The sequence below is a fragment of the Pseudomonas sp. NCHU5216 genome (assembly GCF_052156495.1).
In the GTDB taxonomy this organism is placed as follows: domain Bacteria; phylum Pseudomonadota; class Gammaproteobacteria; order Pseudomonadales; family Pseudomonadaceae; genus Aquipseudomonas.
Genome location: NZ_JBQLIX010000010.1, coordinates 55,348 through 112,658 on the forward strand (window position 1 = coordinate 55,348; position 57,311 = coordinate 112,658).

47 protein-coding genes (2 of these 47 only partly in view) are annotated in these 57,311 nt (G+C 64.1%); 36 read left to right on the top strand and 11 right to left on the bottom strand.

The window, feature by feature from the left end:
• The 10 genes from ACSVIK_RS10020 to ACSVIK_RS10065 all read left to right on the top strand — a co-directional run.
• Window positions 1-420 carry the end of a RodZ domain-containing protein gene (locus ACSVIK_RS10020; protein WP_442444192.1) on the top strand. The gene continues 561 nt to the left of window position 1, outside the view, so only the last 420 of its 981 coding nucleotides appear in the window; its start codon lies beyond the left edge, outside the window; its stop codon occupies window positions 418-420.
• Between the two features lie 3 nt (window positions 421-423).
• Window positions 424-1,536 (top strand): flavodoxin-dependent (E)-4-hydroxy-3-methylbut-2-enyl-diphosphate synthase, encoded by a 1,113-nt coding sequence (gene ispG / locus ACSVIK_RS10025; protein ID WP_268178758.1) that lies wholly within the window; start codon window positions 424-426, stop codon window positions 1,534-1,536.
• A gap of 117 nt (window positions 1,537-1,653) precedes the next feature.
• Window positions 1,654-2,943, top strand: a complete 1,290-nt coding sequence (hisS, locus tag ACSVIK_RS10030) for a histidine--tRNA ligase (protein ID WP_442444193.1) — start codon at window positions 1,654-1,656, stop codon at window positions 2,941-2,943.
• 32 nt (window positions 2,944-2,975) lie between these two features.
• Window positions 2,976-3,614 carry a YfgM family protein gene (locus ACSVIK_RS10035; protein WP_442444194.1) on the top strand — a complete coding sequence of 213 codons (639 nt, stop codon included), beginning with the start codon at window positions 2,976-2,978 and terminating at the stop codon, window positions 3,612-3,614.
• On the top strand, window positions 3,607-4,758 hold the full coding sequence (gene bamB, locus ACSVIK_RS10040; RefSeq protein ID WP_442444195.1) for an outer membrane protein assembly factor BamB: 1,152 nt from the start codon (window positions 3,607-3,609) through the stop codon (window positions 4,756-4,758). The genes ACSVIK_RS10035 and bamB overlap by 8 nt, the downstream gene beginning before the upstream one ends.
• Window positions 4,759-4,858: 100 nt before the next feature.
• Window positions 4,859-6,334 (top strand): ribosome biogenesis GTPase Der, encoded by a 1,476-nt coding sequence (der, locus tag ACSVIK_RS10045; RefSeq protein WP_442444196.1) that lies wholly within the window; start codon window positions 4,859-4,861, stop codon window positions 6,332-6,334.
• A gap of 114 nt (window positions 6,335-6,448) precedes the next feature.
• A complete protein-coding gene (locus ACSVIK_RS10050) occupies window positions 6,449-7,597 on the top strand; it encodes a pyridoxal phosphate-dependent aminotransferase (protein ID WP_442444197.1) in 1,149 nt (382 codons plus the stop codon).
• Between the two features lie 101 nt (window positions 7,598-7,698).
• Entirely contained in the window at window positions 7,699-8,481 is a 783-nt protein-coding gene (locus tag ACSVIK_RS10055) for an amidohydrolase (protein ID WP_442444198.1), read from the top strand.
• A 17-nt stretch (window positions 8,482-8,498) separates the two neighbouring features.
• Entirely contained in the window at window positions 8,499-8,957 is a 459-nt protein-coding gene (locus ACSVIK_RS10060) for a hypothetical protein (RefSeq protein ID WP_442444199.1), read from the top strand.
• Between the two features lie 185 nt (window positions 8,958-9,142).
• The gene (locus tag ACSVIK_RS10065; RefSeq protein WP_442444200.1) at window positions 9,143-10,858 is read left to right on the top strand and encodes a GEVED domain-containing protein; all 1,716 of its coding nucleotides are present in this window, start codon (window positions 9,143-9,145) and stop codon (window positions 10,856-10,858) included.
• A 179-nt stretch (window positions 10,859-11,037) separates the two neighbouring features.
• On the opposite strand, the gene ACSVIK_RS10070 is transcribed toward ACSVIK_RS10065, so the two are convergent.
• From ACSVIK_RS10070 to ACSVIK_RS10100, 7 genes are all read right to left on the bottom strand, one after another.
• On the bottom strand, window positions 11,038-12,087 hold the full coding sequence (locus tag ACSVIK_RS10070) for an NAD(P)-dependent alcohol dehydrogenase (protein ID WP_442444201.1): 1,050 nt from the start codon (window positions 12,085-12,087) through the stop codon (window positions 11,038-11,040).
• Window positions 12,088-12,268: 181 nt separating this feature from the next.
• On the bottom strand, window positions 12,269-13,945 hold the full coding sequence (leuA, locus tag ACSVIK_RS10075) for a 2-isopropylmalate synthase (protein WP_442444202.1): 1,677 nt from the start codon (window positions 13,943-13,945) through the stop codon (window positions 12,269-12,271).
• 465 nt (window positions 13,946-14,410) lie between these two features.
• A complete protein-coding gene (locus ACSVIK_RS10080) occupies window positions 14,411-15,076 on the bottom strand; it encodes a glutathione S-transferase family protein (protein ID WP_442444203.1) in 666 nt (221 codons plus the stop codon).
• A gap of 28 nt (window positions 15,077-15,104) precedes the next feature.
• Complete coding sequence (locus ACSVIK_RS10085; protein WP_442444204.1) at window positions 15,105-16,376, bottom strand: mechanosensitive ion channel family protein; 1,272 nt, start codon at window positions 16,374-16,376, stop codon at window positions 15,105-15,107.
• A gap of 120 nt (window positions 16,377-16,496) precedes the next feature.
• Window positions 16,497-17,402, bottom strand: coding sequence for a peptidoglycan DD-metalloendopeptidase family protein (locus ACSVIK_RS10090; protein WP_442444205.1), 906 nt, complete (start codon window positions 17,400-17,402; stop codon window positions 16,497-16,499).
• Between the two features lie 4 nt (window positions 17,403-17,406).
• The gene (gene xseA, locus ACSVIK_RS10095) at window positions 17,407-18,786 is read right to left on the bottom strand and encodes an exodeoxyribonuclease VII large subunit (RefSeq protein WP_442444206.1); all 1,380 of its coding nucleotides are present in this window, start codon (window positions 18,784-18,786) and stop codon (window positions 17,407-17,409) included.
• Entirely contained in the window at window positions 18,783-19,754 is a 972-nt protein-coding gene (locus ACSVIK_RS10100) for a LysR family transcriptional regulator (RefSeq protein ID WP_442444207.1), read from the bottom strand. Before ACSVIK_RS10100 ends, xseA begins: the two co-directional genes overlap by 4 nt.
• A gap of 34 nt (window positions 19,755-19,788) precedes the next feature.
• On the opposite strand from ACSVIK_RS10100, the gene ACSVIK_RS10105 reads away from it, so the two are divergent.
• Entirely contained in the window at window positions 19,789-20,256 is a 468-nt protein-coding gene (locus ACSVIK_RS10105) for a multidrug/biocide efflux PACE transporter (protein ID WP_442444208.1), read from the top strand.
• 56 nt (window positions 20,257-20,312) lie between these two features.
• Window positions 20,313-20,867, top strand: a complete 555-nt coding sequence (locus tag ACSVIK_RS10110; RefSeq protein ID WP_442444209.1) for a sugar ABC transporter ATPase — start codon at window positions 20,313-20,315, stop codon at window positions 20,865-20,867.
• A gap of 88 nt (window positions 20,868-20,955) precedes the next feature.
• On the opposite strand, the gene ACSVIK_RS10115 is transcribed toward ACSVIK_RS10110, so the two are convergent.
• Window positions 20,956-23,100 carry a TonB-dependent siderophore receptor gene (locus ACSVIK_RS10115; RefSeq protein WP_442444210.1) on the bottom strand — a complete coding sequence of 715 codons (2,145 nt, stop codon included), beginning with the start codon at window positions 23,098-23,100 and terminating at the stop codon, window positions 20,956-20,958.
• 175 nt (window positions 23,101-23,275) lie between these two features.
• Here ACSVIK_RS10115 and guaB point away from each other — a divergent pair, with 175 nt between their 5' ends.
• Together guaB and guaA are read left to right on the top strand one after the other, a co-directional pair.
• Entirely contained in the window at window positions 23,276-24,745 is a 1,470-nt protein-coding gene (gene guaB / locus ACSVIK_RS10120; protein WP_442444211.1) for an IMP dehydrogenase, read from the top strand.
• 117 nt (window positions 24,746-24,862) lie between these two features.
• A complete protein-coding gene (gene guaA / locus ACSVIK_RS10125) occupies window positions 24,863-26,440 on the top strand; it encodes a glutamine-hydrolyzing GMP synthase (RefSeq protein ID WP_442444212.1) in 1,578 nt (525 codons plus the stop codon).
• A gap of 64 nt (window positions 26,441-26,504) precedes the next feature.
• Here the strand turns inward: guaA and ACSVIK_RS10130 are convergent, their stop codons facing one another.
• Window positions 26,505-27,551 (bottom strand): NAD-dependent epimerase/dehydratase family protein, encoded by a 1,047-nt coding sequence (locus ACSVIK_RS10130; RefSeq protein ID WP_442444213.1) that lies wholly within the window; start codon window positions 27,549-27,551, stop codon window positions 26,505-26,507.
• A gap of 455 nt (window positions 27,552-28,006) precedes the next feature.
• Here ACSVIK_RS10130 and hsdR point away from each other — a divergent pair, with 455 nt between their 5' ends.
• The 5 genes from hsdR (at window position 28,007) to ACSVIK_RS10155 (ending at window position 35,726) form a co-directional block, all read left to right on the top strand.
• The gene (gene hsdR, locus ACSVIK_RS10135; RefSeq protein ID WP_442444214.1) at window positions 28,007-30,376 is read left to right on the top strand and encodes an EcoAI/FtnUII family type I restriction enzme subunit R; all 2,370 of its coding nucleotides are present in this window, start codon (window positions 28,007-28,009) and stop codon (window positions 30,374-30,376) included.
• A gap of 65 nt (window positions 30,377-30,441) precedes the next feature.
• The gene (locus tag ACSVIK_RS10140; RefSeq protein ID WP_442444215.1) at window positions 30,442-31,908 is read left to right on the top strand and encodes an N-6 DNA methylase; all 1,467 of its coding nucleotides are present in this window, start codon (window positions 30,442-30,444) and stop codon (window positions 31,906-31,908) included.
• A 19-nt stretch (window positions 31,909-31,927) separates the two neighbouring features.
• Complete coding sequence (gene rhuM, locus ACSVIK_RS10145; protein ID WP_442444216.1) at window positions 31,928-32,899, top strand: RhuM family protein; 972 nt, start codon at window positions 31,928-31,930, stop codon at window positions 32,897-32,899.
• Window positions 32,896-34,632, top strand: a complete 1,737-nt coding sequence (locus ACSVIK_RS10150) for a restriction endonuclease subunit S (RefSeq protein ID WP_442444217.1) — start codon at window positions 32,896-32,898, stop codon at window positions 34,630-34,632. Before rhuM ends, ACSVIK_RS10150 begins: the two co-directional genes overlap by 4 nt.
• A 17-nt stretch (window positions 34,633-34,649) precedes the next feature.
• Entirely contained in the window at window positions 34,650-35,726 is a 1,077-nt protein-coding gene (locus tag ACSVIK_RS10155; protein WP_442444218.1) for an endonuclease NucS domain-containing protein, read from the top strand.
• A gap of 60 nt (window positions 35,727-35,786) precedes the next feature.
• On the opposite strand, the gene gap is transcribed toward ACSVIK_RS10155, so the two are convergent.
• Window positions 35,787-36,788: a type I glyceraldehyde-3-phosphate dehydrogenase gene (gene gap / locus ACSVIK_RS10160; RefSeq protein ID WP_442444219.1), complete on the bottom strand. Its 1,002-nt coding sequence runs from the start codon at window positions 36,786-36,788 to the stop codon at window positions 35,787-35,789.
• Window positions 36,789-36,916: 128 nt separating this feature from the next.
• On the opposite strand from gap, the gene edd reads away from it, so the two are divergent.
• The 10 genes from edd to ACSVIK_RS10210 all read left to right on the top strand — a co-directional run bounded on the left by edd (window position 36,917) and on the right by ACSVIK_RS10210 (window position 48,995).
• The gene (gene edd, locus ACSVIK_RS10165) at window positions 36,917-38,746 is read left to right on the top strand and encodes a phosphogluconate dehydratase (RefSeq protein WP_442444220.1); all 1,830 of its coding nucleotides are present in this window, start codon (window positions 36,917-36,919) and stop codon (window positions 38,744-38,746) included.
• Window positions 38,743-39,711, top strand: coding sequence for a glucokinase (locus tag ACSVIK_RS10170; RefSeq protein WP_442444221.1), 969 nt, complete (start codon window positions 38,743-38,745; stop codon window positions 39,709-39,711). Before edd ends, ACSVIK_RS10170 begins: the two co-directional genes overlap by 4 nt.
• Window positions 39,712-39,760: 49 nt before the next feature.
• Window positions 39,761-40,495, top strand: coding sequence for a response regulator (locus ACSVIK_RS10175; protein ID WP_442444222.1), 735 nt, complete (start codon window positions 39,761-39,763; stop codon window positions 40,493-40,495).
• Entirely contained in the window at window positions 40,485-41,942 is a 1,458-nt protein-coding gene (locus ACSVIK_RS10180; protein ID WP_442444223.1) for an ATP-binding protein, read from the top strand. The genes ACSVIK_RS10175 and ACSVIK_RS10180 overlap by 11 nt, the downstream gene beginning before the upstream one ends.
• A 125-nt stretch (window positions 41,943-42,067) precedes the next feature.
• Entirely contained in the window at window positions 42,068-43,291 is a 1,224-nt protein-coding gene (locus ACSVIK_RS10185) for a D-mannose isomerase (RefSeq protein ID WP_442444224.1), read from the top strand.
• A 116-nt stretch (window positions 43,292-43,407) separates the two neighbouring features.
• Window positions 43,408-44,676, top strand: coding sequence for an ABC transporter substrate-binding protein (locus tag ACSVIK_RS10190; protein WP_442444225.1), 1,269 nt, complete (start codon window positions 43,408-43,410; stop codon window positions 44,674-44,676).
• A gap of 116 nt (window positions 44,677-44,792) precedes the next feature.
• On the top strand, window positions 44,793-45,701 hold the full coding sequence (locus tag ACSVIK_RS10195; RefSeq protein WP_268178729.1) for a carbohydrate ABC transporter permease: 909 nt from the start codon (window positions 44,793-44,795) through the stop codon (window positions 45,699-45,701).
• Window positions 45,694-46,524: a carbohydrate ABC transporter permease gene (locus ACSVIK_RS10200; protein WP_442444226.1), complete on the top strand. Its 831-nt coding sequence runs from the start codon at window positions 45,694-45,696 to the stop codon at window positions 46,522-46,524. The genes ACSVIK_RS10195 and ACSVIK_RS10200 overlap by 8 nt, the downstream gene beginning before the upstream one ends.
• A 29-nt stretch (window positions 46,525-46,553) precedes the next feature.
• Window positions 46,554-47,711 carry an ABC transporter ATP-binding protein gene (locus tag ACSVIK_RS10205; protein WP_442444227.1) on the top strand — a complete coding sequence of 386 codons (1,158 nt, stop codon included), beginning with the start codon at window positions 46,554-46,556 and terminating at the stop codon, window positions 47,709-47,711.
• An 84-nt stretch (window positions 47,712-47,795) separates the two neighbouring features.
• Window positions 47,796-48,995 (top strand): maltoporin, encoded by a 1,200-nt coding sequence (locus ACSVIK_RS10210; protein ID WP_442444262.1) that lies wholly within the window; start codon window positions 47,796-47,798, stop codon window positions 48,993-48,995.
• Between the two features lie 78 nt (window positions 48,996-49,073).
• Here ACSVIK_RS10210 and ACSVIK_RS10215 read toward each other — a convergent pair whose 3' ends face one another.
• Window positions 49,074-49,934: a MurR/RpiR family transcriptional regulator gene (locus ACSVIK_RS10215; RefSeq protein WP_442444228.1), complete on the bottom strand. Its 861-nt coding sequence runs from the start codon at window positions 49,932-49,934 to the stop codon at window positions 49,074-49,076.
• A 175-nt stretch (window positions 49,935-50,109) separates the two neighbouring features.
• On the opposite strand from ACSVIK_RS10215, the gene zwf reads away from it, so the two are divergent.
• The 7 genes from zwf to tadA form a co-directional block, all read left to right on the top strand.
• Window positions 50,110-51,579 (top strand): glucose-6-phosphate dehydrogenase, encoded by a 1,470-nt coding sequence (gene zwf, locus ACSVIK_RS10220; RefSeq protein ID WP_442444229.1) that lies wholly within the window; start codon window positions 50,110-50,112, stop codon window positions 51,577-51,579.
• Window positions 51,566-52,279, top strand: a complete 714-nt coding sequence (gene pgl, locus ACSVIK_RS10225; protein WP_442444230.1) for a 6-phosphogluconolactonase — start codon at window positions 51,566-51,568, stop codon at window positions 52,277-52,279. Before zwf ends, pgl begins: the two co-directional genes overlap by 14 nt.
• 12 nt (window positions 52,280-52,291) lie before the next feature.
• Window positions 52,292-52,954, top strand: a complete 663-nt coding sequence (locus tag ACSVIK_RS10230) for a bifunctional 4-hydroxy-2-oxoglutarate aldolase/2-dehydro-3-deoxy-phosphogluconate aldolase (protein WP_442444231.1) — start codon at window positions 52,292-52,294, stop codon at window positions 52,952-52,954.
• 5 nt (window positions 52,955-52,959) lie between these two features.
• Complete coding sequence (locus ACSVIK_RS10235; protein WP_442444232.1) at window positions 52,960-53,781, top strand: shikimate 5-dehydrogenase; 822 nt, start codon at window positions 52,960-52,962, stop codon at window positions 53,779-53,781.
• A 124-nt stretch (window positions 53,782-53,905) separates the two neighbouring features.
• Complete coding sequence (locus ACSVIK_RS10240) at window positions 53,906-55,279, top strand: multicopper oxidase family protein (protein WP_442444233.1); 1,374 nt, start codon at window positions 53,906-53,908, stop codon at window positions 55,277-55,279.
• A 224-nt stretch (window positions 55,280-55,503) separates the two neighbouring features.
• Complete coding sequence (locus ACSVIK_RS10245; protein WP_442444234.1) at window positions 55,504-56,760, top strand: aromatic amino acid transport family protein; 1,257 nt, start codon at window positions 55,504-55,506, stop codon at window positions 56,758-56,760.
• 87 nt (window positions 56,761-56,847) lie between these two features.
• Window positions 56,848-57,311, top strand: partial view of a tRNA adenosine(34) deaminase TadA gene (tadA, locus tag ACSVIK_RS10250; RefSeq protein WP_442444235.1) — the 5' portion only. 13 nt of this gene lie beyond the right edge of the window; only the first 464 of its 477 coding nucleotides appear in the window; the start codon lies at window positions 56,848-56,850; the stop codon falls past the right edge of the window.

The window sequence follows — 57,311 nt, forward strand, 5'->3', positions numbered from 1 at the left end:
CCGGAAGAAGCGGGTGCAGAGCCCGAACCGAACGTGCCCAACGATGAGTCAGGCGCCGCGGCCGAGGCCACTGCGCCTGCCAGTGACGGCGTCGCCAGCGCACCGGCTACGGCGCCGGCACAGAGCGTAGCGCCTGCGCCGCAGGCCGAGCCGAGCCCGAGCGTGGCTGCTGCGCCCGGCCAAGGCCAGTTGAAGATTCAGTTCAGCGCCGATTGCTGGACACAGGTGACCGATGCCGATGGCAAGATCCTGGTCAGCGCCCTCAAGCGCGGTGGCGACAGCCTGGACGTGACCGGCAAGGCACCACTGGAGCTGCGCCTGGGCTTTGCCCGTGGCGCCCAGGTGACTTTCAACGGCGAAACCGTCAACGTGACGCCGCACATGAGCGGCGAAACCGCGCGCCTGAAACTGGGGTTGTAAAGCATGCATTGCGAATCGCCGATCAAGCGCCGCCTGTCGCGCAAGATCTGGGTTGGCTCCGTGCCGGTAGGTGGTGATGCACCGATCGCGGTACAGAGCATGACCAACACCGACACCAACGATGTCGCCGCCACCGTGGCGCAGATTCGTCGCCTGGAAGATGCCGGCGCCGATATCGTGCGCGTTTCCGTGCCGGACATGGAGGCTGCCGAAGCCTTCGGCCTGATCAAGCAGCAGGTGCGCGTACCGCTGGTAGCCGACATCCACTTCGACTACCAGATCGCCTTGCGTGTGGCCGAGCTGGGCGTCGACTGCCTGCGCATCAACCCGGGCAACATCGGTCGTGAGGATCGCGTCAAGGCGGTGGTCGAGGCGGCGCGCGACAAGGGCATCCCGATCCGCATCGGGGTCAACGCCGGCTCCCTGGAAAAGGATCTGCAGAAGAAATACGGCGAGCCGACGCCAGAGGCACTGGTGGAATCCGCACTGCGGCACGTCGAGCACCTCGACCGCCTGAACTTTCCCGACTTCAAGGTCAGCGTGAAGGCCTCCGACGTGTTCATGGCCGTGGAGGCCTACCGTCTGCTGGCCAAGCAGATCGAGCAACCGCTGCACCTGGGCATCACCGAGGCCGGTGGCCTGCGCTCCGGTACCGTGAAATCCGCGGTCGGCCTGGGCATGCTGCTGGCCGAGGGGATTGGCGATACCATCCGCATCTCCCTGGCTGCCGACCCGGTGGAGGAGATCAAGGTCGGTTTCGACATTCTCAAGTCCCTGCGTCTGCGCTCGCGTGGCATCAACTTCATCGCCTGCCCGAGCTGCTCGCGGCAGAACTTCGACGTGGTCAAGACCATGAACGAGCTGGAGGCCCGCGTCGAGGATCTGCTGGTGCCGCTGGACGTGGCCGTGATCGGCTGTGTGGTCAACGGCCCCGGCGAAGCCAAGGAGGCGCATATCGGCCTCACGGGTGGTAGCCCGAACAACCTGGTCTACATCGATGGCAAACCGGCCTCGAAGCTGACCAACGAAAACCTGGTGGATGAGCTGGAAAAGCTCATCCGCGACAAGGCGGCCGAAAAGGTCGCCGCTGATGCGGCCGTGATCGTGCGCGGCTGATCGCTGCATGGCGAACGGCTGAAAGCGCCGTTCAAGTGCTGTACATGAGCATTCCAGGCTGTTCAACGACGGCCAGACAACGCCGGTGGTTCTTCAACGGCCTGCTAAGGATTCTTTGTGAGCAAGTCCCTACAAGCCATTCGTGGCATGAACGATATCCTGCCGGAGCAGACCCCTGCCTGGCGCTACCTGGAAAGCACCCTGGTCAGCCTGCTCGACGGCTATGGCTACAAGGAAATCCGTCTGCCCATCGTCGAATACACCGAGCTGTTCGCTCGAGGCATCGGCGAGGGCACCGACGTGGTCGACAAGGAGATGTACACCTTCCTCGATCGCAACGAAGAATCCCTGACCCTGCGCCCTGAAGGCACCGCCGGTTGCGTGCGGGCGGTACTCGAGCATGGCCTGGCCGGTGGCGGTCAGGTGCAGAAGCTGTGGTATGCCGGCCCCATGTTTCGTTACGAGAAACCGCAGAAAGGTCGTTATCGCCAGTTCCATCAGGTGGGTGTGGAAGCCTTCAACCTGCCGGGGCCGGATGTCGATGCCGAGTTGATCGTGCTCACCTGGCGCCTGTGGAAGCAGCTCGGTCTGGCCGAGGCGGTGACCCTGCAGCTCAATAGCCTGGGCTCCAGTGAGGCGCGCGCCGCCTATCGCGATGCCCTGGTCGCTTACCTGCAAGAGCGTTTCGATCAGCTCGACGAAGACAGTCAGCGCCGCCTGACCACCAACCCGCTGCGCATCCTCGACAGCAAGAACGAGGCGACCCAGGCCGTGCTGGTCGGTGCGCCGACCCTGGCCGATTACCTCGACGAGGAATCGCGCCTGCATTTCGAGGGCGTCAAGGCGCGCCTCGATGCCGTCGGCATCCGCTACGAGATCAACCACAAGCTGGTGCGTGGTCTGGATTACTACAACCGCACCGTGTTCGAGTGGGTGACCGACAAGCTCGGCGCCCAGGGCACGGTGTGCGCCGGTGGCCGCTACGACGGCCTGGTGACGCAATTGGGCGGCAAGGCCACGCCGGGCGTCGGCTTTGCCATGGGCATCGAGCGCCTGGTGCTGCTGCTGGAAACCCTGCAGTTGCTGCCGGCCGAGCTCAGCCGTGGTGCCGATGTCTATGTCTGCGCCTTCGGCGAGGCCGCCGAGCTGGCTGCGCTGACGCTGGCCGAGCGCCTGCGTGACGAAGTGCCGGGGCTGCGTCTGTTGCTCAACTCCGGTGGTGGCAGTTTCAAGAGCCAGTTCAAGAAGGCCGACAAGAGCGGTGCACGCTATGCGCTGATTCTGGGGGACGACGAACTGGCAGGCCGCGTGGTAGGTTGCAAACCGCTGCGCGACGACAGTGAACAACAAAGCGTTGCCTGGGATGCTCTGGCCGAGCATCTGGCTGCCTGCCTGCAGCAGGCCTGAGCAGGCTCTCGATTAGGAGTACGGGGTTAGACATGCAGACCGAAGACGAACAGATCGCGCAAATCAAGGACTGGTGGAACCGCAACGGCAAGCCCCTGCTCGCCGGTGGCGTGCTGGCGCTGGTGGCCGTGGTCGGCTGGCAGGGTTGGCACAAGTACCAGACCAGCCAGTCCCAGGGCGCCTCCGTGCTCTATCAACAACTGCTGGAAACGGCGCTGGATCCGTCCGGCAAGCCGGATGCGGCCAAGGTCGCCGATATCAGCAGCAAGCTGGAGAGCCAGTACGGCGGCACCCATTACGCCCAGTACGGCCGCCTGTTCGTGGCCAAGGTGGCGGTCGAGGCGGGCAAGCTGGACGATGCCGCGGTCGATCTGCAGGCCGTGGTCGACAAGCCGGCCGATGCTACCCTCGGCGAGCTGGCGCGTCAGCGCCTGGCCCGGGTGCTGGCGGCGCAAGGCAAGACCGATGCCGCGCTGAAGCTGCTCGATGCCAAGGTCGACGACGCCTTCCTCGCCAGCCGTGAAGAGCTCAAGGGTGACCTGCTGGTACAACTGGGGCGTAGCGATGATGCGTACGCCGCCTATCAGAAGGCCAAGGATGCCCTGGCCGACGATGCCGCCGTGGGCGGCCTGCAGATGAAGCTGGACGACCTGGCAAAAGGGGATGCGTGACGTGATGCGTTGGAAGAATGCCGCACTGCTGGCCCTGGCCCTTCTGGCCGTGGGTTGCAGCAGCAATAGCAAGAAGGAACTGCCGCCAGCCGAACTGACCAAGTTCGACGAAGAGGTCGAGCTGCACACCGAGTGGAGTCGCTCCGTTGGCGATGGCCAGGGCGAGACCTTCAACATGCTGGTGCCTGCCATCGATGGCGACGTGATCTACGCTGCCGATGTCGACGGCCTGGTCATGGCCATCGAGCGCACCAGCGGCGACGTGATCTGGCGCAAGAAGCTGGACATCCCGGTGTCCGGTGCCATTGGCGCGGGCTATGGCCAGGTGCTGCTGGGCACGCTCAAGGGCGAAGTGGTCGCCCTGGATGCCACCGACGGTGGAGAGCAGTGGCGCGCGCGGGTGACCAGCGAAGTGCTGGCACCACCGGCCAGCAATGGTGACATCGTCGTGGTGCAGACCCAGGACGACCGTCTGATCGCCTTCGATGCCGATACCGGCAACCAGCGCTGGATCGTCGAGAATACGCCAGCCGTGCTCACCCTGCGTGGCACTGGTGCGCCGCTGGTGACCAACCGCCTGGTGGTCGCCGGCCTGTCCAGCGGCAAGGTCATCGCCGTCGACGCCCAGCGCGGCCTGCCGGTGTGGGAACAGCGTGTGGCCATCCCGCAAGGGCGTTCCGAACTGGATCGCGTGGTCGATATCGACGGCGGCCTGCTGCTCTCCGGTGGCACCGTCTACGCGGTGAGCTATCAGGGCCGTGTGGCGGCGATGGATCTGGAATCCGGGCGCATCCTCTGGCAGCGCGAGGCGTCCAGCTCGGTGGGTGTGGCTCAGGGCTTCGGCAACGTCTATGTCAGTCTGGCCAGTGGCACCGTCGAGGCCATCGATGAGCGTAGCGCTTCGGCGCTGTGGAGCAACGACTCGCTGGCGCGCCGTCAACTGTCGGCACCAGCGGTGTTCTCCAGCTATGTCGCGGTGGGTGACTTCGAGGGTTATCTGCACCTGCTGAGCCAGGTCGACGGGCGTTTCGTCGGTCGTACCCGTATCGACAGCGATGGCCTGCGTGCCCAGCCGTTGGTGGTGGGTGACTGGATGTACGTCTACGGCAACAGCGGCAAGCTGGTCGGCCTCAAGATCAAATGACGCGCTATGCTGCCGGATAGCCTCCGGTAGCACGCAACATCCTGGCCGCTGCCCTTGCAGCGGCCTTTGCATTTTCTGAATCAACCAAGTGGAGAGCCTGATGGTTCCCGTAATTGCCCTGGTGGGGCGGCCGAACGTCGGCAAGTCCACACTCTTCAACCGCCTGACCCGCAGCCGCGACGCCATCGTCGGCGACCTTTCCGGTCTGACCCGCGACCGCCAGTACGGCGAGGCCAAGTGGCAGGGGCGTACCTACATCGTGATCGACACCGGCGGTATTTCCGGTGACGAGGAAGGCATCGACGCGAAGATGGCCGAGCAGTCGCTGCAGGCCATCGAAGAAGCCGATGCCGTGCTGTTCCTGGTGGACGCGCGCGCCGGCATGACCGCCTCCGACCAGATGATCGGCGAGCACCTGCGCCGGCGTAACAAGCAGAGCTTTCTGATCGTCAACAAGGTCGACAACCTCGACGTCGACCTGGCCCGTGCCGAGTTCAGCCCCATGGGCCTTGGCGAGCCGCTGGCGATTGCCGGTGCCCATGGCCGCGGCATCACCCAGATGCTCGAAGCCGTGCTCGGCAGCTTCCCCAAGGATGCCGGCGAGCCGGAGGAGTACGCCGAGGAAGAGGAGGTGCTCGAAGGCCAGGAAGCTGCACGCATTCCCGGCCCGAGCGAGAAGGACGGCATCAAGCTGGCCATCATCGGCCGGCCCAACGTGGGCAAGTCCACCCTGGTCAACCGCATGCTCGGCGAAGAGCGCGTGGTGGTCTACGACCAGGCCGGCACCACCCGCGACAGCATCTACATCCCCTTCGAGCGCGACGACGAGAAGTACACCCTGATCGACACCGCCGGCGTGCGCCGCCGCGGCAAGATCTTCGAGGCGGTGGAGAAGTTCTCGGTGGTCAAGACGCTGCAGGCCATCCAGGACTCCAACGTGGTGGTGTTCGTCATGGACGCCCGCGAAGGGGTGGTCGACCACGACCTCAACCTGCTCGGTTTCGTGCTGGAAAGCGGCCGCGCCCTGGTCATCGCCCTGAACAAATGGGACGGCATGGATCAAGGGCAGAAGGACTACGTGAAGACCGAGCTGGAGCGCCGGCTGTTCTTCGTCGACTTCGCCGACATCCACTTCATCTCCGCCCTGCATGGCACCGGCGTCGGCCATCTGTACAAGTCGGTGCAGGCCTCGTTCAAGTCGGCCATCACCCGCTGGCCCACCAGCCGCCTGACGCAGATTCTCGAAGACGCCGTCAGCGACCATGCCCCGCCCTTGGTCAACGGCCGCCGCATCAAGCTGCGCTATGCCCACCTGGGCGGCGCCAACCCACCGCTGATCGTGATTCACGGTAACCAGGTTGAGGCCGTACCGCGCGCCTACACCCGTTACCTGGAAAACACCTACCGGCGCGTGCTCAAGCTGGTCGGCACGCCGATCCGCATCGAGTACAAGGGCGGCGAGAACCCCTTCGAGGGCAAGAAGAACACCCTCACCGACCGCCAGGTGAACAAGAAGCGCCGCCTGATGAGCCACCACAAGAAGGCCGAGAAGAAGCGTAGGGACAAGAAAAAATAGCTTTAAGCGACAAGCCACAAGCTGCAAGCAGAGGCGAAGCCGTGCAGGCCGGCTTTTTCTTGCGGCTTGAAGCTTGTGGCTTGCAGCTCTGCATACCGCGATCAGGAGCGCGCCATGCTCACCAGTAAGCTGCCCAACGTCGGCACCACCATCTTCACCCGCATGTCCCAGCTCGCTGCCGAGGTCGGGGCGCTCAATCTGTCTCAGGGCTTTCCCGACTTCGACGGGCCGCAGGCGCTGCGCGAATCGGTGGCGCGGCATGTGCTGGAGGGGTACAACCAGTACTGCCCGATGACCGGCCTGCCTGGCCTGCGTCAGCAGGTGGCGGCGAAGATCGCTCGCAGCTACGGCGTGCAGCGCGATGCCGACAGCGAAATCACCATAACCCCCGGCGCCACAGAGGCCATCTTCTGCGCGGTGCAGGCGCTGATTCGTGCCGGGGACGAGGCCATCGTCCTCGACCCCTGCTACGACAGCTACGAACCCTCGGTGGAGCTGGCTGGCGGGCGCTGCGTGCACGTACCGCTGGCATTGCCGGATTTCGCCGTGGACTGGCAGCGCCTCGCCGAGGCGATCACGCCACGTACCCGACTGATCTTCCTCAACTCGCCGCATAACCCCAGCGGCGCGCTGCTGACCCGTGCCGATCTGGACAAGCTGGCCGAGCTGATTCGCGGGCGCGATATCCATGTGATCAGCGACGAAGTCTACGAACACCTGATTTACGACGGCGTGCAGCACGCCAGCGTGTTGGCCCACGAAGAGCTGTATCAGCGCGCCTTCGTGATCAGCTCCTTCGGCAAGACCTATCACGTCACCGGCTGGAAGACCGGCTACGTGGTGGCGCCGCCGGCCTTGACCGCCGAGCTGCGCAAGATCCACCAATACGTCAACTTCTGCGGCGTGACCCCGTTGCAGCATGGCCTGGCCGAGTTCATGGCCGCGCACCCCGAGCATGTCGAGGAACTGCCGGCGTTCTACCAGGCCAAGCGCGACCTGTTCTGCGACCTGCTGGCTGGCTCGCGTTTCACCTTCACCCGCGCACCAGGCACCTACTTCCAGCTCGCCGACTACTCGGCCATTCGCCCTGATCTGGACGACGTGGCCATGGCCGAATGGCTGACCCGCGAGCACGGCGTGGCGGCGATTCCGGTGTCGGTGTTCTACCAGTCTGCGCCCCAGGACATGCGCCTGGTGCGCTTCTGCTTCGCCAAACGCGAGGACACCTTGCGCCAGGCCGCCGAAAAGCTTTGCGCGGTATGACCTGTAGGAGCGAGCTCTGCTCGCGAAGCTTTTATCGGCATCATTCGCGACCAGAGGACTAGGTGTCCCCCTCGCTTCTACCCATTCTGTGAGGCCTTGAGATGAACGACAGACCCGACCTCGAACTGGCGCTGATCCAGACCACACTGGCCTGGCAGGATCCGGCCGCCAACCGCGAGCACTTCCAGACCTTGCTGGGGCAGGCGCGCGGCGCCGATCTGGTACTCCTGCCAGAGATGTTCTCCACCGGTTTTTCCATGGACTCTGCCACCCTGGCCGAGCCCGAGGACGGCCCGACCACGCAGTGGCTGCGCGAGCAGGCGCAGCGTATCGACGCGGTGATCTGCGGCAGCCTGATCATCCAGGCCGCTGACGGCAGCTACCGCAATCGCCTGCTCTGGGCGCGCCCGGACGGTTCGCTGGCGTACTACGACAAGCGCCACCTGTTCCGCATGGCCGGCGAGCACAAGCATTACAGTGCAGGGGATGAGCGAGTGGTGCTGGAGTGCAAGGGCTGGCGCGTGCGCCCGCTGATCTGCTACGACCTGCGCTTCCCGGTGTGGAGCCGCAATATCGGCGACACCGACCTGTTGCTGTACACCGCCAACTGGCCGACGGTTCGCCGCCAGCACTGGAACCGCCTGCTGCCGGCGCGGGCCATCGAGAACCTGTGCTATGTCGCCGCCGTGAGCCGGGTCGGTGAAGATGGCAATGGGCATGGCTATAGTGGCGACTCCCAGGTGCTGGATTTCCAGGGCGAGGCGCTGCTCTCGGCTGGCGAGGGCGATGGCGTATTTCGCGTGCGTCTGTCGAGCGAGGCGCTGCTCAGCTACCGCGAGCGTTTCCCGGCGCACCTGGATGCCGATACCTTCACCCTGAACTGATCTTGGAGGCGCATGACATGGACGTACAACAGGACAACCCCTTCCAGACCCCACAGGCGGATCTGCAGCCAGGCGCTGTCAGCAGCGGGCAGCCGCTCTACCGCATGAGCGCCATTGGCATCGGCACCTTCCTTGGCACGCCGCTGGCCGGTGCCTGGCTGCTTGCCTACAACCTGCGGTTGCTGGGTAAGGGTAGCCATGTGGCGACGGTCTGGGGCATCGCCGTGGCCATGTTGATGCTGACCACGGTGCTGTCCTTCGTATTGCCCGAAGATACCCTGGCTCTGCCTCTCGCCATCCTGCAACTGCTCGGCATGCTGCTGCTGGCCAAGCAACTGATCCAGGCCGACCTGCTGCGACACGCCGCAGCCGGCGGCGCCTTTCTGTCCAATTGGCGCGCCGCCGGTATCGCCATTCTGTTCCTCCTTGGCGTGCTGGTGCTGTCCTTTGTCGTGCTGATGCTGCTGTTCATCTGAGCGATTCGCGGCGGGTTACGAGCGAGCTTGCATATGCAATGCCGCTTGCTGGCGAATTGCCAACAAATTCCAGACGCTCATCGATTTTGCTTCTAGCATTAGCGACGCAGGGACGCGTCGATGAAGTGGGTGCACAGCTTGTGCCTGCCGCTCCCTGCCCAACCTGAACGCAAGGAGCGAACTCGATGCACAAGACACTCATGGCGCTGGGCGCCTGCCTGGCGATGGGCCCGGTGATGGCGGCCAGCTATTGCGACAGCCGGGGCAACAGCAGCAGCGAATGGATCGCCGGGGTCAGCGTCAATGGCATGACCCAGACCTCCGGCAGCGACGGTGGCTATCTGAACGGCACCAGCAAGCCGCCCTTTCAATTGACGGGCAAGGACGATCATCTCCAGGTAAGCCCCGGTTTTTCTGGAACCCGGTACGTCGAGAACTGGGGGGCATGGATCGACTTCAACCAGAATGGCAGCTTCGAGGCGAGCGAGAAGGTGCTTGCCGGGCAGGGCAGTGCAGCCGTTTCCGCGCTCATCGCCGCGCCGTCCGGAGTCACCGGCAACAGGCGCATGCGAGTGCAGATGCGCTGGGGCTCCGCCGCACAACCTTGCGGCAGCTTCAGCTACGGCGAGACCGAAGATTACCTGATCAAGCTGGCGGATGGTGCCCCGCTGCCGTCCGCCTTTCCTTACGACCTCACGCTGGAGCCTGACTTCTGGGTATCGCGCAGCGGCGACCTCGGCGACAAGCTGACACTGGTGGTCGAACAGGACGGCAAGCGTGTCCTTGGTGGCAATGTGGCCGGCAAGTTGCGTGATCGCTACTGGAACAACGCTGCCGGCAGTCGCTACCGGGTCTGGTTGGAAAGCTACATCGGTAATGGCTACCAGACCGTTTCCAACACCCTGACCTACCAGCCTGGTGTGACCGACCGCGTGCTGCTGAGCCGTGACGCCAGCCAGGGCAGCATCAGCTCGTCGGCTGCCTTCCAGGGTAACTGGGTGATCGCCCGCCAGGGTGCGCAGGTCGTGCGTCAACCGGCCCAGGCCGGCGTGCCGCTGCAGTTCGCCTTCACCTATGGCGAACGCTATCAGGTCTGGGCTGAGGCCAAGGTCAACGACCAGGACGAGGCAATCTCGACTCCATTGAGCTTTCGCGAGGGCTTCCCGTCCCGCTACATCGACTTGGAGGTGGAGGCGGACTTTCTGCTCCGGCACGACGGCCCAGCCGACAAACCCTTGAGCTGGGTGATCCGTGAGGACGGCATGGAGGTGCTGCGGCAAGCCACTGGCGGTGCTGCCGAACTGCGCTATCCGTTCCAGCATGGCCGCCAGTACAAGGTCTGGATCGAGCAGATGGTCGGTGGCGAGTCGGTACAGGTTTCCGATGCCGAATATTTCTCGCCGGGGCTGACGGATCTGTACCAGTTGAGCATCGACGATGCTCGTCAGATCACCCGTAGCGGCAGTCTCAACGAACCTCTGACCTGGGTGATCGAAGAGGAGGGCAATATCGTTCTGGAACGCAATGCGGCGAATGAGCTGACCTATACCTACTATCGATTCGATCCCAGCAAGCGTTATCGAGTCTGGCTGACCCGCTTCGAGAATGGCTATTACCAGCGTGTTTCCAACGTGATTCGCTACGGGCGGGCCGCCGAGGACTACCTGCCGCTTTACCAGCTATCGGTGGATAGCAGCCAGACCCTGACCCGCACTCAGGGCACGCACAACATGTTGACCTGGGTGATCGAGCAGGACGGCAGTATCGTGCTGGAGCGTAATGCCGCCAACGAACTGAGCTACCGCTACTACGGCTACAACGCCGGCAAGCGCTACCGCTCCTGGTTGAAGGCCTTTATCGATGGCCGTTACCAGCGGGTATCGCCGGTGGTCAGCTACTGAGTCGGCCTCTTGCCGCAAATGAAGAACCCCGCCAGTCGGCGGGGTTCTCTTTGTGGTGTGGTAGTGATCAGGCCGCTTCGGTTTTCAGGCACGATTCAGTGCGCTGAACAGGGCGCGGAAGCTGGCGATGGTGAGCTCATGGCAGTCCATGACCTTGACAGCGACCCTGCGCCGGCTCATCAGGCCTGCAGGCTGGCCATGTCGATCACGAAGCGGTACTTCACATCGCTCTCGAGCATGCGTTCGTAAGCTTGGTTGATGTCCTGCATGGTGATCATCTCGATATCCGAAACGATGTCGTGCTTGGCGCAGAAGTCGAGCATTTCCTGCGTTTCGGCGATGCCGCCGATCAGCGAGCCGGCCAGGCGGCGGCGCTTGAAGATCAGGCCGAAGACATCCGGCGATGGGTGCGCGGACTCGGGGGCGCCCACCAGGGTCATGGTGGCGTCGCGCTTGAGCAGATTGAGGAAGGGGTTGAGGTCGTGCGGCGCCGCGACGGTGTTGAGGATGAAGTCGAAGCTGTTGACGTGGGCCGCCATTTCCTCGGCATTCTTCGACACCACCACTTCGCTGGCGCCGAGGCGCAGGGCGTCTTCGCGCTTGTTCGGCGAGGTGGTGAACAGCACCACATGCGCGCCCATGGCGGCGGCGATCTTCACGCCCATGTGGCCGAGGCCGCCAAGGCCGACGATACCCACTTTCTGCCCAGGGCCGACCTGCCACTGACGTAGCGGCGAGTAGGTGGTGATGCCGGCGCACAGCAGCGGTGCCACGGCGGCCAGGTTATCGGTGTGGCTGATGCGCAGCACGAAGCGCTGGTTGACCACGATACGCTGGGAGTAGCCGCCGAAGGTGTTCTCGCCACCGAATACCGGGCCGTTGTAGGTGCCGGTGAAGCCGTTCTCGCAGTACTGCTCCAGGCCCTCGCCACAGGAGGCGCAGTGCTGGCAGCTATCGACCATGCAGCCGACCCCCGCGATCTCACCCACCTTGAACGCACTGACATTGCTGCCCACTGCACTGATCTTGCCGACGATCTCGTGGCCGGGTACGGAGGGGTACAGGGTGTTCTTCCACTCGTCGCGCACGGTATGCAGGTCGGAGTGGCAGACCCCGCAGTAGAGAATGTCGATGGCGATATCGTCCGGGCCAACGCTACGGCGCTCGATGACGTGCGGAGCCAGCGGCGATTGCGCGCTCTGCGCGGCATAGGCGAGGGTCGTGCTCATGAAGTTCTCCTTGGGATGCAAAAAATCAGGTAAGCAGGTTAGAGCATGATCCTGACGGGCAGGTTGCATGATCCTGTTGCATCGATGCCCATAAGTGCCTGAATGACGGGGGACGTCAGGCGGGCCTGAAAACGAAGAACCCCGCCAATCGGCGGGGTTCGTGTTTGACGCTTCGCAGCGATCAGGCCGCTTCGGTTTTCAGCTCGGCCTGCTTGACGGCGCGGTTCAGCGCACTGAACAGGGCGCGGAAGCTGGCGGTGGTGATGTTCTCGTCGATACCGATGCCGTGCAGCGGGCGCTGACCGTCCAGGCGGATCTCGATGTAGCAGGCGGCCTTGGCGTTGGCACCGCCACCGATGGCGTGCTCATGGTAGTCCATGACCTCGACGGCGACCGGCAGGCTCGATGCCAGCGCTTCCAACGCACCTTTGCCCGAACCGTTCCAGCGTTGTTCTTTGCCGTCGACCTGAACCTTCACCTCGACGCTGCTTTCGCCGTTCTCTTCCTGCAGGCGGTGGCCTTCCAGAGCATAGGGCTGGGTGGCTTGCAGGTACTCGCTTTCCAGCAGCTTGTGGATCTGCGCGGCGGTCATCTCCAGGCCAAGGCGGTCGGTTTCACGCTGCACCACCTGGCTGAACTCGATCTGCATGCGGCGCGGCAGGCTGATGCCGTATTCCTGCTCGAGCAGGAAGGTGATGCCGCCCTTGCCGGATTGGCTGTTCACCCGGATCACCGCCTCGTAGTCGCGGCCGATATCGGCCGGGTCGATCGGCAGGTAGGGCACTTCCCACAGGGCGTCTTCCTTCTGCTGGGCGAAGCCCTTGCGGATGGCGTCCTGGTGCGAGCCGGAGAAGGCAGTGTGCACCAGATCACCGACATAGGGGTGGCGCGGGTGCACCGGAAGCTGGTTGCAGTCCTCGACCACCTTGCGCACCGCATCGATGTCGGAGAAGTCCAGCTCAGGGTCGACGCCCTGGGTGTAGAGGTTCAGTGCCAGGGTCACCAGGCAGACGTTGCCGGTGCGCTCGCCGTTGCCGAACAGGCAGCCTTCGACGCGATCGGCGCCGGCCATCACGGCCAGTTCCGAAGCGGCGACGCCGGTGCCCCGGTCGTTATGGGTGTGCACGCTGATCAGCACGCTGTCGCGGCGGTCGACGTGGCGGCCGAACCACTCGATCTGGTCGGCGTAGTTGTTCGGCGTGGCGCACTCGATGGTGGCCGGCAGGTTGAGGATCAGCTTGTTGGACGGGGTCGGCTGGAAGACGCCGATTACCGCGTTGCACACCTCGACGGCGAAGTCGATCTCGGTGCTGCTGAACACTTCCGGCGAGTACTCGAAGCCCCACTGGGTTTCCGGCGCGGCTTCGGCCAGGCGCTTGATGGTGCTGCCAGCAGCCACGGCGATGGCTTTGACGCCGGCCTTGTCCTGGTTGAAGACGATCTTGCGGAAGCTCGGCGCGCAGGCGTTGTAGTAGTGGACGATGGCCTTCTTGGCGCCTTTGAGCGACTCGAAGGTGCGCTCGATGAGGTCGTCACGGGCCTGGGTCAACACCTGGATGGTGACGTCATCGGGGATGTGGCCGCCTTCGATCAGCTCACGCACGAAGTCGAAGTCGGTCTGCGAGGCGGACGGGAAGCCCACTTCGATTTCCTTGAGGCCCACGGCCACCAGGCACTTGAAGAAGCGCATCTTCTTCTCGGCATCCATCGGCTCGATCAGCGACTGGTTGCCGTCGCGCAGGTCGGTGGACAGCCAGATCGGCGCCTTGTCAATGATCTTGTCCGGCCAGGTGCGATCGGGAATCTGGATCTGGGTGAAGGGGCGGTACTTCTTCGATGGGTCTTTGAGCATGGTCATGAGCAGGTCCTGCGAAATAGGGGGCGAACACGAGGCCGCAGCGGCCAGGAAACGGAGGCTTAGGCGAGGCTTCGCAGTCGCGGGCTGACCAGTCGCAGGCACGCGAGCTGGCGGACGAGAAAGAGGACGTTGACGTTTTTCATGGGCAAACCCTATCCATCGTGCGTGGATATGGCAATGCTTGCCGGAAAAACGCCGATTTATTGCGGTTTTGTTTTTATCGCTGGATTTTATTGCTCGAATCGAGGCGTTTTCAGCGAATCGTGTTTGCTGCGCCTGGCCAGCGACGGAACCCCTTCGCCAGCTAGCAGGCCGTTGAAAAACGTAGGCGAGGAAGGCTGGCCTAGGCAAAAACAGCCGAAAAAGCACAGTTTACGTGTTGTAAATGAGCATTTTGAGGCTGTTTTTAACGACGGCCAGGCAACGCAGGTAGTTTTTCAACAGCCAGCTAGGCCTGATCCTGGCTCAGTCGGCGTAATCGTAGGCACCGCCCTTTTCCAGGGCACGGCGATAAGCCGGGCGGGCGTGGATGCGCTGCAGGAAGTCGTGCAGGCGCGGGTGGTTCGACAGCACGCCACGGGCGGCGGCCGCTTCCAGCGGGAAGCTGAGCTGGATGTCGGCGGCGCTGAAGGCGTCACCGGCAAACCAGTCGTGCTCGCGCAACTGGCTTTCCAGGTAGTCGAAATGCAGCTTCAGCTGCGGTGTGATGAAGGCCTGGCTGACCTTGTTGGCGATGCCGCGGGCGATGGGTTTGATGAAAAAGGGCATGGGCGAGCTGCGCAGCTTGTCGAACACCAGCTTGAGCAGCAGCGGCGGCATCGCCGAACCTTCCGCATAGTGCAGCCAGTAGCGGCAGCGCAGGCGCTCCGGGCTGCCAGCGGCAGGCAGCAGCCAGTCACCATGGCGCTCGGCCAGGTATTCGATGATGGCGCCGGATTCGGCCAGGGTCAGCTCGCCATCGGTGATCAGCGGCGATTTGCCCAGGGGGTGCACCTGGCGTAGCTCGGCGGGGGCGAGCATGGTCTGCGGGTCGCGCTGGTAGTGCTTGATCTGGTAATCGACGCCGATCTCTTCGAGCATCCAGAGAATGCGCTGCGAGCGCGAGTTGTTCAGGTGATGCACGGTGATCATGGCAAGCTCCGGTCGATTCGAGGGTGGCTCAGTGGGAGGTCTGGGCCTGTTCGGCCAGTGTAGACAAGCCAGGGCGTAGCTCACGCATGTCTGCCCCGCTGGGGTGCTGGAACACACGCAGGCCAAACTCGGGGAGGATCGCCAGCAGGTGGTCGAAGATATCCGACTGGATGCCTTCGTAGGCGTTCCACGCCGTGGTGTTGGTGAAGCAGTAGACCTCCAGCGGCAGGCCGTCGGCGGTGGGGCTGAGCTGGCGCACCAGCAGGGTCATGTTCTGGTGCACGTTGGGGTTATGCCGCAGGTAGTGCTCGACGTAGGCGCGGAAGCTGCCGATGTTGGTGATGCGCCGGGTGTTGACCGGCTCCTTGCCGTGCTCGGCCAGTTTCAGGTTCCACTCGCGCAGTTCCTGATCCTTGCGGTCGAGGTAGTCGTCGAGCAGCATGAAGCGGCGCAGACGGGCGATCTCCTCGTCGCTGAGAAAGTGCACGCTGGTCTGATCCAGATACAGCGCGCGCTTGATCCGCCGCCCGCCGCATTCCTGCATGCCGCGCCAGTTCTTGAACGGGTCGGTGATGAAACGCTTGGTGGGGATGGTGGTGATGGTCTTGTCCCAGTTCTGCACCTTGACCGTGTGCAGGGCGATGTCGATCACGTCGCCATCGGCATTGAGCTGGGGCATCTCCACCCAGTCGCCGACACGGATGATGTCGCTGGAAGAAATCTGCACGCTGGCCACCAGCGACAGCAGCGTGTCCTGGAAGATCAACATCAGCACGGCGGCCATGGCACCTAGGCCGGACAGCAGGATCAGCGGCGAGCGATCGATCAGGGTGGCCACCATGAGGATCGCGGCGATGGCGAAGATGGCGATCTTGACCACCTGCAGGTAGCCCTTGATCGGTTTCAGGTGAGCATCGCGGCGGCGCTGATAGAGGGTGTTGAGGATATCCAGCAGAGCGGCGATGGCCAGCGCGATGGTCAGCACGATGAAGGCGCTGCAGACGTTCTGCGTGACCTTTACCACGGCTTCGGGCATGTCCGGCACCACCGCCACACCGGAGGTCAGCACCAGCGCCGGGACGATGTTGGACAGGCGCTTGATGATGCCGCTTTCCTTGATCTGGCCGTGCCGGCCCAGGGCGGTGGCGCCGACCACGCGGTAGATGGCGCGCACCAGTATGCGCTTGACGATCCAGTTCGACAGCCAGGCGGCGACGATCAGGGCCAGGCTGGCGGTCAGGGTGAGCAGTTTCGGCTGCTGCTGCAGCCAGTCCATCCAGGTTGTGAGCTCATTCGGCATATCCGGCTCCGAAGCAGGCAGTGAAGAGAGCAGGCCTTGTCGTGCCTGCGTTTCGGGGCGCCGTACCCTAACAAAAAAGCATTGCCAATCGAAACGCCAGGTGTTGCCGGTTGCGTCTGCTCAGGGCTTGAACGCGCCGATGAAGATAGCCGGATCGACGCGGGCGTCGTTGAGGCTGACGTTCCAGTGCAGATGTGGCCCGGTGGCGCGGCCCGTTGCACCGACCTTGCCGACATGCCCGCCGCGCGGGATCTCGTCACCGAGCTTCACGTCGATCTCGGACAGGTGGCAGAACATGCTGATCAGCCCCTGGCCATGGTCGAGAAACACCGTCTTGCCGTTGAAGAAATAGTCGCCGACGAGGATGACCTTGCCTGCTGCTGGCGCCTTGATCGAGGTGCCACGGTTGGCGGCGAAGTCCAGGCCCGAATGCGGGTTGCGCTCCTGGCCGTTGAAGAAGCGACGCAGGCCGAAGGGGCTCGACAGCGGCCCGTTCACTGGCCTGTCGAGCAACAGATTGCTCGGCTGGCGCGGGCTGAACTGGCGGTAGGCGCGGGTCTGTTCGGCCAGCTCGCGTTCGATGCGCGCAAGGTTCTTGGCGTTGGGTGTGACCTGCTGCTGGTTCTTGAGGGTGATGCGCTGCTCGGCGTAATGCTTGGCACCGACCTGGAAGGGCAGGCGCCGGCCATCGTCGACCTCCACCTGCTGGCTGCCGGGCTTGACGCTCAAGGGAATGCCGACAATAGCGATCCAGCGCTTGCCGTTTTCACGAATGGTCAGCACCGGCTTGCCCTGGTAACGCACCTTGGGAGCCTGCTCCTGGTCACCCAGGTCGACCACTGCCACGCCGCCGGGCACCGGCTTGTTCAGCAGGCGGGTGATGAAACCTTCGGCGTGGGCGGGCAGGGCAAGACACAGGGCCAGCAGGCCTGCGCACAGCCTGTGTAGGAGCGAGCTCTGCTCGCGAAGCTTCTGGGGTATCAATGTTCGCGAGCAGAGCTCGCTCCTACGGGGAGAGGCCGGCATTGGTTCAATCCAGCAGCGACAGGGTCGCCGGTTGTATGTGGTTGTCTTCGACGCGCACGTCCAGCTCGCCTTCGCTCAGGCGTGCCTTGAGGCGTTGCCCCGGCTGGGTCTGCGCGGCGCTGCGCACGGCCTGGCCGCGCTCATCGAGAAGGATGGCGTAGCCACGGCCGAGAGTGGCTAGCGGGCTGACGATCTGCAGTTGCGCGGCCAGCGCACCCAGTTGCTGGCGCTGGTTGCGCAGTTGTGCCTGCATGGCCCGTGGCAGGCGCGCGGCAAGGCCGTCCAGGCGTTGGCGCAGCATGCCCAGGCCGCGCCCCGGATGCTGCGCGGCGAGGCGCGCATCGAGACGCGCCAGGCGTTCTCGCTGATTGGCCAGTTGCTGGTTGAAGGCGCGGCGCAGGCGCATGTCCAGATCGTCCAGGCGCTGGGCCTGCTGGCGCAGGCGCTCACCGGGGTGACGCAGGCGTTTGCTGGTGCCTTCCAGGCGCAGGCGTTCGCGGGCCAGGCGGCCTTGCATGTGCAGCACCAGGCGTCGCTGCAGGTTGTGCAGGCGCTGCACCAGCTCGCTGCTGTCCGGGGCCAGTAGCTCGGCGGCGGCCGAGGGCGTCGGTGCGCGCACGTCAGCGACGAAGTCGGCGATGGACACGTCCGTTTCGTGACCCACGGCGCTGACGATGGGCGTGACGCAGGCGGCCACGGCGCGGGCCACGGCCTCTTCGTTGAAACACCAGAGGTCTTCCAGCGAGCCGCCGCCACGAGCCAGGATCAGTGCATCGAACCCTTGCGCGTCAGCGCGTTGCAGGGCGCGGACGATCTGCGCGGTGGCCTCGCGGCCTTGCACGGCAGTGGGGATCAGGTTCAGTTCCACCTGCGGCGCGCGGCGGCGAAATACGCTGATGATGTCGCGGATCACCGCACCGGTCGGTGAGCTGACGATGCCGATGCGCTTGGGGTGAGCGGGCAGGGCGATCTTACGCTCGGTCGAGAACAGCCCTTCGGCGCCGAGCTTTTCCTTCAGCGCCTCGAAGGCCAGGCGCAGAGCGCCATCACCGGCTGGTTCCACTGCATCGAGAATCAACTGATAGTCGCCACGGCCCTCGAACAGCGAGACCTTGCCGCGCACCTTGACCGCCAGGCCATCGCGCAACGCCTGGCGCACCCGCGCGGCGTTCTGGCGGAACAAGGCGCAGCGCACCTGGGCCTGGTTGTCCTTGAGGGTGAAATAGATGTGGCCGGAGGCCGGGCGGGCCAGGTTGGAGATTTCCCCCTCGACCCAGATGCTGGCGAACACGTCCTCCAACAACAGGCGCGCACGGTTGTTGAGCTGGCTGACGCTGAGCACCTCACGGTCGAGGTTCAGGCGCTGAAACGGATCTTTGATCATGGGGCGGCATGATAAGCGGACTCGGCGGCAGGCGCGACCGCGTCATCGAGCAGGCGCTCCAGCAGCCAGGCGGCGACCGGGCGCAGCTCGCGCTGGCGCGACCACAGCACATCGACCCGCACCTGTCGTGGCCAGCCGGGTAATCGCAGCTCCTGCAACATCCCGCCGCCGTGGTTGGCCACCAGCTCTCGAGGCAGTTCCGCCCAACCGAAGCCCAGCGCGGCCATCTCCAGCAGCAGAATGAAGTCCGGCGCTGACCAGCAGCGGCCGCCGCTGCCGGGCAGATCGTCGGACGGCATGTCATGGGTGGCCACGCTGGTCAGGCGCAGAACGCGCCAGTTGGCCAGATCTTCCGTGGTGATCGAGTGCAGCTTAGCCAGTGGATGTTCCCGTGCCACGAACAGGCCGAACTCGGCGTTGCCGGGGACGCTGGCATGGGCGATATCGGGCGGGTAGGACGGCTGCGCGGCCAGCAACCCCAGGTGCGCGCGGCCCTGGTTGACCAGATCCAGCACGTCGGCATGCTCGGCGATCAGACACTCGAACTCCAGGTCGGGAAAGCGCTGATCCAGTTCCACCAGGCGAGCCTGGTACTGCTTGGGCTGGTAGGCGTCCGACAGGGCCAGGGTCAATTTCGCTTCCTGGCCACGGGCCAGGCTCACGGCATGCCGCACCAGACGGTCACTGGCGGCCAGCACTTGCTCGGCATGGGCCAGCAGGCTGCTGCCTGCTTCGGTCAGTTGCAGGCGTCGTGGGCCGCGCTCGAACAGCTCGACGCCAAGATCCAGCTCCAGGCGCGCGACAGCCTCGCTGATGGTCGACTGGCTCTTGCCCAGACGCCGAGCTGCGGCGCTGAGCGAGCCGCAACTGGCAGCCTGAGCGAAGGCCTGGAGGGAATCGGGGGAAGGAGTCATATCGGTTTTCCCGATGGCAGCTGGTTTTTTGATAAGCGTAATCCCGATGATCATAGCGCCCATCGTCATCCATCACGAGGTGCCTCTCATGACTCAGCCCCTGCCGCGCTCTGTGCCTGAGCGCATCGGTCACGCCCTGGCCTTTGAAGGGATCGCCGTGCTCATCTGTGCGCCGGCTCTGGCTTGGTTCATGGGCAAGCCGCTGCTGCAGCTCGGTGTGTTGACCCTGATGTTCTCCTTCGTCGCCATGCTCTGGAACATGCTGTTCAACTACCTCTTCGACCGGGCGCAGAGTCGCCTGGGCTTCGAGCGCGGGCTGGGGGCGCGGATCTGCCACGCGCTGCTGTTCGAGGGCGGCCTGGTGGTCATGCTGGTGCCACTGGCGGCCTGGTGGCTGTCGGTCAGCCTGCTCAAGGCCTTCCTCCTGGATATTGGGCTGATCCTGTTCTTCCTGCCCTATACCCTCGCGTTCAACTGGATCTACGACGTGCTGCGGGCGCGTTGGCTGGCTCGACGCCAAGCTCAGGGGGCTGCAGCGGTCTGTCGCGGGGCTTGATTGGCTGGCTACAGCGGCTAAGCTGCCGCCCTTTCCTTGCCAGCCTCCCGAGCACCATGACCGCGCAACTGATCCTCGTCCCGCAGATATCCACGCTTCCCGCTCACGAGCAAAAGGCCCAGGCCATGCTGCGCTGGCTGGTCAAACGGGAGATCGTCGCGACGTTGCCGACCACCTGCGGGCAGGGTGGTAATGGCATGGCCTACGCCATCGGGCCGGGCGCGCGGCGGATCGCTCAACGCCCCGAGTTGCTGCCTTACGGTCAGCCGCACAATGGCCTGGAGATCATCACCAAGCGTTGCATCTATATGCCGACCCGCGACTTTCTCGAAGAGGCCGGCTGCCCGGAGTGCCGCCGCGAAGTGGGCATACCGCTGTTCGACAGTCTGGAGGTCTGGTGGCCGGGGGAAACCGACAACTTCACCTGCCCGGAGTGCGGGCATGAAGATGACATCAACGGCTTCCTGTTCCTGCAGCCCTGCGGCTTTTCCAACCTGGGCTTCATCTTCAACGGCTGGGCTGAAGCCGGCCTGCGCCCGGCGTTCGTCGAGGAACTTGGCGAACGTCTGGGTTTTGCGGTGAGGCAGGTGCGGGTCGACGATCCGGCCTGAGCGATTTGCCAAGCATTTGTGGGAGGGGCTTCAGCCGCGACTTCATGCTGCTTTCCGTCACCGCTGAAGCGCCTCCCACTGCGTTGTCTCAGAACTCGACGCAGGCGGACAGGCGCAGCTCGCGCGGCTCGCCGACGGCGATGCGCAGGTCGCCACCGCTGGACGGGTAGTACCTCTTGTCGAACAGGTTGTTGGCATTGAGCTGCAACCGGGTCTTGTCGCCCAGCAGGTGGGTGGTTTCCCAGGAGACGAAGGCATCGGCCACGGTGTAGCTGTCCAGCCAGGCGCTGTTGGCATTATCCACCGCACGCTTGCCGACGTAGCGAGCGCCGCCACCGACGCGCCAGGCACCGAATTCGCCGGGTACTGCCAGATCGTGGCTTAGGTACAGACTGCCCATGTTCTTCGCCGCGTTGACCAGGGCATTGCCCTTGTCAGTCGGGTCGTCGAGGATTTCCGTGTCGGTATACGCGTAGGTGGCGATCAGGTTCCAGCGTTCGGCGATACGCCCGCTCAGGTCGACTTCCACGCCGCGCGAGCCCACCTTGCCGGCGGCTTCGGATACGCCATTGTTGCTGACCACCACGTTCTGCTTCTCGATGTCATAGAGGGCGATATTGGCGCTCAGGTTGGGCGTGATGTCGTATTTGGCACCCACTTCACGGCTCTTGCCTTCTTCCGGGTCATAGGCGCTGGCGTCGGCCAGGCTGTCGGACTGGTTGGGTTTGAACGACTCGCTGTAGTTGGCGTAGAGCGAGAGCTTGTCGGTGGCGGCGAAGACCACGCCGACGAAGGGCAGGAAGGCCTGGCCCTGATCGTCGATCTGCTTGCGGTAACTGGCACCGAGGCCTTGATCCAGATACTGGTCGTAGCGCTGATAGCGGCCGCCGAGCACCAGAATCCACTGATCGTCGAGATGCCAGTTGTCCTTGGCGTAGAGCGAGTTGGAATGTACCTCGTCGCGTTTGTCGCTTTGCGTGCCGCTGATGGCACGGGATTCGGCCAGGTTGCCGTAGACCGGGCGGTAGATGTTGAAGTTGCTGGTGGCGCTGCCCCGATAGGTGTCGCCACGGAAGTTATCCACCTGCTCGTCGTCGATCCCCAGCAGCAATTCGTGGTGCTGACCGAGCAGGCGGGTGCTGCCAATCCAGTCCCAGGCGGCATACTGCACCTGATTGTCGTACCGGGCGCCATTGGCCTGGCGGCGCAGGGTGCCGACGTTGTTCAGCGCCGCGCGCTGGGTGGCTGACGCATTACCGCTGCTGGCGATGCTCGGCACCGCTTCGGCGAAGTCGTACTTTTCCTGGTTGAAGCTGTAGGTGAAGCGGGTTTTCCAGTCCGGGGTCAACTGGTACTCGATGCGTGCATCGAAGATCTGGTCGATGCCTTCGTTTTTCGCCCAGGGTTCGCCGAACTGCTGGTTGTAGCGAGTGTCGGCGATGCGCTTGTTGACCAGCACCGTGCCACGATCTACTGGCGTGGAGTATTCCTTGTACTGGTAGGACAGGTCGATGCGCAGGTCATCGCTGCTCCAGCTCAACGAGGGGGCGATCAGGCTGCGCTGATCGCTGCCGTAGTTGCGCCAGTAGTCCTCGTGCTGTCGCTCGGCGATCAGGCGGTAGGCAAAGCCACTGTCGCCCAGCGGGCCGGTGGTATCGAGCGACAGGTTACCGCCGCCGAAGCCGGAGTACTCGCCCGACAGGCGCGTGCGCTGGCTGTATTCGGGACGCTTGCTGATGACGTTGATCAGCCCGCCTGGCTCCAGGGCGCCGTAGAGCAGCGATGCCGGCCCCTTGAGCACTTCCACGCGCTCGCTGGTGGCGTCGAAGTTGCGTGACAGGTTGCTGCGCACGCCATCGCGCAAGGTCGAGCCATCGGTATTGCCGCCGAAGCCGCGCTTGACGAAGCCGTCCTGAGTGCCAGCCAGCGTGTTGCTCTGGGTAATGCCGCTGACGAACTTCATCGCATCGTCCAGCGATTTGACCTGGAAGTCCTCGATGGTCTGCGGGGTAACCACCTGCACTGACTGGGCCTCATCCTTGAGCGCAACGGAAGACTTGCTCGCCGTGCTGGCACGCCTGGCCTGGTAGCCGTTCTCGTCGGCGATGGGGGCGGCGACTATGTCCTGATTGGGTAATTCCAGCTCCTGGGCGAGCAGGGAACTGGTGGGCAGCAGGCAGAGGCCGAGGAGAGCGACGCGAGGGCAGCTCAGGGAAGGGCGGCTGGATTTCATTTGTTACTCACGTGCAGGTGTTTTTGAGAATCATTATTTTATGGCTCATGGCCAGTTGCTGGCTAGGGTCTGTTGCCGTTTCGACTGATCGGGCGAAACGGAACGTTTGCATTGAGTGCGGCGAGGCCGGTGGGTATAATGTCGCGCTTCTTATTTTCCCGCTCGGGAGCCCGCCATGCTGCGCATCAGCCAAGAAGCACTCACTTTCGACGACGTCCTGCTCATCCCCGGTTACTCCGAGGTGCTGCCCAAGGACGTCAGCCTCAAGACCCAACTGACCCGTGGGATCGAACTGAACATTCCGCTGCTGTCCGCCGCCATGGACACGGTCACCGAGGCACGCCTGGCCATCGCCATGGCGCAGGAAGGCGGCATTGGCATCATCCACAAGAACATGACCATCGAGCAGCAGGCTGCCGAAGTGCGCAAGGTCAAGAAGTTCGAGGCCGGTGTGGTCAAGGATCCGATCACCATCGAAGCCGAGACCACCGTGCGTGACCTCTTCGAGCTGACCCGGCAGAACAACATCTCCGGCGTGCCGGTGCTGTCCAATGGCGACCTGGTGGGTATCGTCACCTCCCGCGACGTGCGCTTCGAGAACCGCCTGGATGCCCTGGTGCGTGACGTGATGACGCCGAAAGAGCGCCTGGTCACCGTCAAGGAAGGTGCCGACAAGGAAACCGTGCGCGAACTGCTGCACAAGCACCGTATAGAGAAGGTGCTGATCGTCGACGACGCCTTCAACCTCAAGGGCATGATGACCGTCAAGGACATCGAGAAGGCCAAGGCCTACCCGCTGGCGAGCAAGGACGACCAGGGGCGTCTGCGTGTCGGTGCTGCCGTCGGTACCGGCGCTGACACCGGCGACCGCGTGGCTGCACTGGCTGCCGCTGGCGTCGACGTGATCATCGTCGATACTGCCCACGGCCACTCCAAGGGCGTGATCGACCGCGTGCGCTGGGTCAAGCAGAACTTCCCGGACGTCCAGGTGATCGGCGGCAACATCGCCACCGGCGCTGCCGCGCTGGCGCTGGTCGAAGCCGGCGCCGATGGTGTCAAGGTCGGCATCGGCCCTGGCTCCATCTGCACCACGCGCATCGTCGCCGGTGTTGGCGTGCCGCAGATCAGCGCCGTGGCCAACGTCGCCGCCGCCCTGGCCGGCACTGGCGTGCCGCTGATCGCCGACGGTGGTATCCGTTTCTCCGGTGACCTGTCCAAGGCCATAGTCGCCGGCGCATACGCCGTGATGATCGGCTCCATGCTGGCCGGTACCGAGGAGGCGCCGGGCGAGGTCGAACTGTTCCAGGGCCGTTCCTACAAGGCCTACCGCGGCATGGGCTCGCTGGGCGCCATGGCCCAGGCGCAAGGTTCCTCCGATCGTTACTTCCAGGACTCCTCGGCCGGTGCCGAGAAACTGGTGCCGGAAGGTATCGAAGGCCGCGTGCCGTACAAGGGCGCGATGAGCGCCATCGTCCACCAGTTGATGGGTGGCCTGCGCGCCTCCATGGGTTACACCGGCTGCGCCACCGTCGAAGAGATGCGCACCAAGCCTGAGTTCGTGCGCATCACTGGTGCCGGCATGGCCGAGTCGCACGTCCACGACGTGCAGATCACCAAGGAAGCGCCGAACTACCGGGTGGGCTAGCCCACCAGCTTCAAGTTCCAAGCGGCAAGCCACAAGCCATGAGCATTGCGGCTGCCGCTTTCTTCTTCAACTTGCAGCTTGCAGCTTGAGGCTTGCAGCTGCCTCGCAGAGGCGCCCATGGCCCACGACATTCACGCCCACCGCATCCTGATTCTGGACTTCGGTTCCCAGTACACCCAACTGATCGCCCGCCGCGTGCGCGAGATCGGCGTCTATTGCGAACTGCACCCCTGGGACATGAGCGACGAGGACATTCGTGCCTTCGCGCCGCGCGGCATCATCCTCGCCGGCGGCCCGGAGTCGGTGCACGAAGCCGATAGCCCGCGTGCCCCGCAAGCCGTGTTCGACCTGAATGTGCCGGTGCTGGGCATCTGCTACGGCATGCAGACCATGGCCGAGCAGCTCGGCGGCAAGGTGGAAGGCTCCGACCTGCGTGAGTTCGGCTACGCCCGTGTCGACGTGGTCGGCAAGAGCGAGCTGCTGGCCGGCATCGAAGACCATGTCGACGCCGACGGCGTGTTCGGCCTGGACGTGTGGATGAGCCACGGCGACAAGGTCACTCGCCTGCCGGAAGGCTTCCATATCCTCGCCAGCACCCCGAGCTGCCCGATCGCCGCCATGTGCGACGACAGCCGCCATTACTACGGCGTGCAGTTCCACCCGGAAGTGACCCACACCAAGCAAGGCGGTCGCATACTCTCGCGCTTCGTGCTGGAAATCAGCGGCTGCGAAGCCCTGTGGACGCCGGCCAACATCGTCGAAGACGCCGTTGCCGCCGTGCGCGCCCAGGTTGGCGACGCCAACGTGCTGCTCGGCCTGTCCGGCGGTGTGGATTCCTCGGTGGTCGCGGCGCTGCTGCACAAGGCCATCGGCGACCAGCTCACCTGCGTGTTCGTCGACAACGGCCTGCTGCGCCTGCACGAGGGTGATCAGGTGATGGCCATGTTCGCCGAGAACATGGGCGTCAAGGTCATCCGCGCCAACGCCGAGGAGCAGTTCCTCGCCAACCTGGCCGGCGAAGCCGACCCGGAGAAAAAGCGCAAGATCATTGGCCGCACCTTCATCGACGTGTTCGATGCCGAGGCCAGCAAACTGGACAACATCCAGTTCCTCGCCCAGGGCACCATCTACCCGGACGTGATCGAGTCGGCTGGCGCCAAGAGCGGCAAGGCCCACGTGATCAAGAGCCACCACAACGTCGGCGGCCTGCCCGAGGAAATGAACCTCAAGCTGGTCGAGCCACTGCGTGAACTGTTCAAGGACGAAGTGCGCAAGATCGGTCTGGAGCTGGGCCTGCCCTACGACATGGTCTACCGCCACCCCTTCCCGGGCCCAGGCCTGGGCGTGCGCATCCTCGGCGAAGTGAAGAAGGAATACGCCGACATCCTGCGCCGTGCCGACCACATCTTCATCGAAGAACTGCGCAAGGCCGACTGGTACCACAAGACCAGCCAGGCCTTCGTGGTGTTCCAGCCGGTGAAATCGGTGGGCGTGGTCGGTGATGGCCGTCGCTACGCCTGGGTCGTCGCCCTGCGCGCCGTGGAAACCGTGGACTTCATGACCGCACGCTGGGCGCACCTGCCTTATGAACTGCTGGAAACCGTCAGCGGCCGCATCATCAACGAAATCGACGGCATCTCCCGCGTCACCTACGACGTGTCGAGCAAGCCGCCAGCGACCATCGAGTGGGAATGATCCCGCTGCGGTAAATGAAAAAACCGGCTTCGGCCGGTTTTTTCATGCCTTGGATAAGGAGCGCTCAGCGAACCGAGCGCTGGCGCTCCCAGCAGCGATAGTGGTCGATCAGCGTCTGCTCGACCGGGCGGTAGGTGATGCCCAGCTCGTCGATGCTGCGCTGGTTGTCGATGGCGAAGCGAATGCCCAGGTGCTTGCGCAGGTAGTCGCCATCCAGGCCGAAGAGCGGCCCGATCAGGCGGATCAGTCCATTGGGCAGGCTGTAGGTGGGGAGCGTCCAGGGGCGGTGATGCTGCGGGCGAACGATCCTGGCCACCTCGGCGAAGGACAGCATGCGTTTTTCCGCCAGGATGTAGCGCCCCTGTGCGCTGCGGTTGCTGGCTGCGGCGATGTGCGCCTGCGCCACTTCGCGCACGTCCACGGTGGTGATGCTCAGGTCGGGCATGCCATAGAAGAAATAGCCCCTGAACATCTCGTCCAGCAGGAACAGACTGCCGGAGTCCGAGGCAGGCGTCAGCGACGGGCCGAGAATCAGGCCGGGGTTGATCGTCACCAGTGTCCAGCGATCCTGGCGGGCGCAGATGGCCCAGGCTTCCTTTTCTGCAGCGGTCTTGGCGTAGTGATAAGGATTGTTCTCCAGTGTGCTGCTGCTATTGAAGTAGGCCTCCGAAAGGGTCTGGCGCTGCATCTGCATGACATCGATGTAGTCGCCGAAGATCGCCCCGACGGTGGAGGTCATCACCACCCGTGTAACGCTGGGGGTTCTGTCCACGCTGCCCAGCACGTTGCGTGTCCCTTGCAGGGCCGGTTCGAGCATCTGCCGGCGGCCATCCTTGATCTTCTCGGGGAGCAGAAATGGCGAGGCGACGTGGTGCACCACCGAGCAACCCTGCATGGGCGCATCGAAGGCGCCAGTTGCCAGCAGGTCGGCCTCGAACAAATGCAAATGCCCCGGAAATTCCTTCTGCAGATCCAGCAACGGCTGCAGCTTGGCTGCATTGCCAAGGCTGCGCACCGTGGCGTGAACGCTATTGCCGGCAGCGAGCAATTGCTGGATCAGGTGGCAGGCGACATAGCCGCTGCCGCCAGTGACCAATACGGTTTCAGCCATGCTGTATAAATCCTTTCTGGCGTGGGGTGGGGCGACGCCTTGAATCTGCGCGGTCGTTGGTCCTGCGCGCGAGTGGTGTGGTGGCGTGCAGGGTGCCGTGGAAACACCGTAGCGAGCGTTGTTATCAGGCAGCGCTAGCTTATCCAGGCACCGACAAGGCCAATAAGGGGTGTAAGGGACGCAAAAGGGGGCTGAGACGGACAGCGAATTGGGATTATCGAACGTGGCGTCGCTACTCTGACTCTTCGCTCAGGGCCTCTTTGATCCAGAAGGGGCAATACCGCTGAACCCTGCTCTTTACCGAATGCTGGCAGGTGGATATTGTGACCGGCACCGCACCAGGGCAGGCCGCATTACCTCAGGGATGGCCGTGCACGCCCGCCGTTATCACCGCCATCCGTTGGGCTCGTTGACCACTTTGCCGGGTGGAGCAAGGATTCGTACAAGGCCGGAGCATGGACAAGAAATCGCTTTCCGAGCGCGACATCTGCAGCAAGTACATCACCCCCGCCATCACCGCCGCCGGCTGGGATCTGCACAAGCAGGTGCGCGAGGAAGTCAGCTTCACCAAGGGCCGCATCATCGTCCGTGGCAAGCTGCACAGCCGTGGCCAGGCGCGCCGTGCCGACTACATCCTCTATCACCAGCCCAACCTGCCCATCGCCGTGATCGAGGCCAAGGACAACAAGCACTCGCTCGGCGCCGGCATGCAGCAGGCGCTTGGCTATGCCGAGTCGCTCGACGTGCCCTTCGTGTTTTCCAGCAACGGCGATGGCTTTCTCTTCCATGACCGCAGCGGCACCGGCCGCCAGGTGGAAACCGCGCTGAGCCTCGACCAGTTCCCCAGCCCGGACGAACTCTGGCAACGCTATTGCCAGTGGAAGGGCCTGGATGCCCCGGCCCGGCAGAAGGCCCAGGCGCCGTACTACGACGACGGCTCTGAGCGCGCGCCTTACTACTATCAGATGAACGCCATCAACCGCACGGTCGAGGCCGTCGCGCGCGGCCAGGAGCGCATCTTGCTGGTAATGGCCACCGGCACCGGCAAGACCTACACCGCCTTCCAGATCATCTGGCGGCTGTGGAAGTCCGGGCAGAAGAAACGCATTCTCTTCCTTGCCGACCGCAACATCCTGGTCGATCAGACCAAGACCAAGGACTTCAAACCCTTCGGCCCGGCGATGACCAAGATCGCCAAGCGGCAGATCGACAAGTCCTACGAGATCTACCTGTCGCTGTACCAGGCCGTGACCGGCGCCGAAGAAGACCAGAACATCTACAAGCAGTTTTCCCGTGACTTCTTCGACCTCATCATCATCGACGAATGCCACCGCGGCAGCGCCGCCGCCGATTCCGCCTGGCGCGAGATACTCGACTATTTCTCCAGCGCCACCCACATCGGCCTTACCGCCACGCCCAAGGAAACCAAAGAGGTTTCCAGCAGCACCTACTTCGGCGAGCCGGTGTACAGCTACAGCCTCAAGCAAGGCATCGAAGACGGCTTCCTCGCGCCCTACAAGGTGGTGCGCATCGACTTCGACAAGGACCTGCAAGGCTGGCGCCCGCCCAAGGGCATGCGCGACAAGCACGGCGAACTGATCGAAGACCGCATCTACGACCTCAAGGACATGGATCGCCACCTGGTCATCGAAGCACGCACCTGGACGGTGGCGGCCAAGGTCACCGAGTTCCTCAAGGCCACTGATCCGTACCAGAAAACCATCATCTTCTGCGACGATATCGACCACGCCGAGCGCATGCGCCAGGCGCTGGTTAACCTCAACCCCGAGCGCATCGCCGAGAACCGCAAGTACGTCATGCGCATCACCGGCGATGACCAGGAAGGCAAGGCCGAGCTGGACAACTTCATCAACCCCGAGCTGCGCTACCCGGTGATCGCCACCACCAGCAAGCTGCTGACGACTGGCGTGGATGCCCAGACCTGCAAGCTGATCGTGCTCGACCAGCACATCAAGTCCATGACCGAGTTCAAGCAGATCATCGGTCGTGGCACGCGCATCAACGAGGATTACGGCAAGTACTGGTTCACCATCATGGACTTCAAGAAAGCCACCGAACTGTTCGCCGACCCCGCCTTCGATGGCGAGCCGGTGGTGATCTACAGCCCCGGAGGGGACGACTCCCCCGTGCCGCCGGACAGCCCCCTGGCCGATGAAGACGGCATCGTCGACGGTGGCGATTGGCTGCCCGAAGGAGACGAAACCGACGACGGCGACGAGAGCGGTAAAAAGCGCATCAAGTACGTGATCGACAGCGTACCGATCTACGTCATCGCCGAGCGCGTGCAGTATTACGGGCCGGACGGCAAGCTGATCACCGAATCGCTGCGCGACTACACCCGCACCTGCGTGCACAAGCAGTTCGCCTCGCTCGATGACTTCCTGCGCCTGTGGAGCAGTGCCGAGCAGAAGAAAGCCATCATCGACGAACTCGCTGCCCAGGGCGTGATGTGGGAAGCGCTGGCCGAAGAAGTCCAAGCCAAGCGCGGCCAGGCCCTCGACCCCTTCGACCTGATCTGCCACATCGCCTTCGACCAGCCGCCGCTGACCCGCAAGGAACGCGCCGAGCAGGTGAAGAAGCGCAACTACTTCGCCAGGTACTCCGGCGCTGCCCGCCAGGTGCTGGAAGCCTTGCTCGACAAATACGCAGACACCGGCATCGAGCACATCGAAGACATCCGCATTCTCCAGCTCGACCCGTTCCGGCAGATCGGCGCGCCGATGGAGCTGGTCAGGGCGTTTGGCGACCGCGCCGGCTACGACAAGGCGCTGCATGAGCTGGAAACCGAGCTTTACGCCAGCTAGCCCGCGCAGTCAGTAGCCAACCCCATTACAATTCCCCGCTTTGCCGTACCCGCCCGGAAGTCACCATGTCCATCAGCTCAACCATCAAATCCATCCAGGACATCATGCGCAAGGATGTCGGCGTCGATGGCGACGCCCAGCGCATCGGCCAGCTCGTGTGGATGCTGTTTCTCAAGATCTTCGATGACCGCGAGCTGGAATGGGAAGAGATGGATAGCGATTACCGCTCGCCGCTGCCCGACAGTTGCCGCTGGCGCACCTGGGCGGCCAACCCGGAAGGCATTACCGGCGAAGAGCTCAAGCACTTCATCGACAACAACCTGTTCCCGCAACTGCAGAACCTCCACGAATACAGCACCACCCCGGCGGCCTACGTGGTGCGCGGTGTGTTCGAGGATGCCTACAACTACATGAAGTCCGGCCAGCTCATCCGCCAGGTGATCAACAAGATCCAGGAGGGCGTGGACTTCAACAAGGCGCGGGAGCGTCACGCCTTCGGCGACATGTACGAGCAACTGCTGCGCGACCTGCAAGGGGCCGGCAATGCTGGTGAGTTCTACACCCCGCGTCCGGTCACCGAGTTCATGGTGCGTATGGTCGACCCCAAGCTGCACGAGAAGGTGATGGATCCCGCCTGTGGTACAGGCGGCTTTCTCACTTGCACCATCGAGCACAAGCGCAGCCGTTACGTGAAAACCGCCGACGACGAACGCGTGCTGCAGGCCAGCATCTTCGGCGTGGAGAAAAAGCCACTGCCGCACCTGCTGGCCACCACCAATATGATCCTGCATGGCATCGAAGTGCCCAGCCAGATCAAGCACGACAATACCCTGAGCCGTCCCTTGATCAGTTGGGGGCCGAGTGAGCGGGTCGACTGCATCGTCGCCAACCCACCGTTCGGCGGCATGGAAGAAGACGGCATCGAAAGCAACTTCCCCGCCGCCTTCCGCACCCGAGAAACCGCCGACCTGTTTCTGGTGCTGATCATGCACCTGCTCAAGGACGGTGGCCGCGCCGCCGTAGTGTTGCCCGATGGTTTCCTCTTCGGTGAAGGCATCAAGAGCCGCATCAAGGAAAAGCTGCTCACCGAATGCAACCTGCACAGCATCGTTCGCCTGCCCAATGGCGTGTTCAACCCCTACACCGGCATCAAGACCAACCTGCTGTTCTTCACCAAGGGCACGCCGACCAAGCAGGTGTGGTTCTACGAGCACCAGTACCCGGCAGGCGTTAAGAACTACTCCAAGACCAAGCCCATGCGTATCGAAGAGTTCGCCGTCGAGGAGGCTTGGTGGGGCAGCGAGGCCGATGGCTTTGCCGCACGGGTGGAAAACGAATTCGCCTGGAAGGTCAGCCTGGACGAGATCAAGGCGCGCAACTGGAACCTGGACTGCAAGAACCCGCACGTCGGCGAGCAGGTCAGCCACGACCCGGACGAGCTGCTGCGTAACTACGCCGCCCTGCAAGGCGAGATTGGCGAGTTGCGTGACCAACTCAAGGCTGTGCTGGCCGAAGCGCTGGAACGCCAGTGAACTCCTGGGGAGCACGAGCATGAACAGCGAAATAGCGATCTATGAAAGCGCCAACGGCCAGATCGCCGTCACCGTCGAGCATGACAGTGTCTGGTTGAGACAGGAACAGCTGGCCGAGTTGTTTGGTCGTGACCGCACGGTGATCGGGCGCCATATTCGCAACGTTTTCGCCGAGGGCGAGCTGGAGCGTGAAAGCAATGTGCAAAATCTGCACATTGCCGGTTCAGACAAGCCTGTAGCCTTTTACAACCTCGACGTGATCATCTCTCTGGGCTACCGGGTCAAATCGCGAGAGGGCACACGCTTCAGGCAATGGGCCAATCAAGTACTCAAGCAACACCTGACCCAGGGCTACAGCCTCAACCGCGAACGCTTCGAGGCCAATGCCCGTGAGGTGGAAGCGGCGCTGGAACTGGTGCGCAAGACGGCACGCGCGCCCGAGCTGGATAGCGAGGGTGGCCGTGGCCTGGTGGAAATCGTCAGCCGCTACACCCAGACCTTTCTCTGGTTGCAGCGCTATGACGAAGGCCTGCTTAGCGAGCCCGCCGGCAGCCCCGGTGGTGAACTGCCCAGCCTGGCCAGCGCGCGCCAGCACCTGCAGAGCCTGAAAGCTCAGTTGATGGCCCGTGGCGAAGCCAGCGAACTGTTCGCCCGCGAACGTGGCGACGGCCTCGCCGCGCTGCTCGGCAATCTGCAGCAGAGCGTATTCGGCGAGCCAGCCTACCCCAGCCTGGAAAGCAAAGCCGCGCACCTGCTGTATTTCGTGGTCAAGAACCACCCCTTCGCCGATGGCAACAAACGCAGCGGCGCCTACCTGTTCGTCGACTTCCTGCACCGCAACGGTCGTTTGCTCGACGCCCAGGGCAACCCGCTGATCAACGACACCGGCCTGGCCGCGCTGACCCTGCTGGTCGCCGAGTCTGCCCCGGCACAGAAAGACACCCTGATTCGCCTGATCATGAATATGCTCGCCCCGGAACCCCGCCCATGACCGCTTTGCTCACCGATAACCTGCCGCTGCTGGCCGGCGCGCCCAATGGCATCAAGAAACTGCGTGAGCTGATTCTGGAGCTGGCGGTGCGCGGCAAGCTGGTGCCGCAAGATCCGAGTGATGAGCCAGCCAGTGAGTTGCTTAAGCGGATTGCCGAGGAAAAAGCGCGATTGGTGGCTGAGGGGAAGATAAAGAAGCAGAAACCTCTGGCAGAACTTGCCGATGAGGAAAGGCCGTTTGAATTACCGCAAAGTTGGGAATGGCGCCGCATTTCAGAGCTGCTGCCAGAGTTCCAGAACGGAGCCTCAAGCCGGGGAGACGCCGACGGATTGCCCGTTACTGTCCTCCGACTTGCAGATATCAGAGCGGGAGAGATATCTCTCGATGACACCCGAACCCTGGTGTTATCAGAAACGACAATACGCAAATACACACTCGAAGATGGCGACATTCTGCTCATCAGAGTGAACGGCAGTGCTGATTTGGTGGGTCGTTTTGTGGTTTGTCGGGCAAATCTCCAGGCCATTCCCTGTGACCATTTCATCCGAATGAGATTTTCAAGAGGTCTGGTTGATTCGGCATATCTCAAGCTTGTCGGAGACAGCGATATTGCAAGAAGCGCAATCGCGGGGCTGTTCGTAAGTACCGCTGGACAAAAAACGGTGAATCAGGGGCATATAGGGTCACTATCAGTGCCTTTCCCCCCCCTTGCCGAACAACACCGTATCGTCGCCAAAGTCGATGAACTGATGGCCCTATGCGACCGGCTGGAAGCCCGGCAGGCCGACGCCGAAAGCGCTCACGCCCAACTGGTGCAGGCGCTGCTGGATAGCCTGACCCAGGCCCAAGATGCAGAGGATTTTGCGCAAAGCTGGCAGCGCCTGGCCGAATTTTTCCACACCCTGTTCACCACCGAATCCAGTATCGAGGCCCTCAAGCAAACCCTGCTGCAACTGGCCGTAAGGGGGAGGTTGGTGCCGCAGATTCCTGAGGAGAAGGAAGCAATTAATTGGTTAGAGAGTATTCAACTTGAAAAACAGCGGCTTCAACATAACCGCCTGCGTCAGAATATAAATAGCGCCACGGGCATTGAGATTGAGACGCCTGCTACAGAGCTGCCTGAGTCATGGCACTGGGTATCGCTCGCTGATATCACACTTGGTATGGACTCTGGCTGGAGTCCAGCCTGTGAGCCCACGCCATCGCCGAGCGATAGTGTATGGGGAGTCCTTAAAACTACGGCAGTTCAGGTTTTGCAGTATCTGGAGGGTGAGAACAAAGAGCTTCCCGCCCACCTTGAGCCCAGACCTGATGCAGAAGTAAGAGCTGGGGATATTCTTTTTACCCGTGCAGGCCCAACCAATAGGGTGGGTGTTTCTTGCCTGGTCGAAAGTACAAGACCTCGCCTAATGATCTCGGACAAGATTATTCGTTTTCATCCCGTCGAAGTCGGTGCGTACGGACGGTACATTGCCTTGTGTCTTAATACCGGTGCTACTGCTATGTACTTGGAGCTAGCAAAGTCCGGCATGGCTGCTAGCCAAGTAAATATTTCGCAGGAAAAACTGAAGCGAGCACCAATACCTTTCCCTCCGCTACCAGAACAACACCGCATCGTTGCCAAAGTCGATCAACTAATGTCGCTCTGCGACCAACTCAAAGCCCGCCTTAACCTGGCCCGCCAGGTGCATGAGCAACTGGCCAGTGCCCTGGTCGAGCAGGCCGTGGCCTAACCAACAGGAGTGCAGGGATGCCCATCCGCACGCAAATTTGGACTGTCGGCGCGCAACCCACGCCGCTGAAAAACGCCGTGCTGGCCAGCGAGCAGTTTCTCGAAGACATGATCGTCAGCGCCCCGGCGCTGCTGTCCGAGGACTGGCTGCTGATCGGTCGGCAGGAAAGTACCGGCCAGGGCGGGCGTATCGACCTGCTGGCGCTGGCGCCAGATGCCTCGCTGGTGCTGATCGAACTCAAGCGCGAGCGCACCCCACGCGAGGTTGTGGCGCAGGCGCTGGACTATGCGGTGTGGGTCGAGCGGCTGCAGGCCAACGATATCGAGGCCATCTATCAGCGCTTCAAACCGCAGGGCGATCTTGCCGCCGACTTCCAGGCTCGTTTCGGTACGCCGCTGGAGGCCGAGGCGCTGAACCAGAGCCACCAGATCGTCATCGTCGCCGCCGAACTGGATGCCAGCAGCGAGCGCATCGTCGGCTACCTGAGCGAGCGTGATATCGCCATCAACGTGCTGTGCTTTCAGGTGTTCCAGTTGGGCGAACAACAACTGATCAGCCGCGCCTGGCTGCTCGACCCAACCGAGGCGCCGCAGGCCAGCAGCGCCAGCAAACCCGGCATGCCAGCCGAGCCGTGGAATGGTGAGTTCTATGGCTCCTTCGGCCACAGCAGCACGCGCGACTGGGCCGAGGCGCGGCACTTCGGTTTCATCTGCGGCGGTGGCGGCAGTTGGTACAGCAACAGCCTGAAAATGCTCGCCCCCGGCGACCGCGTGTGGGTCAATGTGCCCGGCGCCGGTTACGTGGGCGTGGCCAAGGTCACCGGCCATGCCACGCCGGCCAGGGACTTCTGCCTGCTGCACAACGGCGAGGAACGCCCGGCGCTGGCGCTGCTGCAGGCGGACTACCACCGCGAGCTGGTCGACGACCCTGAGCGCTGCGAATACTTCGTGCCGGTGCAGTGGCTGCACAGCCTGCCGCTGAACGAGGCGGTGAAAGAGGTAGGCCTGTTCGGCAACCAGAACACCATCTGCCGCCCCACCACGCCGAAATGGCGCTGGACGGTGGAGCGCTTGAAGGAGCGCTTCGCGCTCTGAGTACGGCTGTGCGCGCGGTTGCTATCGGGCTGTGCTCGGTGCGCGCCGCACGCGCCCAGCTCAGCCCGCCGCATACGCCGCCAGGCAGGTATCGAGCATGCGGTTGGAAAAGCCCCATTCGTTGTCGTACCAGGCCAGCACCTTGACCAGGCGGCCGTTCACCTTGGTGTGGTTGGCGTCGAAGATCGATGACAGCGGGTTGTGGTTGAAGTCGCAGGACACCAGCGGCAGCGGGTTGTAGCCCAGCACCTTCGAGCCTTCGGCGGCGGCGCGCAGCAGGGCGTTGATCTCTTCGGCGCTGGTGTCGCGCTGCACCTGCACGGTCAGATCCACCAACGACACGTTGATCACCGGCACCCGCACCGCCATGCCGGTCAGGCGTCCGGCCAGTTCCGGTAGCACCAGGCCGACGGCTTCGGCGGCGCCGGTCTTGGTGGGGATCATCGATTGGGTGGCCGAGCGGGCGCGGAAGGGGTCGGCGTGGTAGACGTCGGAGAGGTTCTGGTCGTTGGTGTAGGCGTGGATGGTGGTCATCAGCCCGCTTTCGATGCCCAGTTCGCGCTGCAGCACCTGGGCCACCGGCGCCAGGCAGTTGGTGGTGCAGGAGGCGTTGGAGATGATCTGCTGATCGGCGCGCAGGCTGCCATGGTTGACGCCATAGACGATGGTGGCATCGGCGCCCTTGGCCGGGGCGGAGATGATCACCTTGCGCGCGCCGGCAGCCAGGTGCGCGGCGGCCTTGTCGCGCTCGGTGAACAGGCCGGTGCACTCGAACACCACATCCACCTCAAGCGCCTTCCACGGCAGTTCGGCGGGGTTGCGCATGGCGCTGACGGCGATGGCGTCGCCGTTGACGATCAGGCTCTGGCCGTCGACCTCGACCGATGCATCGAAAATGCCGTGTACGCTGTCGTACTTGAGCAGGTGGGCGTTGATCGCGCTGTCGCCCAGGTCGTTGATCGCGACGACCTGCAGTTTGTCGCGGTAGTTCTGGGTATAGAGTGCCCGGAGCACGTTGCGGCCGATGCGGCCGAAACCGTTGATGGCAATTCGCAGTGTCATGGTGATGATCTCGGTTTGTTGTTTTAAAACAAGATTATTCCCATGAGGCTAGAAATCAAGCGCTTTGAATGTCAGTATTTTGATAAAAATACAATTTAATGGCTGTTCGATAGCCTGGAGTCGAAACCATGCATCCCCGCATTCTTGAGGTCACCGAGCGCCTCATTGCCCGTAGCTCTGCGACCCGCGAGCGTTACCTGGCGCAAATGGCTGCCGCCGACAGCCAGGGCCCGCACCGTGGAACGTTGCAGTGCGCCAACTTCGCCCACGGCGTGGCCGGCTGCAATTCCGCTGGCGACAAGCAGCGCCTGCGCCTGATGAACGAGGCCAACGTCGGCATCGTCACCGCCTACAACGACATGCTCTCGGCGCACCAGCCCTACGAGCACTACCCGCAGATGATCAAGCAGGCGCTGCGCGAAGTGGGCTCGGTCGGCCAGGTGGCCGGTGGCGTGCCGGCCATGTGCGATGGCGTGACCCAGGGTGAGCCGGGCATGGAACTGAGCCTGGCCAGCCGCGAGGTGATCGCCATGTCCACCGCCGTGGCGTTGTCGCACAACATGTTCGATGCGGCGATGCTGCTGGGCATCTGCGACAAGATCATCCCGGGGTTGATGATCGGCGCGCTGCGCTTCGGCCATCTGCCGATGATCTTCGTGCCGGGCGGGCCGATGCCCTCGGGCATCCCCAACAAGGAGAAGGCCGCCGTGCGCCAGCTCTACGCCGAGGGCAAGGCGAGCCGCGAAGAGCTGCTGGAATCGGAGATGAAGTCCTACCACAGCCCTGGCACCTGCACTTTCTACGGCACTGCCAATACCAATCAGGTGGTCATGGAAATCATGGGCCTGCACCTGCCGGGCTCGTCCTTCGTCAATCCCTACACGCCGCTGCGTGACGCGCTGACCGCCGAGGCCGCGCGCCAGGTGGTGCGCCTGACCCGCCAGGGCGGCGAGTACACGCCGCTGTGCCGGATCATCGACGAGAAGGCCATCGTCAACTCGGTGGTGGCGCTCAACGCCACGGGCGGTTCGACCAACCACACCTTGCATATTCCCGCGTTCGCCCGCGCTGCCGGTATTCACCTGACCTGGCAGGACATGGCCGATATCTCCGCCGTGACCCCGACCCTGGCCAAGGTCTACCCCAACGGCCAGGCCGACGTGAACCACTTCCATGCCTGCGGCGGTGTGCCCTTCATGGTGCGCACCCTGCTGGAGGCCGGCCTGCTGCACGAGGACGTGCACACCGTGGCCGGCCCCGGCCTGGCGCGCTATACCCAGGAACCTTTCCTCGACGATGGCCGCCTGGTCTGGCGCGAAGGCCCGGCGCAGAGCCTGGATCGCACTATTCTTCGCGGCGCGACCGAGGCCTTCTCGGCTGAAGGCGGGCTGCGCGTGCTCACGGGCAACCTGGGCAAGGGGGTGGCCAAGGTGTCGGCGGTGGCGCCGGAGCATCAGGTGGTCGAGGCGCCGGCGCGGGTCTTCGAGACTCAGGCCGAGCTGGCCGATGCCTTCAAGGCCGGTGAGCTGGAACTCGACTTCGTTGCCGTGGTGCGCTTCCAGGGGCCGAAAGCCAATGGCATGCCCGAGCTGCACAAGCTCACGCCCTACCTGGGCGTATTGCAGGATCGTGGCTTTCAGGTGGCGCTGGTCACCGATGGGCGCATGTCCGGCGCTTCCGGCAAGGTGCCGGCGGCCATTCACGTCAGCCCGGAAGCCTGGGATGGCGGGCCGCTGGCCAAGGTGCGCGACGGTGATCTGATCCGCGTCGATGGCGTCACCGGGCACTTGCAGGTGCTGGTGGATGAGGCCGACTGGGCCGCCCGCGAGCTGGCACCGCGCCCGCAGGGCACCGGCGTCGGTTGTGGGCGCGAGCTGTTCGCCTTCATGCGCGCCGCCTTCAGCCCGGCGGAGCAGGGCGCCAGTGCCTTCACGGCGGAGCTGGAGTCGCTGCGATGAGCCTGGTGCTGGTCGGCGATGTCGGCGGCACCAATGCGCGTTTTGCCCTGTGGCGCGATGGCCGTATCGAGGCCGTAAGGGTATCGGCCACGGCCGAGCATGCCACGCCGGAGCTGGCCGTGGCCGCCTACATGGCCGCCGTGGGGCTGGCGCCAGGTGAGGTGCAGACCATCTGCCTGGCCTGCGCCGGACCGGTGGAAGTCGATCCGTTTCGCTTTACCAACAACGCCTGGCGCATCAGCCGCGCGGCCTTTTGCGCCGAGTTGCAGGTGCGCGAGCTGCTGCTGATCAACGACTTCTCGGCCATGGCCCTGGGCATGACCTGCCTGCGCGAGGACGAGCGCATCAGCGTCTGCCCTGGCGTATCGGAGCCCGGTCGCCCGCGCGTGGTGATCGGTGCCGGCACCGGCCTGGGTGTCGGCACCTTGCTGGAGCTGCCGGGTGGCGTCTGGCATGCGCTGCCGGGCGAGGGTGGGCATGTCGATCTGCCGGTGGGCTCAGCGCGCGAGGCACAGATCTGGCAGGCCCTGCATGACCAGCTCGGGCATGTCAGCGCCGAGGCCGGCGCGCTCAGCGGCAATGGCCTGCTGGCGCTGTACCGCGCCACTTGTGCGGTGGACGGCCAGCCACCGCTGTTGCACAGTGCCGCGCAGATCACCAGCGCGGCGCTTGAGGGCGAGGCGCTGGCAGCCAGCGTGCTGGAAAGCTTCTGCTGCCTGCTGGGACGGGTGGCCGGCAACAACGTGCTGACCCTGGGCGCGCGCGGTGGGGTGTATATCGCCGGCGGCATGGTGCCGCGCTTCGCCGAGTTCTTCCTGGCCAGCGGCTTTTCCCGCTGCCTGCGCGACAAGGGCTGCATGAGCGATTATTTCGACGGTTTGCCAGTCTGGCTGGTGACCGCCGAGTATCCTGGGCTGATGGGCGCCGGTGTGGCGGCGGAGCAGCATCTGGCACGCAGGCGATAGCTGCTGTCTCCAAACGGCTTGGATAACGACAAGATCAAGGACTATCGATGTGAGCCCGACCGGAAAATCCATCCTGCTGGTGGATGACGACGAGGAAATCCGCGAGTTGCTGCAAACCTACCTGGGCCGCGCCGGCCTGCAGGTGCGCAGCGTGGCCGATGGCGCCGGCTTTCGCCAGGCGCTGGAGGAGGGCGGCGCGGACTTGCTGATTCTCGATGTGATGCTGCCCGACGAGGATGGCTTCAGCCTGTGCCGCTGGACGCGTGCGCATGGGCGTTTCGCCCAGGTGCCGATCATCATGCTCACCGCCAGCTCTGACGAAGCCGACCGGGTGATCGGTCTGGAGCTGGGCGCCGACGATTACCTGGGCAAACCCTTCAGCCCGCGTGAGTTGCTGGCGCGCATCAAGGCCCTGCTGCGTCGGGTGCACTTCGCCCAGGAGCGGGCGCCGGAGGTGCTGGCCTTCGATGAGTGGCGCCTGGATATGGTCAGCCACCGCCTGTTCCATCTCGATGGCGAGGAGGTGCTGCTGTCCGGCGCCGACTTCGCCCTGCTCAAGCTGTTTCTCGATCACCCGCAGCAGATTCTCGACCGCGACACCATCGGCAACGCCACCCGCGGCCGCGAGATGATGCCGCTGGAACGCGTCGTCGACATGGCCGTCAGTCGCCTGCGCCAGCGCCTGCGCGACACCGACAAGCCGCCACGGCTGATCCGCACCGTGCGCGGCAGCGGTTACCAGTTGGCCGCGACGGTCACCGCTCAGGCTGGCCATGCGCGCTGAGTGGCGGCGGCTGTTGCCGATTCCGCGTTCGCTGCTCGGGCGCATGCTGCTGCTGACCCTGCTCGCGGTGCTGGTGGCGCAGGCGCTGTCCAGCGCCATCTGGCTGTCGCAGTTGCGCGCCACTCAGCTCGAAGGCCTGGTCACCGCCGCGCGCAGCCTGGCCCATTCGATGTCGGCCAGCGTGCGTTACTTCCGTTCGTTGCCGGTGGCCTATCGGCCGCTGGTGCTCGACCAGTTGCGCAGCATGGGCGGCACGCGCTTCGTGGTCAGCCTCAACGACCGCCCCTTGCAGATGAAGCTGCTGCCGGCCACGCCGCGCAAGCAGGCGGTGACCGAGGCAGTGAGCGAGGTGCTGCGCGCCTCTCTGGGCAGCAGCGTGGATATCTCGGTGAGCTTCGTCAATCCGGATGACCTGCTGATCTTCAATGGCGGCCTCAAGCTCGATGAGCTGCCGCGCTCCTGGGCGCACTACGCGCTGACCCTGGAGCCGGTCAAGCCGCCGGTGCTGGTCACCCAGATGCAACTGGCGCCCGGCGAATGGTTGTACATCGCCTCGCTACTGCCCGAGCCCTACACCAGCCTGGAAGAGCCGGTGCTGCCGGCCCAGCAGCTCTGGTTCATGCTCTTCAGCAGTGCTTTCCTGCTGCTGTTCATCGGCTTGCTGGTGCATTGGCAGAGCCGCCCGCTCAAGCGCCTGGCGCGGGCGGCGCGGCACATGTCGCTGGGCGCCGAGGTGGAGCCGGTGGTCGAGGCTGGCGGGCGCGAGGTGGTGGAGGTGAGCCGCGCCTTCAATGCCATGCGCGAGCGCATCAGCCGTTACCTGACCGAGCGTGCGCAACTGTTCAGCGCCATTTCTCACGACCTGCGCACCCCCATCACGCGCCTGCGTCTGCGGGTCGAACTGCTGGAGGACGAGGCCCTGCAGGCCAAGTTCGGCCGCGACCTGGACGAGCTGGAATTACTGGTCAAGGGCGCGCTGCAATGCGTGAAGGACACCGACATCCACGAGAACATCGAGCCGGTGGATCTCAACCAGTTGCTGCATTGCCTGGTCGAACCCTACCTGGCGCCCACGGGAACGGGCCAGGTGACGGTGCACGGCCAGGCCCAGGCGCCTTACCCAGGTAAGCCCCTGGCGCTACGGCGCTGCATCGGCAACCTGATCGACAACGCGCTCAAGTACGGCCATAGCGCCCATCTGCATGTCGAGGACGACGCCCAGGCCTATGTGCTGCATGTCGATGACGACGGCCCTGGGGTGCCCGAGCAGCGCCTGGAGCAGGTATTCGAGCCACATTTCCGCCTGGCCGGGCAGCAGCAGGGCTACGGCCTGGGGCTGGGCATCGCGCGCAATATCGCCCACAGCCATGGCGGCGAGGTGAGTCTGCAGAACCTGCGTGAAGGTGGCCTGCGGGTGACCCTGCAATTGCCGCGCACGCCGGACTGACTGCCAGCCGCGGGTGTGGGCTGCGTTCGGGCGATATGCAGGTGCCATGGCACTGCGCTCAACCCAGGCTACGGGGGGGAGCGGGTGTCGTCATTTTGTAGCCAAGAATCTTCGGAGTCATTGCCATGAACCTGCCAGAACTGCCCGCCACGAGCTGGCTGAACAAAGCCAGCCACCGGGCCTGGCTGGACGCCGAAGGTCAGCGCCTGCTGGCCTTCGCCAGGGCTGCGCGTGTCGAGCAGGGCTTCGCCGCCCTCGATGAGCACGGCAACCTGCCGGTCGATGCCTGCGCCGAGCTGATTCACACCACGCGCATGACCCATTGCTTCGCCCTGGCACATATCCAGGGGTTGCCCGGCCATGCCCAGCTGGTCGACCACGGTATCGCGGCGTTGCGCGGGGCGCTGCGTGACGAGGTGCATGGCGGCTGGTTCGCCGATGCCCGCCGCAGCGGTGAGAAGAGCGCCTACCTGCATGCTTTCGTCGCCCTGGCTGCCAGCTCCGCGCGGGTGGCTCAGCGGCCTGGTGCCGAAGCGCTGCTGGCCGAGGCCATCGCGGTGCTCGAAGGGCATTTCTGGAGCGAGGAGGAGGGTGCCCTGCGGGAAAGCTTCAGCCGCGACTGGACGCAGGAAGAAGCCTATCGCGGTGCCAACAGCAACATGCATGGCGTGGAGGCCTTTCTCGCCCTGGCCGATATCACCGGCAATGCCCAGTGGCTGCAGCGCGCGCTGCGCGTTGCCGAGCGGCTGATCCATGGCCATGCCGTGGCCAGCGGCCATGTGGTGGTCGAGCATTTTGACCGGCATTGGCAGCCGTTGCCGGAGTACAACGCCGACAACCGTGCCGACCCCTTCCGCCCCTACGGCAGCACGCCGGGGCACAGCTTCGAGTGGGCGCGCCTGCTGCTGCATCTGGAAGCGGCCTTGGGCCGGGCGGGTTTGGCCGCCCCCGATTGGCTGCTGACGGACGCCCGCGGCCTGTTCGCCAGCGCCAGTCGCGCTGCCTGGCAGGCCGACGGCGCGCCAGGGCTGGTCTATAGCCTGGACTGGCAGGCGCGGCCCGTGGTGCGCGCGCGTTTGCACTGGGTGCAGGCCGAGGCCATCGCGGCCGCCGCGGCTTTGTTGCAGCGCACCGGCGAGGCCGACTACGAGCGCTGGTATCGGCAGTTGTGGGAGTTCGCCGCGCGCCACTTCATCGACCTGCAGGGCGGTAGTTGGCACCACGAGCTGGACAGCGACAACCGCCCCGCAGCCAGCATCTGGCCGGGCAAGCCCGACCTCTATCACGCCTATCAGGCCGTGCTGCTGCCGAGGCTGCCGCTGGCGCCGAGTCTCGCTAGCGCTTTGTAACGAGCTGGTGACATTCGCGCGTCGGTTCGTTACCTGAGCGCCCTCGAAGGCTGATTACACTCCATCCAAATGCAAGCGCCATGACTTGCCGGATAACAACAAGAAAGGTATTTACGATGAACTCGATTATTCGTATCTCCGCTGCCGTATCTCTCGTTTCCCTGATCCCATTCTCCGCCATGGCTGCCAACACCGAAGGTACGGTCGAGGTCGTGCATTGGTGGACCTCCGGTGGCGAGGCCGCCGCCGTCAAGGTGCTGCGTGAGCTGGTGGAGAAGGACGGCTACACCTGGAAGGACAGCGCCGTGGCCGGTGGTGCCGGCGCTGCCGCCATGACCGTACTGAAGACCCGGGTGATCTCCGGCAACCCGCCCGGTGCCGCGCAGATCAAGGGGCCGGATCTGCAGGAGTGGGGCGCGCTGGATCTGCTCGCGCCGCTGGATGACGTGGCCAAGGCCAACAACTGGGATGGCCTGCTCTCCAAGACCGTGGCCAACACCATGAAATACGACGGCCATTACGTCGCCGTGCCGGTGAACATCCACCGCGTCAACTGGCTGTGGATCAACCCGGAAGTGTTCAAAAAGGCCGGCATCGACAAGGCGCCGACCACCCTCGAAGAACTCTACGCCGCTGGCGACAAGCTCAAGGCCGCCGGTTTCGTGCCCCTGGCCCATGGTGGTCAGCCATGGCAGGACAGCACCGTGTTCGAGGGCCTGGTGCTCGGCATCATGGGTGCCGACGGCTACCACAAGGCCTTCGTCGAGCATGACGAGGCGACCCTCACCAGCCCACAGATGACCGAAGTGTTCAGCGCGCTGAAGAAGCTCTCCACCTACATGGACGACAACCGCGCCGGGCGCGACTGGAACCTGGCCACTGCGCAGGTGATCCAGGGCAAGGCCGGCATGCAGATCATGGGTGACTGGGCCAAGAGCGAGTGGACGGCGGCCGGCAAGGTGGCCGGCAAGGACTACCAGTGCGTGCCGATGCCAGGCACCGCTGGCAGCTACACCTACAACATCGACTCCCTGGCCATGTTCAAGCTCAAGGACGAAGGCGACATCGCCGCTCAGCATGCCCTGGCGCGCATTGCCCTGGAGCCGGAGTTCCAGTACGTGTTCAACGAGAACAAGGGCTCGATCCCGGTGCGTCCTGATCTGGACATGAGCAAGTTCGACAGTTGCGCCCAGGCCTCCATGAGGGATTTCCAGGAGGCCGACAAGGCCGGCACGCTGGAGCCGAGCATGGCCCACAGCATGGCCACCAACCTGGCGGTGCAGGGCGCGATCTTCGATGTGGTCAGCAACTTCATGACCGACAAGAACGCCGACCCGAGCAAGGCGGGCGCGCAGATCTACGCGGCGATCAAGGCCGCGCAGTAAGGCGCTGCGGGCCTGCACTGCAGGCCCGCCTCTCCATCCCATCACGAGCACGACAGGCCCTGGTGCTGTCGCGGGCAGCGCTCGGCCCGAATTCATCCACACACTGGTAATGCCCGATGAGTGTCACGACGCTAACCGCCAAGGCTTCACCCTTCGACGCGCTGCAACGCTGGCTGCCCAAGCTGGTGCTGGCGCCGAGCATGCTGGTGGTACTGGTCGGTTTCTATGGCTACATCCTGTGGACGGCGCTGCTGTCGTTCACCAACTCCAGCTTCATGCCCAGCTACAAGTGGGTGGGCCTGCAGCAATACGCGCGGCTGCTGGACAACGACCGCTGGTGGGTGGCGAGCAAGAACCTGATGGTGTTCGGCGGCCTGTTTATCGGCATCAGTCTGGTGGTCGGCGTGCTGCTGGCGGTGCTGCTGGATCAGCGCATCCGTCGTGAAGGCTTCATTCGCACCATCTACCTGTACCCCATGGCGCTGTCGATGATCGTCACCGGCACCGCCTGGAAGTGGCTGCTCAACCCCGGCCTGGGCCTGGACAAGATGCTTCGCGACTGGGGCTGGGAAGGCTTTCGCCTGGACTGGCTGGTGGATCAGGATCGGGTCATCTACTGCCTGGTGATCGCCGCCGTATGGCAGGCCTCGGGCTTCGTCATGGCGTTGTTCCTGGCCGGGCTGCGCAGCGTCGATCAGTCGATCATCCGCGCCGCCCAGGTGGATGGCGCGAGCCTGCCGACCATCTACCTGCGCATCGTGCTGCCGAGCTTGCGCCCGGTGTTCTTCAGCGCGGTGATGATCCTCGCCCACATCGCCATCAAGAGCTTCGACCTGGTGGCGGCGATGACCGCCGGTGGCCCTGGCTACGCCTCCGACCTGCCGGCGATGTTCATGTACAACTTCACCTTCAGCCGCGGCCAGATGGGCATTGGCTCGGCCAGCGCGATGCTGATGCTCGGCGCGATCCTGGCGATTCTGGTGCCGTACCTCTACTCGGAACTGCGAGGCAAACGCCATGACTAGAGCCTTCAGCTTCAGCCGCGTGGCGATCTACGCCACCCTATTGTTCGCTGCCGCACTGTACCTGGTGCCCTTGGTGGTGATGCTGCTGACCAGCTTCAAGACCCCCGAGGACGTGCGCACCGGCAACCTGCTGTCGCTACCCGAGGTGTTCACCATGATCGGCTGGATCAAGGCCTGGGGCGTGGTCGACGGCTACTTCTGGAACTCGGTGAAGATCGCCGTGCCGGGGGTGCTGATCTCCACGGCCATCGGCGCGCTGAATGGCTACGTGCTGTCGATGTGGCGCTTCCGTGGCTCGCAATTGTTCTTCGGCCTGCTGCTGTTCGGTTGCTTCCTGCCGTTCCAGACGGTGCTGCTGCCGGCCTCCTTCACCCTCGGCAAGCTGGGCCTGGCCAACACCACCACCGGCCTGGTGCTGGTGCACGTGGTCTACGGCATCGCCTTCACCACTTTGTTCTTCCGCAACTACTACGTCAGCGTGCCGGAGGCTCTGGTCAAGGCGGCGCGCCTGGATGGCGCCGGTTTCTTCACCATCTTCGGGCGCATCCTGCTGCCGATGTCGGTGCCGATCATCATGGTCTGCCTGATCTGGCAGTTCACTCAGATCTGGAACGATTTCCTCTTCGGCGTGGTGTTCGCCAGTGGCGACGCGCAGCCCATTACCGTGGCCCTGAACAACCTGGTGAACACCAGCACCGGGGCCAAGGAATACAACGTAGACATGGCCGCAGCGATGATCGCCGGGCTGCCGACCCTGCTGGTGTACATCCTGGCGGGCAAATATTTCCTGCGCGGCCTCACGGCCGGTGCAGTCAAAGGTTGAAAGCTGCGCTGGCAGCAGTGGAGAAGTGAATGGCAACGCTCGAACTGCGTAACGTCAACAAGTCCTACGGCAGCGGCCTGGCGGACACCCTCAAGTGCATCGACCTGCAGATCGATGACGGCGAGTTCCTGATCCTGGTGGGCCCCTCGGGCTGCGGCAAATCCACCCTGATGAACTGCATCGCCGGGCTGGAGAGCATCAGCAAGGGCGAGATATTGGTCGACGGCGTGGATATCAGCGGCATGAGCCCCAAGGATCGCGACATCGCCATGGTGTTCCAGTCCTACGCGCTGTACCCGACCATGAGCGTGCGCGACAACATCGCCTTCGGCCTGAAGATGCGCAAGATGGCCCCGGCGGCCATCGATGAAGAAGTGACCCGCGTGGCCAGGATGCTGCAGATCGAGCACCTGCTCAGCCGCAAGCCGGGCCAGCTTTCCGGTGGTCAGCAGCAGCGCGTGGCCATGGGCCGGGCGCTGGCACGGCGGCCGAAGATCTACCTGTTCGACGAGCCGCTGTCGAACCTCGACGCCAAGCTGCGCGTGGAGATGCGCACCGAAATCAAGCTGATGCACCAGCGCCTGAAGACCACCACGGTGTACGTCACCCATGACCAGATCGAGGCCATGACCCTGGGCGACAAGGTGGCGGTGATGAAGGAAGGGGTCATCCAGCAGTTCGGCACCCCACAGCAGATCTACAACGATCCGGCCAACCTGTTCGTCGCCAGCTTCATGGGCTCGCCGCCGATGAACTTCGTGCCGGTGCAACTGCAGCAGCGTGATGGCCAGTTCTGGGCTCGCCTGGCGTCGTCGGCGGGGCATTGCGAGCTGCCCCTCGGGCAACTGCCGACGGGCACCGAGCAGCGTCAGGTGCTGCTCGGCATCCGCCCGGAGCAGGTGCAGCTCAGCGCCGGTGAAACGCAAGGCGTGCTGCCGGCAGAGGTGGAAGTGCTCGAACCCACCGGCCCGGACACCCTGGTATTCGTCAGCGTCAACGACGCCAAGCTGTGCTGCCGCCTGGCCCCGGATCAGGCGCCGCCAGTCGGCCAGCGCCTGGAGCTGCAGATCGATGCGGCGCGGGCCTTGCTCTTCGACGCCGAGACTGGTGAGCGCGTGCGCCCGCTGCAAGCACAGGCTGGCGCAGCGAGTACAGCGAATGATCGTCACAAGGAGCCGGCCGCGTAGTCCTGATGCCGGTTTTGCAACGCGGTAACAACAATAAAAACAGCAGGAGAGGATATGAAGCGAGCAACGGGTTTGGGCCTGGTCATGGCCCTGGGTTCTCTGACACTGCCGATGTCGAGCATGGCGCTGGAGTTCAGTGGTTACCTGCGCAGCGGTGCCGGCACGGCCGATGGCAACGGCCGACAGTCATGCTTCCAACTGCCGGGCGCGCAGTCCAAGTACCGCCTGGGTAACGAGTGCGAGCAGTACGCCGAACTGGATCTGCGCCAGGATCTGTTCACCCTTGATGACGGCTCGGTACTGAGCGTCGAGGGCATGGCGCAGCTCTACAACCAGTACGGCCATACGCCGAAATTCACCGGCGACTATGGCTTCGCGCGGATGAACCAGATGTACGCCGAGTGGAGCAAGATGCCGGCACTGGGCGGCGGTTCGCTGTGGGCCGGGCGGCGTTTCTACAAGCGTAATGACATCCATATCTCCGACTTCTACTACTGGAACCAGAGCGCCACCGGCTTCGGTATCGACGAAATGAAGATCGGTGATCTCAAGTACAGCTACGTGTTCTCGCGCAAGGACAACTACGAGCAGGATCCCTACATCAACCGCCACGACTTCAACGTCGGCGGCTTCGTCACCAACCCGGGCGGCGAGGTCGAAGTGGGCGTCAGCTATATCGACAAGCCCGACAGCACCGATGCCCACAGCGGCTGGGCGGTGACCGCTCAGCACGTGCAGAAGAACTTCCTTGGCCTGAACGGCGACAACAAGTTCGCCCTGCAATACGGCCGCGGCCCCGGCACCGGGCTGGGTTATACCGGCGACCCGACGCTGGACAACAGCAACCGTAGCTGGCGCCTGGTGGAGTTCTTCGACTTCCAGATGACGCCACGCCTGGGTGGTCAGGTGGAATTGGTGTACCAGAAGGACAAGCGCCCGGACGGCGCCGATCAGAACTGGCTGTCCATCGGTGGCCGCACCAGCTACGCCTTCACCGAGCAGTTCAAGCTGGTGGGTGAGATCGGTCGGGATCAGGTCGAGGCGCCCGGCGGCACGCGCAAACTGACCAAGTTCACCATCGCGCCGACCTGGTCGCCCGCCGGCCCTGGCTTCTGGGCGCGCCCGGAGTTCCGCCTGTACTACACCTATGCCAGTTGGAACAAGGCCGCGCAGCAAGCCGCCAACCTGCTGGCCGAGGGCTCGGCCCTGTCCGACACCGGCGCCTTCGGCAGCTCGCGCAACGGCTCCAACTTCGGCGTGCAGGTGGAGTACTGGTGGAAGTGAGCGGCAAGCTGCAAGCCTCGAGCTGCAAGCAAGAGCAAGGGGCGGCCCCTCTTGCGGCTTGCAGCTTGAAGCTTGCGGCTATATGGGTTCCTCGTCAGCCGGATAACGGCTGGCGTTGAGGCTTTCCTTGATCTTGCGCAGGTGCGGCTGGAAGTCCACGCCGCGGCGCAGGGTCATGCCGGTGGCCAGCACGTCGAGCACGGTGAGCTGGATGATGCGCGAGGTCATCGGCATGTAGATGTCGGTGTCCTCGGGCAGCGGGATGTCCAGGCTCAGGCTGCTGGCCTGGGCCAACGGCGAGCCGGCGGCGGTGAGGCCGAGCACCGAGGCGCCGTTCTCCCGCGCCAGGCGCGCCACCTCCACCAGCTCACGGGTGCGCCCGGTGTAGGAGATGATCACGAACAGGTCGCCGGTGTGTGCCACCGAGGCCAGCATGCGCTGCATCAGCACGTCGGCATGGGCCGATACCGCCAGGTTGAAGCGGAAGAACTTGTGCTGGGCATCCAGCGCCACCGGGGCCGAGGCGCCGAGGCCGAAGAAGTGGATCTGCCGAGCCTGGATTAACATGTCCACGGCGCGGCTGATCAGCGCCGGGTCGAGGCTCTGGCAGGCGCTGTCCAGCGAGGCGATGGCGCTGCCGAAGATCTTGCGCGTGTAAGCCTCGGGGCCGTCGTCGGCCTCCACCGCCTGGCTGACATAGGCCGCGCCGCTGGCCAGGCTCTGCGCCAGTTGCATCTTCAATTCGGGGTAACCGTTGACGCCGAAGGAACGGCAGAAGCGGTTCACCGTGGGCTCGCTGACCTGAGCGGTCTGGGCCAGGGCGGCGATGCTCAGACGGGTGGCCTGCTGCGGGTTGTGCAGTATCACTTCGGCGACCTTGCGTTCGGCCTTGTTCAGGCTTTCCAGGCGGCCCTGAATCTGCTCGAGAAGATTGCGCACGCGATCCATTGTTGTCCTTGTCAGATTAAATGCGGAGTCAATCCTAAGCCGGGGCTCGCTGGCTGGCTACCGCTAAGCGATTTTCTGCTAAATGTTGTTTTTATTACTACATTGCGGTTGCAAGGCCTGGGATTAGCCGCTATCAATAACGCAACTTGATAGAAGAACAAAGATCATGCCTGTGATGCCTGTTGAACCCTGTACCTTTGCCCTGTTCGGCGCCCTGGGCGACCTGGCGCTGCGCAAGCTGTTCCCGGCGCTGTATCAGCTCGACCGTGCCGGCCTGCTGCATGCTGATACCCAGCTCCTGGCCCTGGCCCGTGAGACGGGCGATGCCGCCGTGCACCTGGGCGTGATCGAGCGTCACCTGCGCCGTTACCTGCCGGCCAACGAGCTGGATGAAACCGTGCTGCAGCGCTTTCAGGCACGCCTGCGCTACCTGAGCATGGAATTCCTGCCGGCAGATGCGTATCCACAGCTTGCCGAGATGGTGGCGCGTGATTGCCCGTTGATTGCCTACTTCGCCACGCCAGCTTCGGTGTACGGCGGCATCTGCGCCAACCTGGCCGCGGTCGGTCTCGCCGCGAACACCCGGGTGGTGCTGGAAAAACCCATCGGCCATGACCTGCCATCCTCGCGCGCGGTCAACGAGGCGGTGGCGGCCTACTTCCCGGAGAGCCAGGTCTATCGTATCGACCATTACCTGGGCAAGGAGACGGTGCAGAACCTGATCGCCCTGCGTTTTGCCAACAGCCTGTTCGAGACCCAGTGGAACCAGAACCACATCAGCCACGTGGAAATCACCGTGGCGGAGAAGGTGGGCATCGAGGGGCGCTGGGGCTATTTCGACAAGGCCGGGCAACTGCGCGACATGATCCAGAACCACCTGCTGCAACTGCTCTGCCTGATCGCCATGGATCCACCGGGCGATCTCTCGGCCGATGCCATCCGTGACGAGAAGGTCAAGGTGCTGCGCGCGCTGGAGCCGATCAGCGCCGACCAGTTGGCGCAGCGCGTGGTGCGTGGCCAGTACGTGGCCGGCATCAGCGATGGCAAGGCGGTGCCGGGGTATCTGGAGGAGGAAAATGCCAACGCCCAGAGCGACACGGAAACCTTCGTTGCGCTGCGTGCCGACATCCGCAACTGGCGTTGGGCGGGCGTGCCCTTCTACCTGCGCACCGGCAAGCGCATGGCGCAGAAGCTGTCGCAGATCGTCATTCACTTCAAGGCGCCGCCGCACTACATCTTCGCCCCTGAGCAGCGCCAGTTGATCGGCAACAAGCTGATCATTCGTCTGCAGCCGGATGAGAGCATTTCCTTGCAGGTGATGACCAAGGATCAGGGCTTGAACAAGGGCATGCAGCTACGCAGCGGGCCGTTGCAGCTGAATTTCTCCACGGCCTATGGCAGTGAGCGGATTCCCGATGCCTACGAGCGGCTGTTGCTGGAGGTCATGCGGGGCAATCAGAACCTGTTCGTGCGCAAGGATGAAATCGAACATGCCTGGCACTGGTGCGATCAACTGATCGCCGGCTGGCAGAAACTCGGCGATTCACCCAAGCACTATGTCGCCGGTACCTGGGGGCCAATGAGTTCCATTGCCCTGACCACTCGTGATGGATGGGCCTGGTATGGCGATCTCTGACCTGAAACTCCCTAGCGGCGTCGTGGCCCAAGGCTTCGAGCGCCCCCAGCAACTGGCCAAGGCGCAAGCCGAGCAGGTGGCTGCGGCCCTGCGCGAGGCGGTCGCCGAGCGCGGGCATGCCACCCTGGTGGTGTCCGGCGGGCGCAGCCCGGTGGCTTTCTTTCAGGCGCTGTCGGCGCAGGCTTTGCCCTGGAACAAGGTGCTGGTGAGCCTGGCCGACGAGCGCTGGGTGCCGGTCAGCCATGCCGACAGCAACGAGGCGCTGGTGCGCCGCCATCTGTTGCAAGGCCCGGCTGCCGAGGCGCATCTGCTCGGCCTCTACCGCAGTGCCGGCAGCCTGGAGCAGGCCGCCGAGCTGACCGAGCAGGCCCTGCGCGAGCTGCCGCCGATCGACGTGCTGGTACTGGGTATGGGCACCGACGGCCATACCGCTTCGCTGTTTCCTGGCAGTCCCAATCTGCCGCAGGCGTTGCAGGCCGATTGTCCGCGCCGCTGCCTGCCGATGCTGGCGCCGAGCGTGCCGCATCAGCGCCTGACCCTGACCCTGCCCGTGCTCAAGGCCGCGCGCCTGCAAATCCTGGCGATAGAAGGCCAGAACAAGCTGGCGGTGCTGGAGCAGGCCTTGCAACAGCGCGATCCGCACAGCATGCCGATCAACGCTTTCATCGACGCGCCCCTGAACATCTATTGGTGCCCGTAAGGAACGACTCTCATGACAGAAGCCACCAGCCGCACGGTTCCCAGCATGGCCGAGAAGATCGCCAGCATCGACGCGCTCTGCGCCCGCGCACGGATCATGCCGGTGATCACCATTGCCCGCGAGGAAGACATCCTGCCGCTGGCCGACGCCCTGGATGCTGGTGGCCTGCAGGTGCTGGAAATCACCCTGCGCTCGCCTCACGGCCTAGCCGCCATCCGCCGCCTGCGCCAGGAGCGCCCGCACCTGTGCGTTGGTGCCGGCACGGTGTTGGATCGGCAGATGCTGGCAGCGGTGGAGGAGGCCGGCGCACAGTTCGTGGTCAGCCCCGGCAGCACCGACGAGCTGCTGCGCGCTGCCTTGGAAAGCCCGCTGCCGCTGTTGCCTGGGGTGGCCAGCGCTTCGGAAATCATGCTCGGCTACAGCCTCGGCTATCGCCGCTTCAAGCTGTTCCCGGCCGAGGTCTGTGGCGGTGTTGCCGCGCTCAAGGCCTTCTCCGGGCCGTTCGGGGACGTGCGCTTCTGCCCGACCGGCGGAGTCGGCCCGGCCAATCTGCAGCACTACATGGCCTTGCCCAACGTGATGTGCGTTGGCGGTAGCTGGATGCTGAACAGCGCACAGGGCTGGGATGCCGTGCGCCAGGCCAGTGCCGAGGCGCTGGCGCTGCTGGATCGATAGCGCTGATGAGCCTGCGCATCAGCAAGGACACCCGCCTGTGCATGTCGCTGTCCGGGCAGCCGGGCAATTTCGGCACGCGCTTTCACAACTACCTGTATCAGGCCTTGGAGCTGGACTACCTGTACAAGGCCTTCACCACCACTGATCTGCCGGCCGCGATCGGTGGCATTCGTGCCCTGGGCATACGCGGCTGTGCGGTGTCGATGCCATTCAAGGAAGCCTGCATCGACTATCTCGATGGCCTGCACGACTCGGCTGCCACCTTGCAGTCGGTCAACACCATAGTCGCCGACGACGGCCGGCTGACCGGCTACAACACCGATTACAGCGCGGTGGTGAAGTTGCTGGCGCAGCATGGCGTGCCGCGCGATATCCCCTATGCGTTGCGCGGCAGCGGTGGCATGGCCAAGGCGGTGGGCTGCGGCCTGCGTGACAGCGGTTTCACCAATGGCTGCATCGTCGCCCGCAACGCGCGCACGGGCAGGGCGCTGGCCGCCGAGTGTGGCGTGCCCTGGTGCGAAAGCCTGGGCGGGCAGCCGGCCGGGCTGCTGGTCAATGTCACCCCGCTGGGCATGCGCGGCGAGCAGGCCGAGCAACTGTCCTTCGACGAGGCCGCCGTCGCCGCTGCGCAGTGGGTCTTCGACGTGGTCGCCGTACCGGTGGAAACCCCGCTGATCCGCCTGGCCCGGGCGCTGGGCAAGCCTGTCATCAGCGGCGGTGAAGTCATCGTGCTGCAGGCGCTGGAGCAGTTCGTCCTCTATACCGGTGTGCGCCCCGATGCCGAGCTGACCGAGCGTGCCGCGCGCTTCGCCCTGAGCGATAACTGAAACCCTCTGCGTCGGCCGATGTGGCGATATGTCACTGCCTGACAGGGGCGATTCTGGGCAACACCCTTGCGATAATGAGAAGATATTGCAACTGAGTGAAGCGCACGAATCGTCGAGGTCGTAGATGGCATTTTCCCGTAGACAGGTGCTGGCCGGGCTGGCTGGCCTGGGTGTGGTCGGCCTGGGGGCTGGTGGGGTGCGGTACTGGTTGGGGCGGCCAGAAAATGTCGCGACCCATGACTACGAACTGATCGCCGCACCAGTGGACATGGAGCTGGTGCCCGGGCACCTGACCCCGGCCTGGGGCTATGGCGGGCAGGCGCCGGGTGTCGAGCTGCGCTGCCGCCAGGGCGAGCGTTTGCGGGTGCGCTTCATCAACAAGCTGGAGCAGCAGAGCACCATCCACTGGCATGGCATTCGTCTGCCGCTGGCAATGGACGGGGTGCCCTACGTCTCGCAGGCACCGGTGCTGCCCGGCGAATACTTCGATTACGACTTCATCTGCCCGGATGCCGGCAGCTACTGGTATCACCCGCATACCAGCAGCGCCGAGCAGCTTGGCCGTGGCCTGGTTGGCCCGCTGATAGTCGAAGAGCGTGAGCCCACCGGCTTCCTGCATGAGCGCACGCTGAGCCTGAAGACCTGGCATGTCGACCAGCAGGGCGCCTTCACCCCTTTCACGGTACCACGCCAGGCGGCGCGCGAAGGCACACGCGGGCGCCTCGATACCATCAACGGCGTGCCCAAACCGACCGTGGAACTGCCGGCCGGGCAGTTGGTGCGCCTGCGCCTGATCAACCTCGACAACACCATCACCTACCGCCTCAACTTGCCGGGCGGCGAGGCGCGCATCTATGCGTTGGATGGCAACCCGGTACAGCCCAGGCCGTTGGGCAAGGAATACTGGCTGGGGCCGGGCATGCGCCTGGATCTGGCCTTGAAGGTGCCGGCTGCCGGCCAGGAGCTGTCCCTGCGCAACGGGCCGTTGCGTCTGGCGACCATCAAGAGCGTGGCCAGCAGCGAGGCGCCGGGTGAGTGGCCACCGGCGTTGCCGGCCAACCCGGTGGCCGAGCCGGATCTGGCCAAGGCCGAGACCCTGCGCTTCAACTTCGAGTGGGCGGCGGCGCTGGCCTCGCCGGCCGACGAGGCGGCTGGGCGTTACAAGTACTGGCAGATCAACGGCCAGGCCTGGGACATCAACGACAAGACCTGTGCCGACCGCCCCATCGCCACGCTCAAGCGTGGTGGGCACTACATCTTCGTACTGCGCAACATGGCTCAGTATCAGCACCCGATCCATTTGCACGGCATGTCGTTCAAGGTGCTGGACTCCGACCGCAAACGCATCATCCCGTACTTCACCGACACCTACCTGCTGGGCAAGAACGAGACAGCGCGCGTTGCCTTCGTCGCCGATAACCCGGGGGTGTGGATGTTCCACTGCCATGTCATCGATCACATGGAAACCGGGCTGATGGCGGCCATCGAGGTGGCCTGAAACCCTGATGCTAGCCCGCGTGCCGCGAACCTTGTGGTAAGGTGCGCGCCCCGTTCGCCGCCGGCCCCTGGCTGGTGGCGTGCGGGACGTCCTCCGGGCAGTCGCCGGGTGGGGCCTGGCTCTCCGTTTTGTTTGCGCAATGCCCGTTCACCGTTCAGAACAAAGGCCGTGGCAGTTCGGTTCAGGCCCTCCTGATACGTTGATTTTGTTGTAGAGGTGTTGTGATGAGTGAAACGCAGATCCGCTCCGTGGCGGGGCAGGCTGGTGCCGAGCCGGCGGCCGCATCCGGGCTGGAGGTCAAGCGCCTGAGCTTCCTCGAAGCCGTGGCGATGATCGTGGGCACCAATATCGGTGCCGGTGTGCTGTCGATGGCCTATGCCAGTCGCAAGGCCGGTTTCGCGCCTCTGCTGCTCTGGTTGGCTGTGGCGGGCATCTTCACCACCATCACCATGCTCTACGTCTCGGAAACCGCGCTGCGCACCCGTGCGCACAGCCAGCTCAGTGGCCTGGCCAAGCGCTATGTCGGCTCGTTCGGTTCCTGGGCGATCTTCCTCTCGGTAGCGGTCAACAGCATCGGTGCGCTGATCGCCTACATGAGCGGCAGCGGCAAGATTCTCTCGGCGTTCCTCGGTATCAGTCCGGCGCTGGGCAGCCTGCTGTTCTTCGCCCCGGCGGCGCTGGTGCTGTATCTGGGCCTGAGCGCCATCGGCAAAGGCGAGAAGTTCATCAGCATCGGCATGGTCAGCATGATCCTGATCCTGGTGGTCGCGACGCTGATCAACGACAACACCGATGCCGCGCGCCTGCTCGAAGGCGACTGGGTATACATGGTGCCGGTGTTCAACATCGCCGTGTTCTGCTTCTCGGCGCAGTACATCGTGCCGGAAATGGCCCGTGGCTTCGCCGACCGCCCGCAACTGCTGCCGCGTGCGGTGATCACCGGGATGATCAGCACCTTCGTCCTGCTGGCCATCGTGCCGGCTTCGGTGATCGCCCTGACCGGCCTGGAGAATCAGTCCGAGGTGGCCACCCTGGCCTGGGGCGAGGCGCTGGGGCAGTGGGCGTTCTACACCGCCAACACCTTCGCCCTGTGCGCGATGATGACTTCCTACTGGGGGCTGGGCGGCAGCTTCCTGACCAACATCTTCGACAAGTTCCAGTCGCTTGGCGCCGAGTCGCAGCCCAAGACCCGCCTGGTGGTGCTTGGCCTGGTGTGCGTGCCGCCGTTCGTGCTGGCGTACAGCGGCATGGTCGGCTTCGTCAACGCGCTGTACTTCGCCGGTGCCTTCAGCGGTGTGATCCTCTCGATCATGCCGATCCTCATGCTGCGCCAGGCGCGCCGCAGTGGTGATCTGCAGCCTGCCTGGCAATGTGGCTGGATCGCCCATCCGGCGCTGCAAGGGGTGATCGTGATGATCTATCTGGCCAGTGCCCTGTACGCCGTGCTCAGCGCCCTGCAACTGTTGCCGTCCGGTTGGTAGGGCGGGGCTTTCTTTCCGCGCCATTGTCTGTACATTGCGCACAGACAGCGGCACCCGCCAGCGTCCTCGGAACTACCTGACAGCGCCATGAACAGACCGCACATCATCGACCGATCACTCGACGAGCCCTTCATGCAGGCCGCCCTGGAACTGGCGCGCCAGGGCGCCGAGCTGGGCGAGGTGCCGGTGGGCGCGGTGCTGGTGCAGGAGGGGGAAATCATCGGCCGTGGCTTCAATTGCCCGATCTCACGCCATGACCCCAGCGCCCATGCCGAGATGGTGGCCATCCGCGCGGCGGCAGAGAGCGTGCGCAACTACCGGCTGCCGGGCAGCACCCTGTACGTCACCCTGGAGCCGTGCAGCATGTGCGCCGGGCTTATCGTGCATGCGCGCATCGCCCGTGTGGTATACGCCGCCAGCGAGCCGCGCGCCGGCATGGCGGTGAGTCAGGGGCGTTTCTTCGAGCAGGGCTTTCTCAATCACCGGGTGATGGTGGAGGGTGGGCTGCTGGCCGAGGAGAGCGGGGCGCTGCTCAAGGCGTTCTTCAAGGC

What these genes read in the sequence shown, in the direction of transcription:
- ACSVIK_RS10035 (WP_442444194.1), top strand. Translation starts at nt 2,976, where the DNA reads ATGCAGACCGAAGACGAACAGATCGCGCAAATCAAGGACTGGTGGAAC.
- ACSVIK_RS10185 (WP_442444224.1), top strand. Translation starts at nt 42,068, where the DNA reads ATGAACCTGCCAGAACTGCCCGCCACGAGCTGGCTGAACAAAGCCAGC.
- guaB (WP_442444211.1), top strand. Translation starts at nt 23,276, where the DNA reads ATGCTGCGCATCAGCCAAGAAGCACTCACTTTCGACGACGTCCTGCTC.
- ACSVIK_RS10055 (WP_442444198.1), top strand. Translation starts at nt 7,699, where the DNA reads ATGAACGACAGACCCGACCTCGAACTGGCGCTGATCCAGACCACACTG.
- ACSVIK_RS10100 (WP_442444207.1), bottom strand. Translation starts at nt 19,754, where the DNA reads ATGATCATCGGGATTACGCTTATCAAAAAACCAGCTGCCATCGGGAAA.
- leuA (WP_442444202.1), bottom strand. Translation starts at nt 13,945, where the DNA reads ATGACCATGCTCAAAGACCCATCGAAGAAGTACCGCCCCTTCACCCAG.
- der (WP_442444196.1), top strand. Translation starts at nt 4,859, where the DNA reads ATGGTTCCCGTAATTGCCCTGGTGGGGCGGCCGAACGTCGGCAAGTCC.
- ACSVIK_RS10130 (WP_442444213.1), bottom strand. Translation starts at nt 27,551, where the DNA reads ATGGCTGAAACCGTATTGGTCACTGGCGGCAGCGGCTATGTCGCCTGC.
- ACSVIK_RS10230 (WP_442444231.1), top strand. Translation starts at nt 52,292, where the DNA reads ATGACAGAAGCCACCAGCCGCACGGTTCCCAGCATGGCCGAGAAGATC.
- zwf (WP_442444229.1), top strand. Translation starts at nt 50,110, where the DNA reads ATGCCTGTGATGCCTGTTGAACCCTGTACCTTTGCCCTGTTCGGCGCC.
- ACSVIK_RS10070 (WP_442444201.1), bottom strand. Translation starts at nt 12,087, where the DNA reads ATGAGCACGACCCTCGCCTATGCCGCGCAGAGCGCGCAATCGCCGCTG.
- bamB (WP_442444195.1), top strand. Translation starts at nt 3,607, where the DNA reads ATGCGTGACGTGATGCGTTGGAAGAATGCCGCACTGCTGGCCCTGGCC.
- guaA (WP_442444212.1), top strand. Translation starts at nt 24,863, where the DNA reads ATGGCCCACGACATTCACGCCCACCGCATCCTGATTCTGGACTTCGGT.
- ACSVIK_RS10200 (WP_442444226.1), top strand. Translation starts at nt 45,694, where the DNA reads ATGACTAGAGCCTTCAGCTTCAGCCGCGTGGCGATCTACGCCACCCTA.
- ACSVIK_RS10090 (WP_442444205.1), bottom strand. Translation starts at nt 17,402, where the DNA reads ATGCCGGCCTCTCCCCGTAGGAGCGAGCTCTGCTCGCGAACATTGATA.
- ACSVIK_RS10110 (WP_442444209.1), top strand. Translation starts at nt 20,313, where the DNA reads ATGACCGCGCAACTGATCCTCGTCCCGCAGATATCCACGCTTCCCGCT.
- ACSVIK_RS10205 (WP_442444227.1), top strand. Translation starts at nt 46,554, where the DNA reads ATGGCAACGCTCGAACTGCGTAACGTCAACAAGTCCTACGGCAGCGGC.
- ACSVIK_RS10155 (WP_442444218.1), top strand. Translation starts at nt 34,650, where the DNA reads ATGCCCATCCGCACGCAAATTTGGACTGTCGGCGCGCAACCCACGCCG.
- edd (WP_442444220.1), top strand. Translation starts at nt 36,917, where the DNA reads ATGCATCCCCGCATTCTTGAGGTCACCGAGCGCCTCATTGCCCGTAGC.
- ACSVIK_RS10065 (WP_442444200.1), top strand. Translation starts at nt 9,143, where the DNA reads ATGCACAAGACACTCATGGCGCTGGGCGCCTGCCTGGCGATGGGCCCG.
- ACSVIK_RS10190 (WP_442444225.1), top strand. Translation starts at nt 43,408, where the DNA reads ATGAACTCGATTATTCGTATCTCCGCTGCCGTATCTCTCGTTTCCCTG.
- ACSVIK_RS10105 (WP_442444208.1), top strand. Translation starts at nt 19,789, where the DNA reads ATGACTCAGCCCCTGCCGCGCTCTGTGCCTGAGCGCATCGGTCACGCC.
- ACSVIK_RS10150 (WP_442444217.1), top strand. Translation starts at nt 32,896, where the DNA reads ATGACCGCTTTGCTCACCGATAACCTGCCGCTGCTGGCCGGCGCGCCC.
- ispG (WP_268178758.1), top strand. Translation starts at nt 424, where the DNA reads ATGCATTGCGAATCGCCGATCAAGCGCCGCCTGTCGCGCAAGATCTGG.
- ACSVIK_RS10060 (WP_442444199.1), top strand. Translation starts at nt 8,499, where the DNA reads ATGGACGTACAACAGGACAACCCCTTCCAGACCCCACAGGCGGATCTG.
- ACSVIK_RS10170 (WP_442444221.1), top strand. Translation starts at nt 38,743, where the DNA reads ATGAGCCTGGTGCTGGTCGGCGATGTCGGCGGCACCAATGCGCGTTTT.
- pgl (WP_442444230.1), top strand. Translation starts at nt 51,566, where the DNA reads ATGGCGATCTCTGACCTGAAACTCCCTAGCGGCGTCGTGGCCCAAGGC.
- ACSVIK_RS10180 (WP_442444223.1), top strand. Translation starts at nt 40,485, where the DNA reads ATGCGCGCTGAGTGGCGGCGGCTGTTGCCGATTCCGCGTTCGCTGCTC.
- ACSVIK_RS10080 (WP_442444203.1), bottom strand. Translation starts at nt 15,076, where the DNA reads ATGATCACCGTGCATCACCTGAACAACTCGCGCTCGCAGCGCATTCTC.
- ACSVIK_RS10115 (WP_442444210.1), bottom strand. Translation starts at nt 23,100, where the DNA reads ATGAAATCCAGCCGCCCTTCCCTGAGCTGCCCTCGCGTCGCTCTCCTC.
- ACSVIK_RS10245 (WP_442444234.1), top strand. Translation starts at nt 55,504, where the DNA reads ATGAGTGAAACGCAGATCCGCTCCGTGGCGGGGCAGGCTGGTGCCGAG.
- ACSVIK_RS10235 (WP_442444232.1), top strand. Translation starts at nt 52,960, where the DNA reads ATGAGCCTGCGCATCAGCAAGGACACCCGCCTGTGCATGTCGCTGTCC.
- hsdR (WP_442444214.1), top strand. Translation starts at nt 28,007, where the DNA reads ATGGACAAGAAATCGCTTTCCGAGCGCGACATCTGCAGCAAGTACATC.
- ACSVIK_RS10050 (WP_442444197.1), top strand. Translation starts at nt 6,449, where the DNA reads ATGCTCACCAGTAAGCTGCCCAACGTCGGCACCACCATCTTCACCCGC.
- ACSVIK_RS10140 (WP_442444215.1), top strand. Translation starts at nt 30,442, where the DNA reads ATGTCCATCAGCTCAACCATCAAATCCATCCAGGACATCATGCGCAAG.
- gap (WP_442444219.1), bottom strand. Translation starts at nt 36,788, where the DNA reads ATGACACTGCGAATTGCCATCAACGGTTTCGGCCGCATCGGCCGCAAC.
- ACSVIK_RS10085 (WP_442444204.1), bottom strand. Translation starts at nt 16,376, where the DNA reads ATGCCGAATGAGCTCACAACCTGGATGGACTGGCTGCAGCAGCAGCCG.
- ACSVIK_RS10195 (WP_268178729.1), top strand. Translation starts at nt 44,793, where the DNA reads ATGAGTGTCACGACGCTAACCGCCAAGGCTTCACCCTTCGACGCGCTG.
- ACSVIK_RS10210 (WP_442444262.1), top strand. Translation starts at nt 47,796, where the DNA reads ATGGCCCTGGGTTCTCTGACACTGCCGATGTCGAGCATGGCGCTGGAG.
- xseA (WP_442444206.1), bottom strand. Translation starts at nt 18,786, where the DNA reads ATGATCAAAGATCCGTTTCAGCGCCTGAACCTCGACCGTGAGGTGCTC.
- rhuM (WP_442444216.1), top strand. Translation starts at nt 31,928, where the DNA reads ATGAACAGCGAAATAGCGATCTATGAAAGCGCCAACGGCCAGATCGCC.
- ACSVIK_RS10240 (WP_442444233.1), top strand. Translation starts at nt 53,906, where the DNA reads ATGGCATTTTCCCGTAGACAGGTGCTGGCCGGGCTGGCTGGCCTGGGT.